Below are 57,261 nucleotides of genomic sequence, written 5' to 3' on the forward strand. Positions count from 1 at the left end.
CGGGGCGGCCGCTGGTGATCAGCGGCAGCGGCGGGGTGGGCAAGACGTCGCTGGCGGTGCAGTGGGCGCACCGGATCGCGGAGCGGTTCCCCGACGGGCAGCTCTACGCGGACCTGCGGGGGTTCGACCCGACCGGAACGCCCGCGAACCCGACGAGCACGGCGCGGGACTTCCTGCTGGCGCTGGGGATTCCGGCGGACGACGTGCCGGACGGCGGCGCGGAGGTGCTGCGCGCCTACCGGGACCTGCTCGCGCGACGGCGGGTGCTGGTGCTGCTCGACAACGTGCGCGACCTCGCCCAGGTGCGGCCGCTGGTGCCGGACGGGGCGCGCAGCCTCGCGGTGATCACGAGCCGCAACCGCTTGCCGGGGCTGGCGGACGCGCACGTCGTCAAGTTGGACGTGCTGGACGAGGACCAGTCGATGGTCCTCTTCGGCGGCCGGGTCGGGGCGGACCGGGTCGCGGCGGAACCGGAGGCGGCCGCGCGGCTGGTGCGGTTGTGCGCGGGACTGCCGCTGGCGCTGGGGGTGGTGGCGGCACGGGCGACGCTCGACCAGCACCCGCTGGGCCTGCTGGTGGAGGAGCTGGAGCACGCCGCCCTGGACGCGCTCGACACCGACGACCCGCTGACGAGCGTGCGGGCGGTGTTCTCGTGGACGATCGGGTGCCTGAGCCCGGTGGCGGCACGGCTGTTCGCGGTGCTGGGCCTGCACCCCGGCCCCGACGTGACCGAGCAGGCCGCGACGAGCCTGCTGGGCGAGCCGGCAGCGGACGCGGTGGCCGAGCTGCTCCGCTACAGCCTGCTGAACTGCCATGGCGACCGCTACCGGCTGCACGACCTGATGCGCAGCTACGCGGCGGAGGAGGCGGCCCACCGGCTGTCGCACGAGGAACGCGAACAGGCCGTGCAACGCCTCTTCGACCACCTCATGCACACGGCGCTGGCCGCCGCGGCGAAGTCCGACCCCCTTCGCCAGCCGATCACCACACCCGAGCCCGCACCCGGCGCCGTCGTGGCGGCGTTCGACACGGCCGCCGACGCCGACCGCTGGTACTCGACCGAGCTCGCGGTGCTCAGCTCGGCCGTGACCGCCGCGGCCGAGGCAGGGTTCGACGGCCACGTCTGGCGCACGGTCTGGGCGATCCGCCACTACCTGCTCGCCACCCGCCGCTTCCGCGAGGGCGAGCGCCTGCACCGGCTTGCGATCACCGCCGCGCACCGGGCCGGCGACCTCGAAGGCCGCTGCCGCGCCCACCGCGGCCTGGTGTCGTTCCTGGTGAACGAGCGGGAGTTCGCCGCGGCCGAGGAACACCTGCGCTGCGCCATCGCGCTCGACGACCGGCGCGGCGACCTGATCGGCCTGTCCAACGACCTGCGCGGCCTCGCCTACCTGCTCGGCGGCCAGGGCCGCTACGCCGACGCGCTCGACCCGTTGTGGCGAGCGCTGGAGGCGGCTCAGGCCAGCGGTGACCGCATCGAACTGGCCAGCGTCTCCGCCTCGCTCGCCTCCGTGCACGACGAGCTCGGCGACCACGAGGAAGCCGCGACCTGGGCGGTGCAGGCACGGGACATGTTCCTCGAACTCGTACCGGACGAGAACGACACCATGGCCGCCGCCAACCGCGACACGCTCGCCGGCATCTACCGCGCGCTCGGCCGCTACACCGAGGCCGAGGAGAACTACCTGCGATCGGCACAACTGCAGGCGACGCTGTCCTATCGGCACTACCAGGCCGACGTGCTGGTGCGACTGGCCGACATGAAGGCGGAGATCGGCGAGGCGGAGTCGGCACGCCACCACTACCGCACCGCCCTCGGCATCTACGACGACCTGGGCTTCGGCAAGGCGGACGAGGTGCGCGACCTCCTGGCGCGGGTCGAGCGGCCGGTCCGCCCACAGTGAAGAGGGAGGTGACTGCGGTCGGACCGGCCACCCACATCGTCTGCCACACCGCTCACACTTCGGTCACGCAGGAGGAACCTTGGCGGCGGAGTACCGCGTGCTCGGCCCGTTGGAGGTGCTGCTCGACGGCGTCGCCGTACCGGTGCCGGCCGGGCGGTGCCGGGTGCTGCCGGCCACGTTGCGCCCCAACCGCATCGTCTCGATCGACGAGCTGGTCGACCGGCTCTGGGACGGCGAGCCGCCGACGCCGGACCGTGCGCACAAGACGTTGCAGATGGTCGTGGCCCGCCTGCGCCGGGCGCTGGGCGAGGCGAACTGCGTGCGCACCTCACGCGGCGGCTACCGCGCCGAGCTCGACCCCGCCACGCTCGACCTGACCCGGTTCCGCCGGCTCGTGGGAGCCGGTGACTTCGCCGCCGCCGTCGGGTTGTGGCGTGGCGAGATGCTGTCCGACGTCAGCTCGCGTGCCCTGCACCAGGAGGACGTGCCGCCGGTGGCCGAGGAGCGGTTGCGCGCACTGGAACGGCGGATCGGCGCCGACCTCGCCTCCGGCCGGGCCGCCGAGTCGGTGGCCGAGCTGAAGGCCCTCACCTCCCGGCACCCGTTCCGGGAAGCGTTCTGGGGGCAGCTGGTGCTGGCGCTCGCGCAGTCCGGCCAGCAGGAGCGGGCCCTGGCCGCCTACCGGGAGGTCCGGGCACTGCTGGTCGACGAGCTCGGCGTCGAGCCGGGCGACGAACTGCGGGCGGTCCACCGACAGGTGCTTTCCGGTTCCGCGTCGGCACGCGGTCCGGTGCCCCGGCAACTGCCGACGACGACACCACAGTTCGTGGGACGTTCTTCCGAGCTCCGCAGCCTCACGGCCCTGACGGACGGCGACGGGCCGGCGATCGCGGCGATCACCGGCACCGCGGGCGTGGGCAAGACGACGCTGGCGGTGCACTGGGCGCGCGAGGTGGCCGAGAAGTTCCCGGACGGTCAGCTGTACGTGAACCTCCGCGGCTTCGACCACCACCGCGAACCGACGACACCGGGCGACGCGCTCAGCCGGTTCCTCGAAGCCCTCGGTGTTGCACCCGAACGCATCCCGGCCGACCTGGAAGCACAGGCCGCGCTGTACCGCAGCCTGGTCGCGGGCCGCAGGGTGCTCGTGCTGCTGGACAACGCCCGCGACACCGACCACGTGCGCCCGCTGCTGCCCGGCCCGTCCCCGTCACTCGTGATCGTCACGAGCCGCGACCGGCTCACCGGCCTGGTCGTGAACGAGGGCGCACGGGAGCTCGCGCTGGACGTGCTCACACCGGCCGAGGCGCACGCCTTGCTGGTGAGCAGGCTCGGTGCGCAACGGGTGACCGCCGCGGACGAGCTGGTCAGGTGGTGTGGCGGCCTGCCGCTGGCGCTCGCGATCGTGGCCGCCCGCGCCGCGCAGGCGCCGAGGCTGCCGCTGTCGGCCCTGGTCGCCGAACTGGCCGACGAACGCACCCGACTCGACACACTGGACACCGGCGACGCGGCGACCAGCGTGCGCACCGTCTTCCAGTGGTCCTACCAGCAGCTCAGCCCGGCGGCGGCACGGATGTTCCGCCTGCTCGGTGTGCACCCCGGCCCGGACATCACCCTGCCCGCAGCCGCGAGCCTCGCCGGCCGGTCCGTCGCCAAGGTGCGTGAGTCGGTGCGGGAACTGGTACGGGCGAACCTGCTCGTCGAGCACGTGGCCGGTCGCTTCACGTGCCACGACCTGCTGCGGGTCTACGCGGCCGACCGCGCCGAGGCCGAGGAGACCGCCGAGTCGCTGTCCGCGGCGGTGACGCGGATGCTCGACCACTACCTGCACACGCTGCTCGGCATCGAGGTGGCCCACAACGCGGGCGTGCACGTGCACGAGCTCGCGCTCGAACCGGTGGCGGGAGTCGTCCCGGAGCGCCCGGCGGACCGACCGGCGGCGGACGACTGGTTCCGCGCGGAGAGCCCGGTGCTGCGCGCGGTCATGGCGCAGGCCCAACGGGACCGCCACCTGGACCGGTACGCCTGGCAGCTGCCGTGGTTCGCCGTCGACCTGATCGACCGGATCGGGCCGTGGCACGACTGGACATGGGCACTCGAAGGCGCCACAGCACCGGTGACCCGGCTCGACGACCGCATCTGGGCGGGCTCGTCTGCTGTTCGTGCAGGCGGTCGCCTACGGCAGGCTGGGCCGGTTCGAGGACGGCATGAGGACGTTCCACGAGAGCAGTCGCCTGTACCGGCTGGACGGCAAGGCGAGTGGTCAGGTGCGCGCCCTCAACGGGGTGGCGTGGACCTTGACGATGCTGGGCCGCCCGCGGGAGGCGTTGCAGGTCGCCAAGGACGCACTGGCACTGCAGCGCGCCGACACGAGTGCGACGCCGCAGCGGATCGGCATGGCCATGCACCAGGTCGCGTCCGCTCTCGCCGAGCTGGGCGAGCACCGGGAAGCACTTGAGTGCTGCCTCGAGTGGGAGGCGACCGTCGGAGCGGCCATGACCCCGGACTGGCTGGGCCTGCTGGCACAGACCAAGGCCGAGTCCTGCACAGGCCTCGGGATGTACGAACGAGCGGTCGAAAGCTGCCACCAGCACGGCGACGCGGAGAAGGTGCGGGAGAGACTCGCCCGGCTGCCGGAGAAGTGGTGAGCGGTGCTGGTGGCCCCCCAGGTGTCTTAGCCACCAGCACCGCTGAGGAGAACTCTGCCAAACCCCGCTCACACTTCGCTCACGCTGCGATCACAGCCCCACTGGACCGCGCTCACACCCAGGATCTGCTCGGGGACGCACACGCTGTCGGTTGTCCAACAGGCGCGCGGATGGTGGCCGAGGCGTCGCAGGCCGCCTTGTCCGAAGGCCGATGATCCGGTCGCGGGAGTTCTCGTCGCTGACATGGGTCCGCCGGGAGTGGGACGACCTCCGAACTGCCCGCCTGGGAGCACCGGACGGCCGGTCGATGTGTCGCAGCGTGACCGATTTGTCGCGGGCGGTCGCCACCCGTTGAACTCCCGGCGGCGACCTGGCCCGTCCGTGTCGTCCGGTCCTGCCGCATCCGGTAAGCATGTGCGCGGGAAGAGGGGAAGGTGCATGAGCCTCCAGGTCGCGGTGGACTTCGGCACGTCGAGCACCTGCGTCGCGGTTTCGGTGCACGGCAGGGAGCCGCAGGTGGTCGTCTTCGACGGCCAGCCGCTGGTGCCGTCGGCCGTGTTCGCCGCCGCGGACGGGACGTTGTTCGTCGGGCACGAGGCCGAGCGCCAGGCCGCGGTCGACCCGGCCCGGTACGAGCCGCACCCGAAGCGCCGGGTCGACGAGGGGGAGTTGCTGCTGGGCAGCACCGTGCTGCCCGTTGTGGACGTCGTGCGCGCGGTGCTGACGCGTGCCGTCGGCGAAGCGCGGCGCGTTGGTGGTGGGGCGCCGGTCGACCTGCTCGTGCTCACCCATCCCGCCGACTGGGGCACGGTCCGCACCCGCGTGCTGCTGCAGGCCGGACGGGGGCTGGCGCGGGACCTGGCGCTGGTGCCGGAACCCGTCGCGGCCGCCGTCTTCCACTCCGCGAGCCACTCCGTGCCCGACGGTGCGGCGCTGGCCGTGCTCGACCTCGGCGGTGGCACGGTCGACGCGAGCGTGGTCGCGCGGGCCGGCCGGAGCTTCCGGGTGCTCGCCACGAAGGGGGACCCGAGCTTCGGTGGCGCGGACGTCGACCAGGCGTTGCTGGAGCACGTCGGCGCGCTGGTGTCGGCGAAGGACCCGGACGCGTGGCGGCAGCTCGTCGAGGGCCGTGAGATGACCGACCGGCGCAAGCGGCGGGTGCTGCGGCAGGACGTGCGCGGGGCCAAGGAGACGTTGTCGCGGCACGCGTACACCGACGTGCCGATGCCGCCGCCCTTTCCCGACGCCCACGTCACCAGGTCCGACCTGGAGCAGCTGATCACCGCGCCGCTGGGCAGGGCGGCCGTGCTGGTCGCCGCGGCCGTGCGCGAGGCGGGTCTGGCGCCGCAGCAGCTGGCCGCGGTGTTCCTGGTCGGCGGGTCGAGCCGGATTCCGCTCGTCGCGCGGCTGGTGCACGAGCAGACCGGCGTGGTGCCCACGAGCATCGACCAGCCGGAGACCGTGGTGGCCCGCGGTGCGCTGCGAGCGGTGAGCCTCGACCCGGAACGCACCGGTGGCGTCGCTCATAAAGGCTCGCCGCGGACGCCACCGCCCTCGGGTGAGGTGACCCACAACCTCCGGGTGGGTGACGAGAGCACCCGCAAGATCACCCGCCGGATCACGCCACCGCCGGTCACCCGGTTCCCGGCCTCCTTCCCGTCGATGACACCGCCGAAGAAGAAGAGCAAGGCGCCGCTGTTCGTCGCGGTCGGTGCGGTCGTCGTCCTCGCGGCGGCGGGCGTCGGCGGCTACTTCTGGCTGAAACCCGAGAAGACGCGCACCGACCCCACGCCGACGCCGGACCAGGTCGCGCAGTACGACTACAGCTTCACCCGGCCGGACGGCTGGGAGCAGACCGGCGGCGCGGCCGGCGCCCGGCAGGTGCTTTTGCAACCGGTCGAGCGGGAGAAAACGACCGGCGATTCACCGGACGACCGCATCGCTGTGCAAGAGCAAAAGCTCGACTACGACAGTGACAAGGACCGCGCTCGGGCCCTCGCGGAATTGCAGAAGCAATATGGCGAACGCCGGGACAAGGGTGACAAGGTCGCCGCGTTCAGTGATCGGCACACTTTCGCGGGCAAATCCGTTGTTCACTATCGCGAAGAGATCGGCGGGGCCGGGGTCGACTGGTACATCCAGTTCGTCGGTACCTCACAGGTGAGCGTGGGCTGCCAGGCGACCCAGACCGGGAAGGACCGCGTCCGCACCGCCTGTGAGCAGATCGTCCGCTCGCTGACCATCAAGCCGTGAGCAGCACCAGGGGAGTTGCCGATGTCCGCCAGCGAGGTCCTCGCCCAGTTCCGCGCCGAGGTCGGTCACGCCGTCACGCGCGCCCGTCGTGCCGCGGGTGAGATCGGTGAACGCAACGCCAAGCTGCGGGAACGCACACGTGACTTGGCACAGCAGGCCCGTGAGCGCCGTACGGAACCGACGGCTCAAGCCACGCCTGGCGCCGTGCGCGCGGCCGCCGTGGGGTTCCGCGCCGAGCGCGGACTGCCCGTCGAGCAGACCCCGGAGGCCGCGGAGCTGACCGCTGCCGCGTCTCAACCGGTTGCGGAACCTCAGGCCCCGGCCACGCTCGGTTCCGCCGCCGTCGCCGGTCCGAGTGGCCAGCTTCCCCGTGCGAGTGATGATGACGAGGACTTTTCGCAGTCGCGAATCCTCTACTGAGTCGCCGGTTTCACCGGACGCCGTTTACTTGAGCAACTACTTCGAAAGAAGTCGCGACAGGGCGGAACCGGCATGGCAGGGTCCTCGTCGTAAGAGGCGTACGAACCAAGAAGTACGACCTGAAGTTCACTGAAGGGGGCACCTCCCAATGTCTGGATTCGGTACCACGACTACGGAACTCGACGCGCTGGCGAAGCGCATCATCGAGGCCGACGAGACCGCTCAGGCGAAGATCCGTCAGGTCCGCGACGCCGCCGAGACCGTTGCCGGCAGCTGGAAGGGCAGCGCGCACACCGCGTTCCAGTCCCTGATCGCCCGCTTCGACGACGACGCCCGCAAGGTGCAGGAAGCCCTCCGCGCGATCGCCGAGCAGATCTCCGACACCTCGAAGGTGTACGCCCAGAACGAGCAGGCGCAGGAGCAGGAGATCAGCAACGTCACCGCCCGGCTCGGCTGATCTTGCTCCACCGCTCGTGCTCGTCGTCCGTTCCAGCACTTCACAGACTTTTCTAGGGGAGACTCAAAATGGGTGAAATCGCAGTCAAGTTCGGTGAGATCGCGCAGGCGGCCTCGACCATCTCGACCCAGTCCAAGGAGATCGACGCGGTCCTGGACGACATCCGCCAGGAGGTCACGCGCGTGCTCGGCACCTGGGAGGGTGAGGGCTCCGAGACCTACAAGGCCTCCCAGGACAAGTGGGACAAGGCCGCGGCCGACCTGAACTCGGTGCTCGCCGCCATCGGTACCGCCGTGCAGCAGGCCGGCGACGCGTACCAGCAGGCTGAGAAGCAGAACGTCTCGCGCTGGTAAGTCCGCGCGGTTGCAAGACCCCCTCGTGAGCCCCGGAACCACGTGGTCCGGGGCTCACGTACGTCCGGGTGAGGGACGGTTCGAGGGGGCCGTTTTGGTCCTCGCACCACCCATCCGGTATCTTCTTACGTTGTTGTGCGGTAGCTGGCGCCTGTGTGTGCCGCGCCTGTCTCGGAACCACCGCTTGGTTCGTCCAAGATCGGTCTGGGGCAACCGCCGCAGTGACCCCAGACGCAAGTGACGACGAGGTAATTCCGTGCGCACGTACAGCCCGAAGCCCGGTGAGGTGACCCGCACCTGGCACGTGATCGACGCCCAGGACGTGGTGCTCGGCCGGCTCGCCACCCAGGCCGCGACGCTGCTGCGCGGCAAGCACAAGCCGACCTATGCGCCGCACGTTGACACTGGTGACTTCGTGGTCATCATCAACGCCGACAAGGTCGCACTGACCGGCTCGAAGCGCGACCAGGAGTTCCAGTACCGCCACTCCGGCTTCCCCGGTGGTCTGCGCAAGCAGTCCTTCGGCGAGGTCCTGGACACGCGTCCGGACCGCCTGGTGGAGAAGGCGATCAAGGGCATGCTGCCCAAGAACCGCCTGGGCCGCCAGATCGCGAACAAGCTGAAGGTCTACAGCGGACCGAACCACCCGCACGCGGCGCAGCAGCCGCAGGCCTTCGAGATCAAGAAGATCGCCCAGTGAGCGACGAGTACACCGAGGAAGTTCCTGTGACCACCCCTGAGAACGAGACCCCCGAAGCCGTCGAGGCCGAGGTTGTCGAGGCCGAGGTCGTCGAGGCTGCTCCCGAGGCCGACGCCGAGGCCGCTGAGGCTGAGGTCGAGGTCGCCGAGGAAGAAGCCTCCGCACCGGTGGTCGTCGCTCCCTCGCTGAACGGCGCGCCGCACCTGGCGCAGACCGTCGGCCGCCGCAAGGAGGCCGTCGTCCGCGTCCGCCTCGTGCCCGGCACCGGCAAGTTCACGCTGAACGGCAAGGCCCTCGAGGACTACTTCCCGAACAAGGTGCACCAGCAGCTCATCAAGGAGCCGCTCGTCACCACCGAGAAGCCCGAGACCTTCGACGTGATCGCCAACCTGCGTGGCGGCGGCATCACCGGCCAGGCCGGTGCGCTGCGTCTCGCCATCGCGCGTGCGCTGATCGCCGTCGACTCCGAGGACCGCCCGGTGCTGAAGAAGGCCGGCTTCCTCACCCGTGACCCGAGGGTCAAGGAGCGCAAGAAGTACGGTCTGAAGAAGGCCCGCAAGGCGCCTCAGTACTCCAAGCGCTGACGGGCGCGGGGACTCCCCGCACCCCGAGCTGCACCAGCTGTACCTGCGGGAGCAGCAGTTCACTGCGAACTGCTGCTCCCGCAGTGTTTTCCGGGTCTTCCCGTCGCCTCGCAGTGTCCATTTCGGAGGATTCATGGCCCGCCTGTTCGGCACCGACGGAGTGCGCGGTCTCGCCAACGCCGACCTCACCCCCGAGCTCGCGATGTCCGTCGCCGCCGCGGCGGCGCGGGTGCTCGTCGAGCACGATCGTTCCCACCGCCCGGTCGCTGTCGTCGGCCGTGACCCGCGGGCGAGCAGCGAGATGCTGGACGCCGCCGTCACAGCGGGCCTCACCTCGGCGGGCGCTGACGTGCTGCGGGTGGGCGCACTGCCCACACCCGCGGTTGCCCACCTGGTGGCCGCGCTCGGTGCCGACATCGGCGTCATGATCTCCGCCTCGCACAACGCCATGCCGGACAACGGGATCAAGCTCTTCGCCGCCGGCGGCCACAAGCTGCCCGACGCGGTCGAGGACGAGATCGAACAGCGCATGGGCTCCGGCTTCGACCGCCCGACGGGTGCCGCGATCGGCCGGGTCCGCGACATCGCCGACGCCGAGACCCAGTACGTGGAGCACCTGCTCAAGGTCACGCCGCACCGCCTCGACGGGCTCAAGGTCGTGGTGGACTGCGCGAACGGCGCCGCGTCGGTGGCCGCGCCGGACGCCTACCGCCGTGCGGGCGCCGAGGTGATCGCGATCAACGCGAACCCGGACGGCCTCAACATCAACGACGGCTGCGGCTCCACGCACATCGATGTGATCTCCGCCGCAGTCCGCGAGCACGGCGCCGACCTCGGCATCGCCCACGACGGCGACGCCGACCGCTGCCTGGCCGTGGACGCGCAGGGCGACCCGGTCGACGGCGACCAGATCATGGCCGTCCTCGCCCTCGCGATGCGCGACGCCGGTGAGCTGTACGAGGACACCCTCGTCGCCACCGTGATGAGCAACCTCGGCCTGCACATCGCCATGCGCGAGGCCGGCATCCGGCTGCGCACCACCGCGGTCGGCGACCGGTACGTGCTGCAGGACCTCAAGGCCGGCGGCTACTCGCTGGGCGGCGAGCAGTCCGGCCACGTGGTGCTGCCCGCCCACGCCACCACCGGCGACGGCCTGCTCACCGCGCTGCGCCTGATGGCCCGCATGGCCGAGACCGGCAAGCCGCTCGCCGAGCTGGCCGGCGTGATGCGCCGCCTGCCGCAGGTCCTGATCAACGTCAAGGTCGGCGACAAGGCGACCGTCGCCAAGGACGCGTCGGTCAGCGAGGCCGTCGCCGCCGTGGAGGCCGAGCTGGGTGACACCGGCCGCGTGCTGCTGCGCCCGTCCGGCACCGAGCAGCTCGTGCGGGTGATGGTCGAGGCCACGAGCCACGAGCAGGCCGAATCGGCGGCGCAGCGCATCGCGGGTGTGGTTTCCTCGGTGCACTGAGGACGGACGGGGGCCTGGTCGTGAGCGTGCTGATGCTGTTGATCCTCCTGGTGTTCCTGGGAGGTGTGGTCGCGGTGGTCGTCGCCGTGGTCTCGGCGTCGAAGAAGAGGTCCCGGCCCCCGTACCCGCCCCAGCAGAACTTCGGGCAGCAGAACTTCGGGCAATATCCGCCGCCCGGCTACCCGCCCCAGCAGGGCCATCCCCAGCCAGGCCAGTACCCGCAGCAGGGCCAACATCCGCAGCAGGGTCCGCCTCCCGGGCAGCAGTGGCCGCCGCAACCTCCACCTGGACAGCAGCCACCCGTTCAGTGGTGACCGTCGGCACGCTGGGCCGAATGGCTGTTTACTAAGGCAACCGACATCGCGGAGCTCCGGTCAGCACGTGATCGGAGCTGGCACTGTGTGGCGGAACCCGATGAGGCCGAATTGCGTCAGATCGGGGACTTAGGGGAGGCGAGGAATGGCTGGTTTCGGCGTACAGTCCGGCGATCTCACGAAGACCGCGGGGACCTACGAGGCCGAGGGATCGCAACTGATCTCGATGAAGCCGACGATCGTTCCGGTTGTGGGGGCCGGTCAGGTCGGGCGCAAGTTCCAGGCCGTCCACGCCACCTACAAGGGTTTCTTCGACCGGCTGGGTGTCAGCTGCGACACGTACGGCAAGGAAGCCAACAACATCGCCACCCGTCTCAAGGACGTGGCGAAGTCGTACGAGTCGAACGAGTCCCAGACTTCGCAGCAGTTCAAGGGGTAACGCGTCGTGGCCGACCAGAACGAGATCAAGAAGCTCCTCGACGACCCCAACGTCACGCCGGAGACCAAGAAGCAGCTCGTCCCCGCGCTCGCCGGTGCCGGCGCGTCGGAGGAAGAGGTCGAGCGCTACGCCAAGGCGAACGGCGTCGACGTCCCCAGCGACCCCGGTGTCGGCAGCCACATCCTCGGCGCCGTGCTCGCGGTGCCCACGGCCGGTCTCAGCACCGCCGTCGTGGCCGGCAAGGAGATCAACCGCGCGCAGTGGGAGAAGAAGGGCGGCGACGCCGACAAGCTCGTCAGCAAGGCCAAGGAGGAGCGCGAGCTCGGCGCCACCCAGAAGGTCCTGAACGAGCAGGGTGACGTCCCGAACAGCAACACGCTGCTCGACGCCGGCGCACCCGGCCTGCGGTTCTTCGAGAAGTTCATCCCGGTCTACCAGAAGGCCGCACCGGCCTGCGGGCACCAGGGCGCCGCGCCGAACCTCGAAGGCGACATCTACCGGAACTACGACTGGGTCCGGGACATCGACTTCGCGAAGTTCCGCGAGGACGCGAACAAGCTCACCGAGACCACGAAGAAGCTGCAGGAGCACGACAACACGCTGGGCAGCGCGTGGAACGGCCTCGGTTCGTGGGAGGGCAAGGCGGCCGAGGCGGCCCGCGGCTACCACGACAAGTTCGCGGGCACCGCGAAGACGTTCATCCAGCAGACCGGTCAGGCCCCCGGTGCGATCACCGCCGGCGTGACGAACATGCAGAAGCACGTCAAGGACTTCGCGCAGCAGATCCACGACCAGTACTCGGAGAAGTGCGGCGGCCTCACCATCGAGGAGGCCGAGACCGCGATCCGGCACGCCAACGGCGACCTCTTCGAGAACGACGGTGGTGTCCTCGACTGGCTGGTGGGCGTGCCCGGCCCGCTCTTCGGTGCCGTCACCGGCGCGATCTGCGGCGGCCCGCTCGGCATGCTCGCCGGTCTGGGCTGGGGCAGCTGGATCAGCAACACCCGCGAGGGCATCATCAACGCGGCCAAGGACAAGCTGAAGGCGCTCTGCCAGGAGTTCGACTCCAAGAAGAAGGCGTTCGACGGCTACTGCCAGACCGTGCAGACCGGTGTCCAGAGCGACTACGACACGATGTTCACGGCGCTGGGCACCGCGATCCCGCCGGAGAGCCCGTTCGCGAAGGTCGGCGACCCGCCCGCGTTCACCGAGCAGGGCGGCGACCGCAAGCCGGTGCCGCCCGGCGGCGGCACACCCCCTGGAGGCGGTGGCACCCCTCCCGGCGGCGGTGGCACGCCCCCCGGTGGCGGTGGCGCGCCCGAGATGCCGAAGCCGGAGAACCCGCTCGACAAGGACGGCGACGGCAAGCCCGACGTCCCCGGCGACACCGACGGTGACGGCAAGCCCGACGACCTCGACGGCGACGGCAAGCCCGACCAGCCGAAGCCGGAGGAGAAGCTCGAGTCCGTCACGGTCAAGGCGGGCGACAACACGATCAAGGTCACGGAGCCCGACTCGAACGGGCACGTGAAGATGACGATCGACACGCCGAAGGGTGAGCCGAAGACCTACGACCTGGACTTCAGCAAGAACCCGGAGGCGGCCAAGGCGCTGATGGGGCAGAACGGCGCCCAGGCCGTGACCGCGCTGGCCAACCAGGTCGCGGGCGCCCAGACGGGTGCTCAGACGGGTGCTCAGGCCACCGGCACCCCCGTCGCCGGCAACACGCCGGTGGCCGGCGGCGGCGCCGCGCCCACGACGGGCCCGCTCGGCTCGGAGTCGAACCCGATCCCGGTCGAGGTCGGCGCCGACGGCAAGATCCACATCGAGCAGGACGGCGTGAACTTCACCGCCGAGGTCGACCCGAAGACCGGCGAGATCAACCTGACCGCGGACAACGGCGACGGCACGCCCGACCGGATCGGCGTGGAGTTCGGCGAGGACGAGAACCCGGCCGCGTCCGGTCCCGGCGGTGCCGGCGGCGCGACCGACCTGCTCGACGAACCGCTGCGGATCCCGGAACAGGACTTCCCGAAGCCCGTCGAGGGCGAGTTCCAGACGATGCCCGCGCCGGCCGAGGCCGGAACGGCACCGGCCCAGGCCGACTTCCAGCCCATGCCCGCCCCCGCAGGCGAGCAGGTGTGGAGCCCGCCCGGCCAGGAGAACGTGGCCGAGCGGTTCCAGGAGACGATGGGCCGCAACTACGTCGAGGACAACGGCATCATGCCGAGCCTCGGCGAGCCCAAGCTGCCCGCCGACGGACCGCAGTTCGCCGCGCAGGCCTCGGACAGCACGTCGACCTCCGGCGTGTCGTTCACCGGCGGCGCGTCCGGCGGAAGCGAGTCCGTCCTCGGCGGCTCGTCCCCGGAGAGCGCCTGGAACACCCCGTCCAACGGCGACAACGGCACCGGCTTCAACACCAACACCTCCGAGGCCGGTCAGCCCGGCTCGGCGAACCTCCCGTCCATGCAGGACGGTGCCCAGGGCCAGGGTGCCTCCGGTGCCGCGTCCGGCGGCATGATGGGCGGCGGGATGATGGGTGGCGGCGGCATGGCCGGCGGAGGCGCGGGCGGCCAGCAGGGCGGCGACACCGAACGCGGCGCCAGCCAGTGGCGCACCACCGGCACGCTGTTCGACGACGACCGGGAGAACAACAACCCGTTGAGTGCCATGCACACCGTCCTGGGTGATGACCGAGGGGGCCGCTGACCCATGTCGATCGCAGGGGACGTGGACCCCAAGATCCAGGCGCTGTTCGACGAGAACATCGCCCGGTCGCGCCGCTCCAACTCCGAGATCACCGCGGACCTCAGGGCCGACCAGGACCGCCTGGCCGCCGAGGCCAAGGCGCGTGAGGAGAAGCACCAGCGCGACCTCGCCACCGCCCGTGACGCCGCGGAGAACATCGCCAAGCAGGGCGACAAGCCGCAGCGCAAACCGCAGTGGGAACAGCGCGACCGTTCCGCGGGCGAGCTGGCCTTCGGGCCCGAGGACGACGACGGCGGCTACGCCCCGCCGCCCGCGGTCTCGGCTCCCCAGCCACCGCCGCCACCGCCGGTCGTGCCGCCGCCCCCACCGCCGCCGGCACGTTCCCGCCGTCCGGCACGGGTGGACGACGACGATGACGACCTGAGCGGCCAGACCTGGCTCAGCTAGCCGGTTTCCGGTCAGCGCGCCCCGCACGGTGCGGGGCGCGCTGCCGTTTCCGGGCCTATGCCGAGTGACCTGGCAGGGCTTCGCGCTGGAACACCAGTTCCGCGTTCTTGAGGTCGCTGTCCAACAGCTCGTCGTACGCGCGCTCGCCCGTGAGCACCCGCAGCAGGAACGCGGTCACGAACGCCCGTCCCAGCTTCTGCGCACCCCGCTCGCCGCGCCCGTCGAGCATGAGCTCGCTCCAGTGCCGCCCCTCGGTGAACCCGAGGTGCGAGGCCTTGGGCAGCAACCGCAGCTGCACCGGCCCGCCCCAGGCGGACGCGATCGCCTCCGCGTGTCCCACCGGCGGTGCGATCCGGTCCTCGCCGGCGGCCAGGTGCAGCCCCGGCGCCGACACCTCGCGCGCCGCGTCCAGCGCCGACGGCCGCGTCTCCGTTGCGGCCAACGTCACAACGGCCCGCACGCGGTCGGCCGAGGCCGCCGCGAGCACCGCAGCGCCGCCACCCATCGAGTGACCGGCGAGCGCCAGCCGGGCGGGGTCGACGCTGATCTCGCCGGACCCGAGCCGCACGCCGGTGCAGATGTCCAAAGTGGTCAGCAGGTTGGCCGACAGCACCCGCGCCGACAGCAGCGGGCCGCGTTCGACGGCCGGTGCCGCGGCGACCACGCCCCACGAGGCGAGGTGGCGCAAAAGACCGTGGTAGCGGCGAACCGGCTGCATCCAGCCGTGCCCGAAGGCGACGGCGGGCAGGCCCAGTCCGGTGGCCGGCGTGAAGACGACACCGGGCAGGCCGACGAGCGCGAGGTCGCCGCGCAGCACCGGACGGGGGCCAGGCCGGCTGAGCTGCTCGAGGGCCTGTTTCGCGGTCAGCGTGATCACGCGGCGAGCCATGTGCTGAACCGTAGTCGATGGTGTCGGCAGGGCCACATCCGAGATTGGTCTACACCAAAGCGGCCGGTGACCTGCGGTGATTCACCCACCTCACCCTTTAGGGTTAGCGCCGTGGTCTAGCTACCCTGTCTCTCGTGTGCGGAATCGTGGGATACGTGGGTCACCGGTCGGCGCTCGACGTCGTCCTGGACGGGCTGAGGCGCCTGGAGTACCGGGGGTACGACTCGGCTGGCGTCGCTGTCGTCGCAGGCTCGGAGCTGGCCGTCGAACGCAAGGCCGGCCGGCTGCAGAACCTGGAGACGAGGCTGGACGAGGTGGGCCGCGACAACTTCGCGGGCACCGTCGGCATGGGCCACACGCGGTGGGCGACGCACGGCGCGCCGATCGACCGCAACTCGCACCCCCACCGGGACGCGACGAACCGCGTCGCCGTGGTGCACAACGGGATCATCGAGAACTTCGCGGCGCTGCGCGGTGAGCTCGAAGGGCTCGGCGTCGAGATGTCCTCGGACACCGACACCGAGACCGTCGCGCACCTCGTGGGGTTCGCCTACGCCGACGGCGACACGAAGGGCGACCTGCCGGCCAGCGTCCGCAAGGTCGTGCAGCGGCTCGAAGGCGCCTTCACGCTCGTCATCACGCACGCGGACGAGCCGGACCAGGTCGTGGCCGCCCGCCGCAACTCGCCGCTGGTCGTCGGGGTCGGCGAGGGTGAGCACTTCGTGGCCAGCGACGTCTCCGCGTTCATCGCGCACACCCGCGAGGCCGTCGAGCTGGGCCAGGACCAGATGGTCGTGATCACCCGCGACGGCTACCGGGTCACCGACTTCGACGGCGAGCAGGCCGAGGCCAAGCCGTTCACGGTCAACTGGGACCTCAGCGCCGCCGAGAAGGGCGGCCACGAGTACTTCATGCTCAAGGAGATCGAGGAGCAGCCGGAGGCGCTGGCGAACACGCTGCGCGGCCACTTCTCGAACGGCCGGATCGTGCTCGACGAGCAGCGCCTGTCCGACCAGGACCTGCGCGACGTCGACAAGGTCTTCGTCGTCGCCTGCGGTTCGGCCTACCACTCCGGCCTCGTCGCGAAGTACGCGATCGAGCACTGGACCCGCCTGCCCGTCGAGGTCGAGCTGGCCTCCGAGTTCCGCTACCGCGACCCGGTGCTCGACCGCGACACGCTCGTCGTCGCCGTGTCGCAGTCCGGCGAGACCGCGGACACCCTCGAAGCCGTCCGCCACGCCCGCGCGCAGAAGGCCCGCGTCCTGGCCGTCTGCAACACCAACGGCGCGCAGATCCCGCGTGAGTCCGACGCCGTGCTCTACACGCACGCGGGCCCGGAGATCGGGGTCGCCTCGACCAAGGCGTTCCTCGCCCAGATCGCGGCGAACTACCTGGTCGGCCTGGCCCTGGCGCAGGCCCGCGGCACCAAGTACCCCGACGAGGTCGCCCGCGAGTTCCACGAGCTGGAGGCCATGCCCGCCGCGGTGCAGCGGGTGCTCGGCACGGTCGAGCAGGTCCGCACGCTCGGCCGCGAGCTCGCCGACTCGAAGGCGGTGCTGTTCCTCGGCCGCCACGTCGGCTACCCGGTGGCACTGGAGGGCGCGCTCAAGCTCAAGGAGCTCGCCTACATGCACGCCGAGGGCTTCGCCGCCGGTGAGCTCAAGCACGGCCCGATCGCGCTGATCGAGGAGAACCTCCCGGTCGTCGTGGTCATGCCGTCACCGAAGGGCCGCGCCGTCCTGCACTCGAAGCTGGTGTCGAACATCAGCGAGATCCAGGCCCGAGGCGCCCACACGATCGTGATCGCCGAGGAGGGCGACGAGACCGTGCGCCCGTTCGCGGACCACCTGATCGAGATCCCGGCCGTCCCGACCCTGCTGCAGCCGCTCATCTCGACGGTGCCGCTGCAGGTGCTCGCCGCCGAGATCGCGCGCAGCCGCGGCTACGACGTCGACAAGCCTCGCAACCTGGCGAAGTCCGTTACGGTGGAGTGAGTGAGGGGCGTCTGGCACACCGAACGCGTCAAGTCCGCTGAGGAAGAGCTCATGGCGGTGGTCCCGCCGGGCTCGTTGATGCGCAAGGCCGCGTTCGGTGTGGCCACCCACGCCCTGAGACTTCTGCAAGGCCGCCGCCGGGTCACGCTCCTCGTGGGCGCGGGCAACAACGGCGGCGACGCCCTGTGGGCCGGCTACTTCCTGCGCCGCCGGGGTGTTGCGGTGTCCGCGGTCCTGCTCAACCCGGCCAAGGCTCACGCGGAGGGCCTTGCGGCATTCCGCGGGGCCGGTGGCCGGGTGGTCGACGAGGTCGGCACCCCGGACCTGGTGGTCGACGGCATCGTCGGCCTGTCCGCCCGCGGCCCGCTGCGCCCGGACGCGGCCAGGCTGGTCGAGACGGTCACGGCGCCGATCCTGGCCGTGGACCTGCCGAGCGGCATCGACCCGGACACCGGCGAGATCTCCGGCCCGCACGTCCACGCGCACACCACCGTCACGTTCGGCTGCCTCAAGCCGGTCCACGCACTGGCCGACTGCGGCGACGTCCACCTCGTCGACATCGGCCTCCGCCCGACGGACCCGGACTTCGTGCTGCTCGACCGCTCCGACATCGCCTGGCCGGTGCCGGGACCGCACGACGACAAGTACACCCAGGGCGTCACGGGCGTGGCCGCCGGCAGCGCCACCTACCCCGGCGCCGCGGTGCTGTCGACCGGTGCCGCGGTGCTCGCCACCTCGGGCATGGTCCGCTACGCCGGCCCCGCGGCCGACGCGATCCGCTCGCGCTGGCCGGAGACCATCTGCACCGGCTCGATCACCGACGCGGGCCGCGTGCAGGCCTGGGTGGCCGGACCCGGCATGGGCACCGGGAGCTCGTCGGCCGAGGTGCTGCGGTTCGTGCTGGACGCGAACGTCCCGGTGGTCGCCGACGCCGACGCGATCACGCTGCTGGCCCAGAACCCGCAGCTGTGGGACGCCCGCGACCCCGACTCGGCGCTGGTGCTGACCCCGCACGACCGCGAGTTCGAACGCCTCGCGGGTCCCGTCGGCGCCGACCGCGTCGCCGCCGCCCGCAAGGCCGCTCAACGCTTCAACGCCGTGGTCCTGCTCAAGGGCCACCGCACGGTGGTCGCGGCACCGGACGGTCGTGTCCTGGTCAACTCGGCGACGTCGTCCTGGCCCGCGACCGCCGGCTCCGGTGACGTGCTCTCGGGGATCATCGGCGCGCTGCTCGCGAGCGGGCTGGACCCGTTCCTCGCCGCCGGTTACGCCGCCCACCTGCACGTCCTGGCCGCCGAACTGGGTGCGGACGGCGCACCCGTGCCCGCGTCACGGCTGATGGAGGCGATTCCGGCCGCGATCCGGGCCGTCCGGAACCGCTGAGCTGCTGCTCGGCGAACGCTCCCGATCTTGTCGGTGTCGTCTGGGAGAATTGAACCAGGGGACCCCCTGCGGGGGACCCCTGCGTGAGCGCTCGCTCACACCCGATGAGCTGCGGCGCTATGACACGATGAACAGGTTATGGCCCGTTCAGAAGTTGTCGTCGACCTCGGAGCGCTGCGGCACAACGTCGCGCTGCTCGCCGGCCTCGCGCCGGCCGCCCGGACCATGGCCGTCGTCAAGGCGGACGGGTACGGCCACGGCGCGGTGGAGGTCGCCCGCGCGGCGCTCGAAGCCGGTGCGACCTGGCTCGGGTCGTGCTCGACGCAGGAGGCCCTCGCGTTGCGGGCCGCCGGCATCCAGGCCCCGGTGCTGGCCTGGCTCGACGCCCCCGACGAGGACCTGGCCGCCGGTATCGCCGCGGACGTCGACCTGTCCGTGTCCTCGCTGTCGGACCTGCGCCGCGTCGAGCGGGCAGCGGAGGAGGCCGACGCCAGGCCGCGGCTCCACCTCAAGATCGACACCGGGCTGAGCCGCAACGGCTGCCAGCCGGCCGACTGGCCGGAGCTGGTCGAGCAGGCCAAGAAGCACGAGGTCGTGGCCGTCTGGTCGCACCTCGCCTCCGCCGACGTGATCGGCGACCCGTCCATCGACCTGCAGGCCAAGCGGTTCGACGACGCCTACGAGGTCGCACGGGCGCACGGCCTGGACCCCATGCGGCACATCGCGAACTCCGCGGCCCTGCTGACCCGCCCCGACCTGCACTTCGACCTCGTCCGGCCAGGCATCGCGATCTACGGGCTGAACCCCGTGCCGACCGGCCACGACCTGCGTCCGGTCATGTCCTTCCGGTCCCGTGTGGCGCTCACGAAACGCATCCCTGCCGGCGAGTCGGTCTCCTACGGGATGACGTGGACCGCGCGGCAGGACACGACGCTGGCACTTGTGCCGGCGGGCTATGCGGACGGTGTGCCGAGGGCGCTCTCCGGCCGGATGGAGGTGCTCCTGGCCGGGAGGCGCCGCCCGGTGGTCGGGCGTGTCTGCATGGACCAGGTGGTCGTGGACTGCGGTGACGACCCGGTCGAGGAGGGTGCGGAGGTCCTGCTGTTCGGCGACGGGAGCAGGGGGGAGCCGACGGCGACGGAGTGGGCGGAGCTGACCGGGACGATCGACTACGAGATCGTCTGCGGGATGTACCGGCCGCGGGTGCGGAGGATCTACACGTGAAGCCGGTGTGGAAGGTCGTCGGGTGGGTCGGTGGCGCGCTGGGTGCCGCCGTCGCGGGTGCCGCCGTCGCGCAGACCGCCAAGGTGTCGCACCAGCGCAGGACGGTGTCCGACAGCCTCGCCGACGAGCCGCTGGGCGCGCTGCGGCCGGACCGGGAGTCGACGGTCGCCGCCGACGACGGCGTGCCGCTCTCCGTCGAGGAGGTCGACCCCGGCGACGACGGCGAGGCCGACATCACCGTCGTGCTCGTGCACGGGTTCGCGCTCGACCGCCGCTGCTGGCACTTCCAGCGCCGTGACCTGGCCGAGCTGCTCGACCCCCGCGTGCACCAGGTGCTCTACGACCAGCGCGGCCACGGCCGTTCCGGGCGTTCGTCCGCCGAGTCCAGCACGATCGAGCAGCTCGCGCACGACCTCGACGCGGTGCTCCGCGCCGTCGTGCCGGAGGGGCCGCTGGTCCTGGTCGGGCACTCGATGGGTGGCATGACGATCATGGCGCTGGCCGAGCAGCGGCCTGACCTCTTCGCCGAACGGGTGCGCGGTGTCGCGCTCGTCGGCACGGCCGCCGGTGCCGTCGGTGGGGCCGGCCTGCCCAAGTCGGTGCTGTCGCGGCACAACCCGGTGACGCTCGGCATCGGCCGGCTCGCCGGACTGCAGCCGGGCCTGGTCGAGTGGGCCCGCAGGAGCGCGAAGACCCTGACGTGGAGCGGTATCCGGACGTTCGCGTTCGGCGACCGCAAGGTGGCTCCGTCCCTCGTGGACCTGATGGAGCAGATGATCAACGGGACTGCGGTGCAGGTGCTCACCGAGTTCCTGGAGACGCTCGGCACGCACGACCGCTACAAGGCGCTGGCCGGGTTGCGGCACTGCGAGGTGCTGATCCTCAGCGGCGACGCGGACAAGCTCACGCCGTTCTCGCACGCCGAGCGGATGGCCGAGGAGATGCCGCACGCCACGCTGGTCAGGGCCCCCGGTGCCGGGCACATGGTGATGATGGAGCAGGCTGACCTGGTCAACGACCACCTGGTCGCGCTCATCGAGCGGTGCGCGGCCGATCGCGGAGAAAGTCGGAAGAAGTGGTGGCGGCGAGCGTGAGGACCGTCGAACTGCCCCTGGTGGAGGACACCGAGGAGTTCGGCCGCAGGCTGGGAGAACTCGTGCGGGCAGGCGACCTGCTGCTGCTCGCGGGCCCGCTGGGAGCCGGCAAGACCGCGCTGGTGCGCGGGCTGGCGCGCGGTCTCGGCGTGCAGGGCCGGGTGAGCTCCCCGACGTTCGTGATCGCCCGCGTCCACGAGCCCGCCGAGGACGGCAGGGGCGTGCCGCTGGTGCACGTCGACGCGTACCGGCTCGGTGGTCACCTCGACGAGCTGGACGACCTCGACCTCGACACCGACCTGGTCGACGCCGTGGTGGCCGTCGAGTGGGGCGAGGGCGTCGCGGAACGCCTGAGCGAGGACCACCTGCTCATCCGCCTCGAACGCGGGACCGACGACGTTCGCACGGCCCAGCTGGTCCCGCACGGCGACTGGATCGGTCGTAACCTGCCGGTGTGACGTCGTTCGGCGGATGGGGTGACGTCCGTTCAGGACGAGTCACGGCCGCCCGATGACCCCGGCATGAGCACGAAGGCGTTCCTCGCGACCGCGGTGGTCGGTGGTGCCCTGCTCGCCGCGGCCGTGCCCGCCGCCGCCGGTGAGGACGACCGGCCCGGCGGCCGCCTGTGCGCCGCGCCGTGGCAGTGGAACGGCCCGCTCTCGCTGCTGCACGAGGGCCCCGTGCCCGGCTACGTCACGTGCGCCGACGACCGCGCCACCGGTGGCGGCACCGTCAGCGTGCTGGACGACGCCTGTGCCGTGCCGTGGCGGTGGAACGGCCCGCTGGAGATCTTCACGGTCGACTCACCGGCCCGTCTCGCCTGCGACGGCGACCCGGCCGGCTGACCGCCACGAGCTCAGCGGGATGGCCGGACCGAGCCCTCCGGCCATCCCGCTGACCGTCCCGTGAGGACAGCTCGCGCCGCAGGACCCGAGCTCCGGTGGTGCCGGCACTTCGCCCGCCGGCACCACCCGCCCGCCCTGGTCGCCGGCGGTCCGCCGCCACGCCTGACGAGCGCGTCGGCGCACGGCGACGAGGTCGACGGCACGAGCTCGTACTACCCTGGACAACCGTGCTAGTGCTCGCCGTCGACACGGCCACCCCCGCAGTCACCGCCGGTGTGGTCGACCTCGCGCCAGACACCCCGCCGCGGCTGCTCGCGAAGCGGGTGACGCTCAACCCCAAGGCGCACGGCGAGCTGCTCACCCCGCACATCAGCGCCGCGCTCGAAGAGGCCGGCAAGACCTTCGCCGACCTCGACGCGATCGTCGTCGGCGCCGGCCCCGGCCCGTTCACCGGCCTGCGGGTCGGCCTCGCCACCGCCGCCGCGCTCGGCCAGGCGCTGAACCGGCCGGTCTACCCGGTGGCCACCACGGACGCGATCGCCAGGGACGCCGCCAGCGGCCACCCGCTGCTCGTCGCCACGGACGCGCGCCGCAGGGAGGTCTACTGGGCCGCCTACGACGCCGCGGGCCGCCGCACCGACGGGCCGCACGTCGAACGCCCGCAGGAGCTCGCGGAGAAGCTGCCCGCGCTGGGCGTGCACCAGGCGACCGGTGAGGGCGCGGAGCTCTACGCCGACGTCCTCGGCTTGGAGCTGCTCCAAGCCAGGCACCCGTCGCCGGAGGGCCTGGTCGCCGCCGCGGCCGCCGAGGTGCTCGCGAAGGCCCGTCCCGCCGCGCTCACCCCGCTCTACCTGCGGCGCCCGGACGCGGTCGAACCGGTCGGGCGCAAGCGGGTGACCAGGCCATGACCACCGGCACCGTCACGCTCGCGCCGTTGCAGCACGCCGACGTGCCCAAGTGCCACGAGATCGAGCTCGACCTGTTCCCCGGTGAGGACCCGTGGAGCGAGAACGCGTTCCACAGCGAGCTCGACCGCGGCAACTACTACAAGGGCGCGTACAGCGACAACGAACTCATCGGCTACGCAGGGCTCGCCGCGTCGGCGTACGAGGCGAGTGTGCACACCATCGCCGTGGCACGGCACTGGCAGGGCAAGGGTGTCGGCAAGCTGCTGCTGCGCGACCTGCTGGCCCGCGTCGACGAGATCAACGTGCCGGTGTTCCTCGAGGTCCGCACGGACAACGAGCCCGCGATCGCCCTCTACCGCGCGCACGGCTTCGAACGCCTCGGGCTGCGCCGCCGCTACTACCAGCCGTCGGGTGCCGACGCGTACACGATGGGAAGGCCCGCACAAAGTGTCTAGCCCCAACAACGGTGACCGCCTGATCCTCGGAATCGAGAGCTCGTGCGACGAGACAGGCGTCGGCATCGTCCGCCTCGGCCCGGACGGCGCGCTCGAACTGCTCGCCGACGAGGTCGCCTCCTCCGTCGAGGAACACGCCCGCTTCGGCGGCGTCGTGCCGGAGGTCGCCTCGCGCGCGCACCTGGAGGCCATGGTCCCGACCATGCGCCGCGCGCTCGACACGTCCGGTGTCGAGCTCTCGCAGATCCACTCCATCGCCGTCACCGCCGGTCCCGGTCTGGCCGGCGCGCTGCTGGTCGGTGTCTCCGCCGCGAAGGCGTACGCCGCCGCGCTCGGCAAGCCGCTCTACGGCGTGAACCACCTCGCGGGCCACGTCGCGGCGGACACGCTGCAGCACGGCCCGTTGCCGCAGCGGTGCCTGGCGCTGCTGGTCTCCGGCGGCCACTCGCAGCTGCTGCTCGTCGAGGGCGGCCTGGCGAACTCGATCACCGAGATCGGGTCCACCGTGGACGACGCGGCCGGTGAGGCCTACGACAAGGTGGCGCGGCTGCTCGACCTGCCCTACCCCGGCGGCCCGCCCATCGACAAGCTCGCCAAGACCGGCAACGGCTGCGCGATCGCGTTCCCGCGCGGTCTGACCGGCCCGCGTGACGCGAAGTACGACTTCTCGTTCTCCGGCCTGAAGACCTCCGTGGCCCGCTGGGTCGAACGCGCCGAGCGCGCCGGTGAGGAGATCCCGCTGGCCGACGTCGCGGCGTCGTTCCAGGAGGCCGTCGCGGACGTGCTGACCGCCAAGGCGATCCGGGCGGCGAAGGACCTGAACGTCGGCACGCTGGTGATCTCCGGCGGTGTCGCGGCGAACTCGCGGCTGAGCGGCCTGGCCGCCGAGCGCTGCGCCGAGGCCGGCATCGAGCTGCGCGTGCCGCGCCCCCGCCTGTGCACCGACAACGGCGCGATGATCGCGGCGCTCGGCGCCCACCTCGTCGCGGCGGGCGCCAAACCGTCCAGGATGGACCTCAGCACGACCCCCGGCCTCCCGGTCGGAACCGTGCAAATCCTCTGACCCCGACGTCACGCGGGGCCCCCGCGTTCTCCTCAGGGAAACGCGGGGCCCCCGCGTGACTTCCGGCATGCGGAATGTGCGACATCAGCCGACGCGGTTCAGGCCGGGGTTGCGGTCCTCGACCACGAACGAGGCCTTCGTGACGACCGGAGCCCCGCGACGGGACACGAAGTCCAGGCCTCGGAAGTCCGTGCGCAGCTCATCGGGCGTGAAGCGGGTCAGCGCGTACCCGCGCCGGTTGTTGAAGTACTTCACGTGCGGGTTCTCCCGCAGCCACGACGGCGTCTCCGGGTACTCCTCGGAGCCGTCGCCACCGGCCGTGATCGACGTGGTCACCAGCTCGGTCGCGAGCGTGCGCGACGACGGGTCGTCCCAGCGCTGCTTGACCTCCGCGCCCCACGCGGCGTGCACGTCACCGGTGAGCACGACCGGGTTGCGCACGTCCGCGAACCCCGCCACCACCCGGTCGCGGTCCGCCACGTAGCCGTCCCACGCGTCGAGCAGGAACTTGTCGACGTCACCGGGGATGTAGTCGTACTGCGAGAAGAACACCTGCTGGCCCAGGACGTCCCACCGCGCGCTCGACTCGCGGAAGCCGCGCAGCAGCCACCGCTCCTGCTCGTCGCCGAGCATCGTGCGGGACGGCTCCAGCCGCTGCGGGCAGAGCTGCAACCCGTCGCCGCAGGCCTGGTCGGTGCGGTACTGGCGGGTGTCGAGCATGTGGAACGTGGCCAGCGCGCCCCACCGGATCCGCCGGTACAGCCGCGATGACCTGCGGATGGGCATGTTCTCGTAGTAGGCCCGGAAGGCCGCGGCCCTGCGTGCGGCGAAGTCCGGCTGCGGCTTCTCCGGCTGCAGCCCCGCCCAGTTGTTGTCGACCTCGTGGTCGTCCCACACCACCGCCCACGGCGCGGCGGCGTGCGCGGCCTGCAGGTCCGGGTCGGCCTTGTACTGCGCCTGGCGGCGGCGGTAGTCCGCGAGCGTGACGGTGGTGGGGCCCTCGACGTGGCGGACGTTGCCCTGCGGAGCGACGTGGATGCCGCTCGCGTACTCGTAGGTGTAGTCGCCCAGGTGCAGCACGAGGTCCGGTTCGTCCTCCGCGAGCCGGCGGTAGGCCGTGAAGTAGCCGTGCTCGAACTGCGCGCACGACGCGAAGGCCATCGTCAGCGGCACCGACAGCGATCCGGCGGCGGGCGCCGTGCGGGTGCGGCCGGTGCGGGAGAGGTGCCCGAGCGCCTTGAACCGGTAGGAGTACTCGCGGCCGGGCCGCAGGCCGGACAGTTCCAGGTGGACGCTGTGGCCGTCCTCCGGTCGAGCCGTGGTCGAGCCCTGCTGCACGATCCGGGTGAACCGGTCGTCGTCGGCGAGCTGCCAGGACACCTCGACCGGGCGCGCCGGCATGCCGCCCGACCCGTCGTCGGCGAGCGGATCGCGGGCCAGCCGGGTCCACAACACCACTCCGTCGGGTGTCGGGTCACCCGAGGCCACACCCAGTGTGAAAGGGTCGCTGCGACGGGCGGACGCCGCAGCCGAGAACGCTGTGACCCCGGCCACCCCGGCGAGCAGCAGCGTTCGGCGCGTCAACGTGGACATGGGGTGAACACGGCTCCCAGTGGGTGATCGGTTCGGGACCCTCGTTGAAGCGTTGGCACTCTCATGGGTAGAGTGCCAATTGCACGGCACCAGCACCGCCCCGACCCCCGCGACGGCGGGGTGGCAGGTAGCCGTAACAACGAAACCTGCCAACGACCCGTGGAGGTCATCCCGGTGAGCGTGAACATCAAGCCGCTCGAGGACAAGATCGTCGTTCAGGCCTCCGAGGCCGAGACGACCACTGCCTCCGGCCTCGTGATCCCGGACACCGCGAAGGAGAAGCCCCAGGAGGGCAAGGTCCTCGCGGTGGGCCCCGGCCGCATCGACGACAAGGGCAACCGCGTCCCGGTCGACGTTGCCGTGGGCGACGTCGTCATCTACTCGAAGTACGGCGGCACCGAGGTCAAGTACAACGGCGAGGAGTACCTGATCCTCTCCGCCCGCGACGTGCTGGCCGTCGTCAACTAGGACGACCGGCTGTCATGCCTGACGCCCCGGCGCCCCACTCCGGGGCTTCCGGGGCGTTTCGCTACCAGAGAGGCTTTAGGCAATGCCCAAGCAGATCAGCTTCGACGAGGACGCTCGTCGGGCGCTCGAGCGCGGCGTCAACAAGCTCGCGGACACGGTCAAGGTCACCCTTGGGCCGCGCGGGCGCCACGTCGTGCTCGACAAGAAGTTCGGTGGCCCGACGGTCACCAACGACGGTGTGACCATCGCCCGTGAGATCGAGCTGGACGACGCGTTCGAGAACCTCGGCGCGCAGCTCGCCAAGTCGGTCGCCACCAAGACCAACGACGTCGCGGGTGACGGCACCACCACCGCCACCGTGCTGGCGCAGGCGCTGGTCAAGGAAGGCCTGCGCAACATCGCCGCGGGTGCGAACCCGACCGCGCTCGGCCGTGGCATCCAGGCCGCCTCCGACGCCGTCGTGGACGCGCTCAAGGCCAAGGCCACCCCGGTCAAGGGCCGCGACAACATCGCCCAGGTCGGCACCGTCTCCTCGCGGGACACCTCGATCGGCGCGCTGCTCGGCGAGGCCATCGAGCGGGTCGGCGAGGACGGCGTCATCACCGTCGAGGAGTCCTCGACGCTGGCGACCGAGCTCGCGATCACCGAGGGCGTGCAGTTCGACAAGGGTTACGTGTCGACGCACTTCTCGACCGACCTCGAGGCGCAGGAGGCCGTCTACGAAGACGTCCGCATCCTGCTGCACCGCGAGAAGATCTCGGCGCTGGCCGACGTCCTCCCGGTCCTCGAGAAGGTCGCGGAGGCCGGCAAGCCGCTGCTGATCATCGCCGAGGACGTCGAGGGCGAGGCCCTGTCCACGCTGGTGGTCAACGCCGTTCGCAAGACCCTGAAGGTCGTCGCCGTCAAGGCGCCGTTCTTCGGCGACCGCCGCAAGGCGTTCCTGGACGACCTCGCGGTCGTCACCGGCGGCGAGGTGATCTCCTCGGAGATCGGCCTGAAGCTGTCCGAGACCACGCTCGACCAGCTGGGCTCCGCCCGCCGCGTCGTCGTGACCAAGGACGACACCACGATCGTGGACGGCGGCGGCACCAAGGCCGACATCGCCGGCCGCGCGGAGCAGCTGCGCCGCGAGATCGAGGCCACGGACTCCGACTGGGACCGCGAGAAGCTGCAGGAGCGCCTCGCGAAGCTCTCCGGCGGCATCGCCGTGATCAAGGTCGGCGCCGCCACCGAGACCGAGCTCAAGGAGCGCAAGCACCGCATCGAGGACGCGGTCGCCGCTACGAAGGCCGCGGTCGAGGAGGGCATCGTCCCCGGCGGTGGCTCCGCGCTCGTCCACGCCGCCAAGGTGCTCGACGGCGGCCTGGGCCTGTCCGGTGACGAGGCCACGGGTGTCGCGCTCGTCGCAAAGGCCCTGTCCGCGCCGCTGTTCTGGATCGCCGCGAACGCCGGCCTCGAAGGCGCCGTCGTGGTGAACAAGGTCCGCGAGGGCGACTGGGGCTTCGGCATCAACGCCGCCTCGCTCGAGTTCGGCGACCTGCTGGAGCAGGGCATCATCGACCCGGTCAAGGTCACCCGCTCCGCCGTGGCGAACGCCGCCTCCATCGCCCGCATGGTGCTCACGACCGAGAGCGCCGTCGTGGAGAAGAAGGCGGAAGAGCCCGCCGCGGCCGGACACGGCCACGGTCACGGCCACGGTCACTGAGTTGCCCGTCCCGCCTCGGGCGGGACGGTGAGCTGACAGCCGGAGGGGGCGGTACCTGCGCGGTACCGCCCCCTCCGGCTGTTCTAGACGATCGCCAGCTGGCGCTTGCGCGCCTTGATGATGTGGTCGCGCTCCGATTCCGAGAGCCCGCCCCAGATTCCGTAGGGTTCCTGCACCGCGAGCGCGTGCCTGCGACACATCTCCAGCACTGGGCAGGCGAGGCAGACGGCCTTGGCGCGAGCTTCCCGCCGGGCTCTCGCCGGACCCCGCTCACCGTCGGGGTGGAAGAAGAACGCACTGTCCATGCCCCGGCACGAACCGCGCATCTGCCAGTCCCACAGGTCTGCGTTGGGACCGGGGAGCCTTCGGGTGTCCGCCATCGAGACCGCCTCCGTGACGACTGCTCCATTCGGCTTAATGAAGATCCACCGTAGAACCGCGTCAATACTTGTTCAAGAGGCTGAAGACCCAAATCAACTGATGGGTGACGGCACGCGTGTTCGCTCACTCACCGCCCGGAGTTGCCGCCCGGATGAGGTGAACGGAACATGGCTCTCGTGATGACGCAGCCGGAGCACAGACCAGCCGGTAGTCACACGGGTGAGCCCCTCCTCTCGGTGGCCGCGGTGGCCAGGCGGCTCGGCGTCGCACCCGCGACGCTGCGCACCTGGGACCGCCGCTACGGGCTCGGACCCAGTGGTCACACGGTCGGGCGACACCGCAAGTACGGGCCACGGGACGTGGCACGCCTGGAACTGATGCAGCGCGCTCTTCTTCGTGGCGCCTCATCGGCCGAAGCCGCCCGGTTCGCGCTCGACTCGGGGTCGTCGATCACGCACGGCGAGGCGCCTGCCGCTCCGGCCGGCGGCCGGGGCCTGAAGATGCCGGGCGCGTCCCGGCTCGCCCGCGGGCTCGGCCGTGCGGCGCTCGCGATGGACTCCATCGCCGTGCAGGGGATGCTGGCCGACTCCCTGGCCTCCGACGGCGTGATCGCCACGTGGAACGAGGTCGTCCGGCCGGTGCTGACGGCCGTCTCCGCGCGGTGGGAGCTGTCGGGTGCCGGTGTCGAGGTGGAGCACCTGTTGAACGAGTGCGTGCTCGCGTCGTTCGTGCGCGCGACACCGCTCGTCACGCTCGGCCGCAACCATCGGCCCGTGCTGCTGGCGTGCATGCCGGAGGAGAGGCACAACCTCCCGCTCTACCCGCTGGCGGCGGAGCTGGCGCGGCGCGGGATCGTGGTCCGGCAGCTCGGGGCGGCGTTGCCGGTGGACGCGCTGGCCGCGGCCGTGCGGCGGACCGCGCCGTCGGCGGTGGTGCTGTGGGCGCAGCTGCCCGGGTACGCCGATCCGGGGGTGCTCACCGCGTTGCCGCGCACCCGGCAGCAGGTCCGGGTGTTCGTCGGCGGTCCGGGCTGGCGGCGGGGCGTGGTGCCGTCGCCGGCCGAGCGGGTCGCCGACCTCGGTGACGCGGCGGCCGCCGTGGAGGCCGCCGTCACCTGACGGCACACTGCGTCCTCGTGGACTCTGGGGAAGACGGGCTGCGCCGGGCCGCTTTCGGTGACTCACCCGAGCGGGACGTCTGGGGCGCGCTCGGTGCGCCGAGCGCTCGGGTGCGGTGGCTCGCGGCCGTGGTGCTCGGCGGGCAGGGGCACTACGCCGCCGCGGCGACCGCGTTGGACGCGCTCCGCCACGACCCCGACCCGGTGATCGCCTCGCTCGCCCTGTCGACGCGGGCGTCGCACCACCGCCAGCTCGGTGCCCACCACCTCGCGCGCGGGCTGGACGGCCTGGCGCTCGCCCGTGCCTGCGACGCCGGTGCGGGGGACGCCGACCCGGACGGGATTGACGCCGCCGGTGCGCGGGTCGACGCGGTGCTCGGGCTCGCGGCCGACGCGATCGGCGCCGGGCGGCCTGGTGAGTCGCGGCGGCTGCTCGCCCAGCTCGGCCGCACGCCGTCCTGGCGCGGTGCGGTCCGGCTCGGCTGGGTGAGCGCCGAGGTGGAGCTGGCCTCCGGCCGGGCGCACGCGGCGGTGGCCCCCGCAGAGGAGGCGTACGGCGTGGCGAAGAGGGAGGGAGCGCTCCGGCACACGCTCAAGTCGGCACTCGTGCTCGGCACCTCCCTGGTCGTGGAGGGGACACCCGACGGCCTCGCCCGAGGCGTTGAACTAGTCGAGTGTGAGCTAAATCACAGCGCCGAAAATGGGCTTCATCCGTTGATCTGGCCGAGCGCTCTTGTCCTGGTGGGCCATGCCCCCACGGTGGGCGCAGTCGCCATCAACCGGGCGACGGAGGCTCTGAGCTGCGTGTTACGGAGAGCTGATCCCGTCAGCCGTCAGGTCGCGCTCGAGTCCCCCTGGGTGCCGACCGGGCTGCTCCGTTCCGGGGAACCCCCGAACGCAGACCCTCAGACGAACTTCTTGACGGATTAAGCACCGGATCGTGTCAAGGTCGGGCCATCAGCGTCCGATAGGGGATATGGAACGTCACTCGGCTGCAGGAAAGGAGTCCCCGTGACCACGGTCCTTATTTGCGATGACCGGCGCAGTGTGCGTGAGGGTCTCACCCGCGTGATGTCGGCTGTCCCCGGGGGTTAGCCGCATCGACTGCGTAGCGCACGGTGACGAGTTGTTGGCTCGCTTTTCCAGGCAGCCGGTCGACGTCGTACTGGTGGGAACCCAGCGCGCCGTCCCGACCGGGGTGGAAGCAACCCGTCGGCTCGTCTCCGCGAACCCCCAGGCAAACGTCATCGTGTTCGGTGCCCCCGACGACGCGGGCAGCATCGCCGCCGCGATCGCCGGCGGTGCCCGCGGCTATCTGAGGTGGGACGCGTCGCGCCCCGAGCTTGTGGCAGCCCTCGCGCACACGCTCGCCAGCACCTCGGTGCCCGCACCGCGCCAGCCCTCCGACCCCGGTGTGCAGCTCACGGAGCGCGAGCTCCAGGTGCTGCGCGGCATGAGCCAGGGCAAGAGCAACGGCCAGATCGGCCGCGAGCTCTACCTCTCGGAGGACACGGTCAAGACGCACGCCCGTCGCTTGTTCCGCAAGCTCGGAGTCCGTGACCGCGCCCAGGCGGTCGCACACGGCTTCCGGCGTGGTCTCGTGCAGTAGTCAGCGCCACGGCGTTCGACGAGCAAGCCGCAATCCCCCAGCCCGGTGACACTGTCGCCGGGCTGCGGCCGTTCGGCGTGTCGGCTGATCACGCGTGGTGTCCATACCCCGTTGATGAACAGACGGCGCTCAGACCGGTACGGTGAGAACCACTGCTCGAAGTCGCCGTGGGTGACTCGTGTTGTTCTATGTCGGTACGCCAACAAGTAACACCAGGGCTGTTGTCTGCGATGACCAACTTGGGGGACGGACTGGACGCCGAAGTGGGCGCGGCCGTCGACGGCGACCGCCAGGCGATCGAACGCCTGCTGGCCTCCATTCGTCCTCTGGTGGTGCGGTACTGCCGCGCCAGAGTTGGCAGGCAGGAGCGAAGCTTCGCTTCGGCGGACGATGTGGCCCAGGAGGTGTGTCTCGCGGTGCTCACGGCATTGCCCAGCTACCGCGATCAGGGTCGGCCCTTCCTCGCGTTCGTCTACGGGATCGCGGCGCACAAGGTGGCCGACGCACATCGGTCTGCCGCCAGGAACCGCTCCGAGCCCGTTCCCGAGGTACCCGACGCGCCGGAGACCGGAGCTGGTCCGGAACAGCGGGCCATGCAGGGCGAACTCTCCGACCGGATGGCCGTCCTGCTGCGCGTCCTGCCGGAGAAGCAGCGGGAGATCCTGCTGTTGAGGGTGGTGGTCGGACTCTCCGCCGAGGAAACTGCCGAGGCGGTCGGTTCGACGCCGGGTGCGGTCCGGGTGGCGCAACACCGTGCGCTGGCTCGGCTGCGCAAGTCGCTGGCAGCGGAGGAGGTGGTCTGAGTGGCCGACGAACACGGGAAGGACGACGGAGAAGTGCGCGGACAGGACGATAGAGCCCCGCACGAACCCGTTGCAGATGATCTTTCGGCTGTACAGGCCGATGACCGGCTGCTGGACGCACTGGGGTCAGCGACACCAGGTGCGGCCGGCGCACTGGTCGACGACGAGCTGAACGCGTTGCTGCTCGCGTGGCGGCACGAGGTGGAGACCGAGCCCTTCGGAGAGCTCGTCGACACCGAGACCGCCATCGCCACGATCCAGGCTGCCCGCCCGCAGCCGGTGAGCAAGCACCGCTTCCTGATCCCCCTGGCAAGCGCCGCCGCGGTGCTCGCCATCGCCTTCACCGGCGTGAGCCTCGTGGCCCGCGACGCCCAGCCGGGCGACGCGCTCTGGGGCCTCACCCGAGTGCTCTACTCCGAGCACGCGAAGTCCATCGAGGCGGCGGCCATCGTCCGCAGCGACCTCGACTCGGCCCGCCTCGCCCTGCGCGAGGGCAAGGTCAGCGAGGCCCGCGAGAAGCTCAACAGGATCGAGGCCAGCCTCGGGTCCATCTCGACCGACGACGGCAAGGCCCAGCTCGAGGAAAAGCACAAGGAACTCGCGAAGCAGCTGGACACGAACACCTCGGTGACGTCACCCACCACGCCACCGCCCGTCGTGCCCCAGCCCACCGAGCCCTCGACCAAGCCGACGACCCCGTCCTCGCCCCCGACGACGGAAGCCTCGACCTCCCCGCCGCCCACGTCCGCGCCGTCGGAGACCCCTCCGCCGCCGAACCCGACGTCGAACGGCGAAGAGCCCCCGCCTCCGCCGCCGGATCCGGGGACCAAGGAGACGCCTGGGTCCAGTGGGACCAACGCGGTCAACGAAGGTGGGAGTACGGGGACCAACTGAAGTTGGATCGCCGAGTGAGACGAGATGTGAACGCCCCTGACTTCGCGGAGGTCAGGGGCGTTCACACGTCAGGTGGAATGACGATCGGGTGACCCGGATGGGGGTCCGTGGTTTGTCGTCTTGGCGCCCAGGGTGGGTTGCGTCCGGTGGTCTGTCGCCTTGGCACCGGGGTCGAGTTTGGTCCGTTGTCTGTCGCCTTGGCACCGGGGGTGGTCGGGCACGTGAGCGATCACCTTGATGCCGTGGTCTTGCAGGCAGGGACGACGTTCGGGGTGCATCGCCGCTTCGCGACGATCGCGATTGGGGCTTGACTTCGAGCCTCTAGCGGGGCGATGAGTCCGCCTAAAAGCCGGGCTGAGAAGAGCCCGGCCGATCCCTGCCAGGATATCGCCCCGCCCTCAAAGTCAAGCCCCAATCGCAGGTCAAAGGGGCTGTCACCGCTACCCGTCGAGGGAAGGTAGATACGTCTCGCTTCGCTCGATAGGGCTCGCCATCCGAGGCATCGGGCCGATTCGTCTCGCTTCGCTCGACGGGTGTGATCATGACCGAGTCGCCGGGGGTCTGCCGCGCGGCACGGTGCGTGGCGGTGCCTCGGGCAGGTCGGTACGTCTCGCCGTGCTCGACGGGCCCCACCATGGTCGACCGGGGCCGGAGCCAGCTCGCCTTGACTGGATCTGGAGCGCCAGCGTCGAGTGTTCAGGCGCCGTGTGTCCGGAAGTGTCAGACCCGGTGTGGCCAGAAATGTCAGACCCCGTGGGTACGTTGGGTCGCGGGGGAGCCAAATGCGCGGGGGACCCCTGCGCGAGCCTGCCGGTGAGCCTGTGGCGGGTGCGCCGTCTCTGGCACCGCTGTCCACCCGCCAGCCCGCCGCTCATCGAGCCCGAGACGGGTGCGCGGCTCGGCTAACGCCGTTCCGCCCCTCGCCACGCCTGCCGAACGAGTCCGTGGCGGGATGCGCACCTCACCGCACACCGCTCACCCGCCAGCCCGCTCACCGAGCCCGTGGCGGGTGCACGGCCCGGCCGTCCACGGCTCCACCCCCTCGCCACGCCTGCCGAGCGGCCCGTGGCCGGGTGCGCGACCAACGTCACGCCTTGACCTCGGTCACCCCACCCAGCCGACCCCAACCGCCGGAAGCGCACCCGCCCCGAAAGTCGGCGTGAATCCCGCGCAACCGCCCACCAAAGGCCGCGCTGAGCAGCCCAAAAGAAAAGTCAGCGCGCCGACTCGGTGGCCGTGACCCCATCGGCGTAGCCGCGGCAGTACTCCCAGCTCACGTAGGCGCCGGGGTCCGGGTCGAAGGCGGGCTCGTGGGGACGCATGCGGCCGTCCGCGAGGAGCTGTTCGAGTGAGGCTCGTAACAAAGCCCAGTCGTGGTAGTGCGGTTCCTCGCACTCGCCGCAGTCCACGACGATGCCGCGGACGCCCCTGTGTTCGAGGAGGGCCTGGTAGACGGCGAGGTCGCTCAGGTCGCTGACCAGCTCGGCGCGTTCCTCGTCGTCCATCGGGGCGTGGTCGTGGTGGTCGGGCTCACCCAGAGAGCGCGCGGGGTCCTCGGGGTCGCCCGCGAAGGGGTCTGGTGGCAACGCGTCGTGCGGCACGACCCCGCACGGTACCCGCCGTACCCCGGGATACGTCCAGATACCATGGGCAGCACCGCCTCCGCCTGCGGAAACCGGACGCAGCGACGGAGGCAACCGCACGACGGAAGGCATGCCACCCGCCATGACCAGCGAGCTCAACGCTGACGGAGTCCCGAGCAAGTTCGCGATGCTGGGATTGACCTTCGACGACGTGCTCCTGCTGCCTGCCGAGTCGGACGTCGTCCCGAGCGGCGTCGACACGAGCACCAGGATCTCGCGCAACATCAGCCTCAAGATTCCGCTGGCCAGCGCAGCGATGGACACGGTCACCGAAGGTCGGATGGCGATCTCGATGGCGCGGCAGGGCGGCATCGGTGTGCTGCACCGCAACCTCAGCATCGAGGACCAGGCGCGGCAGGCGGAGACCGTCAAGCGGTCCGAGGCCGGCATGGTCACGGACCCGGTGACGTGCTCCCCGGACGCCACGCTGGCGGAGGTCGACGCGTTGTGCGCGCGCTACCGCATCTCCGGTGTGCCGGTCACCGACTCGAACAACAAGCTGGTGGGCATCATCACGAACCGCGACATGCGGTTCGAGCTCGACCACGCCAAGAAGGTCAGCGAGGTCATGACCAACGGCCCGCTGGTCACGGCGCAGGTCGGCGTGTCGGCCGAGGCCGCGCTGGGGCTGCTGCGGCGGCACAAGGTCGAGAAGCTGCCGATCGTCGACGGTGACGGCAAGCTCAAGGGCCTGATCACGGTCAAGGACTTCGTGAAGACCGAGCAGTACCCCAACGCCACCAAGGACCCGGACGGCCGCCTGCTGTGCGCCGCCGCCGTGGGTGTGGGTGAGGACTCGTTCGTCCGCGCGATGACGCTCGCCGAAGCCGGCGTGGACGTGCTGATGGTCGACACGGCGCACGGGCACTCGCGCGGCGTGCTGGAGATGGTCGCCCGCATCAAGAAGGAGCTCGGCGACTCGACGGACGTCGTCGGCGGCAACATCGCCACGCGGGCCGGTGCGCAGGCGTTGATCGACGCGGGCGCGGACGGTGTGAAGGTCGGTGTCGGGCCCGGCTCGATCTGCACCACGCGCGTGGTCGCCGGTGTCGGCGTGCCGCAGATCACCGCGATCTACGAGGCCTCGCTGGCCTGCCGTCCCGCCGGGGTGCCGGTGATCGGTGACGGTGGCATCCAGTACTCCGGCGACATCGCGAAGGCCATCGCGGCCGGTGCGTCCGCCGTGATGCTCGGGTCGCTGCTCGCGGGCACCCAGGAGGCGCCCGGCGACCTGATCCTGGTCAACGGCAAGCAGTTCAAGACCTACCGGGGCATGGGCTCGCTGGCCGCGATGCAGTCGCGCGGCGAGAACAAGTCGTTCTCGAAGGACCGCTACTTCCAGGACGACGTGCTCAACGAGGACAAGCTCGTGCCCGAGGGCATCGAGGGCCGCACGCCGTTCCGCGGCCCGCTGTCGCAGGTCGTGCACCAGCTCAACGGCGGTCTGCGCGCGGCGATGGGCTACACCGGCTCCCGCACGATCGCCGAGCTGCAGAACCAGCAGCTCGTGCGGATCACCGCGGCGGGCCTGAAGGAAAGCCACCCGCACGACATCACCATGACCGTCGAAGCCCCGAACTACACAACCCGCTGAGCGGGACCCGCTAAGAGCTCTGGAGAGGAACAACAGGTGCGCGATCTGGTCGAGATCGGCATGGGCCGGACCGCGAGGCGGGCCTACGAGCTGGACGACATCGAGATCATCCCGTCACGTCGGACGAGGTCGTCGAAGGACGTCTCCACGACGTGGCAGATCGATGCCTACCGGTTCGACATCCCGCTGATCACCCACCCGACGGACGCGATCGTGTCGCCGGGCACGGCGGTGGCGGTCGGCGAGCTGGGCGGACTCGGTGTGCTCAACGCCGAGGGCCTCTGGGCGCGGCACGGTGACGTGGACGAGGCGCTGTTCCGCCTCGTGCAGGCCACCGAGGACAACGACGACCCGGCGGCGGCGGTCAAGGTGCTGCAGGAGCTGCACGCCGCGCCGCTGCGGATGGACCTGGTCGTCGAGGCGATCAAGCAGGTCCGCGAGTCGGGCGTCACGGTGGCGGCGCGGGTCAGCCCGCAGCGCGCCGCCGAGCTGACCCCCGACCTGCTGGCCGCGGGCGTGGAGATCCTGGTCGTGCAGGGCACGATCATCTCCGCCGAGCACGTGTCGCGCGACGGCGAGCCGCTGAACCTGAAGTCGTTCATCGCGGACCTCGACGTCCCGGTGATCGCGGGTGGCGTCGGCGACTACCGCACGGCGATGCACCTGATGCGCACCGGTGCGGCGGGTGTGATCGTCGGCTACGGCTACTCGCCGGGCGTCACGACCACCGACTCGGTGCTGGGCATCGGCGTGCCGATGGCCACGGCCATCGCGGACGCCGCGGCCGCGCGCCGCGACTACCTCGACGAGACCGGCGGCCGGTACGTGCACGTCATCGCCGACGGTGGCGTGATGACCTCCGGTGACGTGGCCAAGTCGATCGCCTGCGGTGCGGACGCCGTCATGCTCGGCGAGCCCCTCGCGGCCGCGACCGAGGCACCCGGCCAGGGCCTGTACTGGACCGCGTCGTCGGCGCACCCGTCGGTGCCGCGCAGCCTGATCGCCGAGGCCGTCGACCAGGAGCTCGACCTGCGCACGCTGCTCTTCGGGCCGTCGTCGGACCCGCGCGGCGTCACGAACCTGTTCGGCGCCCTGCGCAGGGCCATGGCCAAGACCGGCTACTCGGACCTCAAGGAGTTCCAGAAGGTCGGACTGACCATCCGGGGCTAGTCGTCTGCTGCGGAAGGGCGAGTTCCGGTTGGGACGCGCCCTTCTGCTTTGCTGGGTGACGTGCCGCTCGTCGAGATCACGTACGCCCCCCACATCCCGCACGCCCTGCTCAAGGACCTCGCCGCGACGCTCCCGCACGCCGTCTCGCTGGCGGTCGAGTGCCCGGAGGAGCCCTACGACGGCAACCTGCGGCCCGGTGACGTGGAGCTGCGGTTCCGGCCGCGCGGTCCGTTCGACTCCACCGGCATGGACCTCGTGGTCGAGGTCAGGTCCAAGTGGTTCGAGAGCCGTGCGGCCAACCGGCAGGACCGCGCCGACGGTCTGTGCGCGGCGGTCGCCGACGCGACCGGGCTGCTCGACGTGGGCGTTTACCTCAGCCTCCCGGTCGCGGCGTGGGCGCAGAGCTGATCTTGCAACCGACCGGGTGTCCCGTGCGTCTGTAGGGCGTGGATTTGGATGCCCTCTTCGACAAGGACAACGGCAGCGTCGGCACGGTCGAGGAGCCGGAGACCGACGAGGTGGCGGACGAGGCCGCCGACGACACCGACGACAGCGGTATCGGCTGGAAAGCCCTGGTCCTGTTCATCTGCGGTGGACTGGTGATCACGGCGCTGGTCGTGGCGTTCATGGTCTGGGTGATCGAGGGCTTGGTGCTCTGAGCCGCCGCCGGGCGCGGAGATTCCCGGCTGAACCGATCGGGGACTAGGCGTTACCGGAAGTAACGCCTACTCTCCGGTTCATGGGTGAACTCGCCGGTAACTTCGATGTGGTCATCGTCGGCTCCGGGTTCGGCGGGAGCGTGGCCGCGCTCCGGCTGACCGAGAAGGGCTATCGCGTCGCCGTGCTCGAAGCGGGCCGCCGCTTCGCCGACGACGAGTTCGCCAGGACGAGCTGGGACCTCAAGAAGTACCTGTGGGCACCTCAGCTCAGGTGCTTCGGCATCCAGCGCATCCACCTGCTGCGCAACGTCATGGTGCTGGCCGGCGCCGGGGTCGGCGGCGGCAGCCTCGTGTACGCGAACACGCTGTACCGGCCGCTCCGGCCGTTCTACGAGGACCGGCAGTGGGCGCACATCACCGACTGGCAGTCCGAGCTCGACCCGTTCTACGACCAGGCGAGCCGCATGCTGGGCGTGGTCACGAACCCGACCACGACCCCGAGCGACGTCGTCATGCAGAAGGTCGCGAAGGACATGGGCGTCGAGGACAGCTACCACCCCACGCCCGTCGGCGTCTTCTTCGGCGAACCCGGCCAGCCGGCCGAGGACCCCTACTTCGGTGGCGCCGGACCGGCCAGGACGGGCTGCACCGAGTGCGGCAGCTGCATGTCCGGCTGCCGGGTCGGCGCCAAGAACACGCTGGTCAAGAACTACCTCTACCTCGCGGAGCAGCTGGGCGCCAAGGTCTTCCCGCTGACCACGGTCACCGAGCTGACCGAGGCCGGCGGCCGGTGGACCGTGCAGGCCAAGCAGACCGGCGGGCGCGCGAAGGCCACGTTCACCGCCGACCAGGTGGTGCTCGCGGCCGGCACCTGGGGCACGCAGCAGCTGCTGCACAAGGCGCGGGCCACCACCCTGCCGAAGATCTCGGCCAGGCTCGGCGAGCTCACCCGCACCAACTCCGAGTCGATCATCGGGGCCGGGCGGTTCAGCGTCGATCCGCGCAACGACTTCACCAGGGGCGTGGCGATCACCAGCTCCATCCACCCCGACGAGATCACGCACATCGAGCCGGTGCGGTACGGCAAGGGCAGCAACGCCATGGGCCTGCTGCAGACGCTGGCCACGGACGGTGCCGCGAGCACGCCGCGGTGGCTGCAGTTCCTCCTGCAGGCGGTCAAGCACCCGCTGAAGCTGCTCCGGCTGCTCAGCGTGCACCGGTGGAGCGAGCGCACGGTGATCCTGCTGGTCATGCAGAGCCTGGACAACTCCATCACCACGTTCCTCAAGCGCGGCAAGCTCACCAGCAGGCAGGGCCACGGCGAGCCCAACCCGGCGTTCATCCCGGCCGGTCACCAGGCGAACGTGCTGGCCGCCAAGCACATCGACGGCATCCCCGGCGGCACGTGGGGCGAGCTGTTCAACATCCCGCTGACCGCGCACTTCATCGGCGGCTGCGCGATCTCCAGCACCCCGGCCGACGGCGTGATCGACCCGTACCACCGCGTCCACGGCTACCCCGGTCTGTCCGTTGTGGACGGTGCGGCGATCAGCGCCAACCTCGGAGTGAACCCCTCGCTCACGATCACCGCGCAGGCCGAGCGCGCGTTCTCGCTGTGGCCGAACAAGGGCGAGCAGGACCAGCGACCGGCCCAGGACCAGCCGTACCGCCGGATCAGCCCGACGAAACCGAAGAACCCGGCGGTGCCCGACCACGCCCCGGCCGCACTCCGACTGCCAATCGTCAAAGCGTCCTGAGCTGGTTCGTTTGGCTACGGTGGAAGCATGGCCACCAAGCCTTTCGCTTCCAGTGCCGATCTCGCCCCCAAGGACGAGGTGTTCGTCGAGCTCGCCGACGGCGTCTACACCCTGACCGCCGAGGGCGACCCCAACGTCGGCGCCATCGAGGCCGACGACTTCCTGATCTGCTTCGAGGCGCGCGCCACACCCGCGGCCGCGCGCCGCTGGCTCACGACCCTGCGCAAGCACACCAGGAAGCCCGTCCGCTACCTGGTGCTGAGCCACTACCACGCCGTCCGCACGCTGGGTGCCAGCGCGTTCGACGCGCAGGAGGTCGTGGCGCACGAGATGACCAGGGTGCTGATCGCCGAACGCGGTCGGCAGGACTGGGAGAGCGAGTACGGCCGGATGCCGCGGCTGTTCGAGCGGCCCGCGGAGATCCCGGGGCTGACCTGGCCCACGCTCACGTTCTCCGACCGCATGACCATCCCGCTCGGCGACGAGCGCGGTGACCTCGTGCTGCAACACCTCGGCCGCGGCCACACGGCGGGGGACATCGTGGCGTGGTTACCGCAGCAGCGGATCCTGTTCGCCGGTGACCTGGTCGAGTCGCAGGCCGCGCTCTACACCGGTGACGCGTTCCACGACGAGTGGGCCACGTCCACTTTGGACAACATCGAGGACCTCGGTGCCGAGGTGCTGGTGGGCGGGCGCGGCAAGGTGGCACGCGACCGGATCGAGGTCGACGCCGCGATCGCGCAGAGCCGGCACTTCCTCGACGAGCTGCGCCGCACGGTCGGTGGCGTGCACGCCGAGGGCGGCACGCTCAAGCAGGCCTTCCAGCTGGCCCACCAGGCGCTGGTGCACCGGTACGGGCGCTGGCCGATCTTCGAGCACTGCCTGCCGTTCGACGTGCAGCGCTACTGGGACGAGTGCGACGGCAAGGACTGGCCGGAGATCTGGACCGCGCAGCGCGACCGCGCGGTCTGGGACGCCCTGCAATGACCGTCCTGGTCGTCGGCGCGGGACCGGTTGGGCTCACGGCGGCGCTGCTGCTGGCCCGCGCCGGCGTGCCGAGCGTGGTGCTGGAGAAGGCGGCCGGGCGGTCGCGGGCCGGCAGCCGGTCGATCTGCGTGCAGCGCGACGTGCTGGAGGTCCTCGAACGGGTCGGCGTCGGGCAGACCGTGGCCGACGCCGGGGTCACCTGGTACACCGGCCGCACGTACCACCGCGACCGCGAGGTGGCGACGCTGACCTTCCCGCGGGCACCGGGTTTCCCGCCGTTCGTGAACACCCCGCAGACCGTCGTCGAGCGGTTGCTGGAGGACCGCGTCCGCGCCGAGCCGTTGATCGAGCTGCGCCACGGCCACGAGGTCACCGGCCTGACCCAGGACGCCGACGGTGTGTCCACATCGGACGGTGTGCGGGGAACCCATTGCATAGCGGCGGATGGCGCGCACTCGACGGTGCGCCGGTTGCTGGGCGTCCCGTTCGAGGGCTTCTCCTTCGACGACCGGTTCATCATCGCCGACGTGCGCGTCGACCTGGAGTTCCCGGCGCCCGAACGCCGCTTCTACTTCGATCCGCCGTGGAATCCTCGCCAAGGAGGTGTTCCACCCAGGCAGGTCCTGCTGCACCCGCAACCGGACGGCGTGTGGCGGATCGACTGGCAGGTCGCCGGGGACGTCACGCTCACCGACGACCACATCCGCGCGATAGTCGGCGACAAGCCGTACGAGGTCGTCTGGCAGTCCACCTACCGCTTCCACCAACGCCGTGCGCGCACGTTCCGCGTCGGACGGGTCCTGCTCGCGGGCGACGCGGCGCACGTCATGAGCCCGTTCGGCGCCCGCGGTCTGAACTCCGGCATCTGCGACGCCGACAACGCGGCGTGGAAGATCGCCGCCGACCGCGCGGGCGAGGCGGGGCCGGGGTTGCTGGCGTCCTACGACGTCGAACGCGGTGCCGCCGCCGACGAGAACCTCCGCGTCACGGACGCCACCATGCGGTTCCTGGTGCCGCGCGACGACGAGGAACGCGAACACCGGCGACGTGCGCTGGAGTCCGGCGAGGGCATCGACTCGGGCAGGCTCTTCACCCCGTTCGCCTACACCGCCTCCCCGCTCACCACGGATGGCGGCGAGCTGATCGCGGGTTCCCGCGTCGCAGGACCGGGGTTCACGGTGCTGGACGGGCGTCTGATCAGGCCGGACGGCCACGTCGCAGGCAGCGCTGCCGACGACAACGCCACGCGCAGGGCGCTCGGCTGGTGAACTGGACCACATGGGGATCGACAGGAGGACCTTCCTGCACGGCAGCGCGCTCGCCGTCGCAGGCTTGGCGATGAGCGCGACGTCCGCCGCGGCGGACACCGACTGGGCGAGGCTGCGGCGCAGGCTGGGCAGCAGGCTCGTCCTGCCGCGGGATAGCGGCTACGACACGCTGCGGCTGCCGTTCAACACCGTCTACGCCCACCGCAGGCCGGCCGCGATCGCGCGGTGCGTCCGGCCGGAGGACGTGCAGGCGTGCCTCGGCTTCGCCTCGCACCACCGCATCCCGGTCGCGGCCCGCAGCGGCAGGCACAGCTACGCGGCCTACTCGGTGCCGGAGAACGGGCTCGTCGTCGACGTGAGCGCCCTGAACGACGTGCGCTTCCACGGCACCGACGTCCGGGTCGGCAGCGGCACCCGGCTCGGCGACCTCTACGAGACCATCGGCGCGCACGGCCGTGCGGTGCCCGGCGGTACGTGCAAGTCCGTCGGCATCGGCGGCCTCACGCTCGGCGGCGGCATCGGCGTGATCGCCCGCAAGTATGGCCTGACCTGCGACAACCTGCTCAGCGCCCGGATCGTCACGCCGGACGGCTGCCTGCGCACGGTGTCCGCGCACTCCGAGCCCGACCTGTTCTGGGCGTTGCGCGGTGGCGGTGGCGGCAACTTCGGCATCGTCACGTCGTTCACGTTCCGCAGCGTGCCCGCGCCGGACATCACCCGGTTCCTGCTGCTGTACCCGGAGGGGGCGACCGCGGACGTGGTCGACGCGTGGCAGGAGTGGTTCGCCGGCGCCCCCGACGAGCTGTGGGGGATCTGCGAGACGCTCTCCGGCACGCCGACCAGCACGGCGGTCGGCGGCACCTACCTCGGACCGGCGAAGGACCTGCACCCGTTGCTCGACCGGATGCCCGCCGCCACGAAGCGCGAGGTGCAGGAGATGAGCTACCTGGAGGCGATGCGGTTCTACGCGGGCGGCGACGAGACCGGGGTGCCGTTCGTGGCGTCCTCGCGGATGGCGTACGACCACGTGCCGGGTGCGCGGGTGGACGAGCTGCTGCGGGGCGGCAGCCGGTACCGCATCCAGTTCGACTCGTTCGGCGGCGCGCTCGGCCGGGTCGCCCCGGACGCCACGGCGTTCCCGCACCGCCGCGCCAGGGCCAGCGCCCAGTGCTACGTCAACGTGGTCGACGGCCGCACCGAGGCGCAGGGCCGCGCGATCCTGGCGTCGTTGCGCGACGGGCTCGGCACCGGCACCACCGGGTACGTCAACTACATCGACCCGGAGATGCCGGACTGGGCGCACGCCTACTACGGCGGCAACCTCCCGCGGCTGCGGAAGGTCGCCCGCCGCTACGACCCGGACCGCGTGCTGGCTTTCGCGCAGGGCCTATAGCGCGACACCGGTCAGGACGGTCACCCGTTCCTCGGTGAAGTCCTCCATCGCCGACCGGACGCCCTCGCGCCCGGTGCCCGAGCCCTTCACACCGCCGTAGGGCATCTGGTCGGCGCGGTAGGACGGCACGTCACCGATGATCACGCCGCCGACCTCCAGCTCGGCCGCCGCCGCGAACGCCACCTGCACGTCACGGGTGAAGACACCGGCCTGCAGCCCGTACCTGGAGTCGTTGGCCTGCGCGAACGCGTCCTCGACGCCGTCGGCGACCGAGACCACGAGCACCGGCCCGAAGACCTCCTCGCGCCACACCTTCGCGTCCGTCGGCACGTCCGTCAGCACGGTCGGCTCGACCGTCGCGCCGGTGCGCTTGCCGCCGGTGAGCACCTTGGCGCCCGCGTCGGCGGCCATCAGCACCCACTCCTCGACCCGGCGCGCGTTGTCCTCGTCGATCAGCGGCCCGACCTCGACCTCGGGGTCGTGCGGGTCGCCGGTCCTGAGCGCGCTGACCGCCTCGACCAGTTTCGGCACGAACTCGTCGGCGAGCGACCGGTCCACGATCACGCGCTGCACCGCGATGCACGACTGCCCGGCCTGGTAGTTGCCGAACGTCGCGATCCGTCGCGCCGCGTACTCCAGGTCCGTCCAGTCGGGACAGACGAGCGCGGCCGCGTTGCTGCCCAGCTCCATCACGACGTGCTTGCGCGGCGCGGCGTCCATCAACGACCAGCCGACCTTCGTCGACCCGGTGAACGAGATGACCGGCAGCCGTTCGTCGGTGACGAGCTTGTCCATGTCCTCGCCCCGCACGGGGAGGATCGAGAACGCGCCCTCCGGCAGGTCGGTCTCCGCGAGCACCTCGCCCAGCAGCAACGCCGACAGCGGCGTCGCCGAGGCCGGCTTCACGACGACCGGCGCACCCACCGCGAGCGCCGGCGCGACCTTGTGCGCCACCAGGTTCAGCGGGAAGTTGAACGGTGCCACCGCCAGCACCGGCCCGCGCGGGACGTGCCGCACGACCGCCATCCGGCCCTCGCCGGTCGCGTCGGTGTCGAGCCGCTGCACCCCGCCGCTGAACCGCCGGGCCTCCTCCGCGGCGAACCGGAACGTGTTCACCGCGCGCTGGACCTCGACCTCGGCCCACTTGAGCGGCTTGCCGTTCTCCGCGGTGATCGTCTCGGCGATCTCCTCCGCGCGGTCGGCCAGGGCCTGCGACACCTGCAGCAACGCCGCCGCCCGCACGTGCGCGGGTGTTCGCCGGAACTCGCGTGCCACGGCGTGGGCGGCGGCGACGGCTCGTTCCACCTGGTCGGCGCTCGGCACGGCGACCGAGGCGACCTCGGTGCCGTCGAACGGGTGGAACACTCCCAGCGCCTGCTCGCCCTGCTCAGGGCGGCCGGCGATCCAGCACGGCCTCGGTTGGGGCGTGAACGCGTCCATGGATCCACGTTAGGCCCTGCGGACCGATCGGCACCCGATGAGTCCCCGACTGACTTCGGTGCCGGCTCACGTGGTTGACGTCACCGACGGTCGCAACCCGTTCGCGCGTCACGTGGTCCGGGGTCGCACGACCGGGTCACGCGGCCACCGGTAAGCGCCCGACCTGCGGTGCATGACATCCTTAGGCCGTGTCCGACACCAGCAACCGCCCCGTTCTCGTCGTCGACTTCGGCGCCCAGTACGCGCAGCTGATCGCCCGCCGCGTGCGTGAGGCCCAGGTCTACTCCGAGGTGGTCCCGCACACCGCGACGGTGAGCGAGATCGTCGACAAGAACCCGCTGGCCATCGTGCTGTCCGGTGGCCCGTCGAGCGTCTACGAGGAGGGCGCGCCGCAGGTCGACCCCAAGCTGTTCGAGACCGGCGTCCCGGTCTTCGGCATCTGCTACGGCTTCCAGGCGATGGCCCGCGCGCTCGGCGGCGAGGTCGCGCACACCGGCACCCGCGAGTACGGCCGCACCGACCTCGGCATCACCGCGCAGGCGGGTGCGCTGCACACGGAGCTGCCCGCGAGCCACCCGGTGTGGATGAGCCACGGCGACGCGGTCACCAAGGCGCCGGAGGGCTTCACGGTCACCGCGACCAGCGAGGGTGCGCCGGTCGCCGCGTTCGAGGACACCGAGCGCCGCTTCGCCGGCGTGCAGTACCACCCGGAGGTCCACCACTCGCCGCACGGCCAGGAGGTGCTGCGCCGGTTCCTGCACGACATCGCGGGTCTGCGCCCGCAGTGGACGACGTCGTCCATCGTGGACGAGCAGGTCACCCGCATCCGCGAGCAGATCGGTGACGGCAAGGCGATCTGCGCCCTGTCCGGCGGCGTCGACTCCGCCGTGGCCGCCGCGCTGGTCCAGCGCGCGATCGGCGACCGGCTCACCTGCGTCTTCGTCGACCACGGCCTGCTGCGCGCCGGTGAGCGCGCCCAGGTCGAGCGCGACTACGTGGCCGCCACGGGCATCAACCTGGTGACCGTCGACGCCCGCGAGCGGTTCCTGACCGCGCTGGCCGGCGTCACGGACCCGGAGGAGAAGCGCAAGATCATCGGACGCGAGTTCATCCGCGTGTTCGAGCAGGCCGAGCGCGACCTCAAGGCCGAGGGCGACTACCGCTTCCTGGTGCAGGGCACGCTCTACCCGGACGTGGTCGAGTCCGGTGGCGGCGCGGGCACGGCGAACATCAAGTCGCACCACAACGTCGGCGGCCTGCCGGACGACCTGCAGTTCGAGCTGGTCGAGCCGTTGCGTGCGCTGTTCAAGGACGAGGTGCGCCGCGTCGGCACCGAGCTGGGCCTGCCGGAGACGATCGTGCAGCGCCAGCCGTTCCCCGGCCCCGGCCTCGGCATCCGGATCATCGGCGAGGTCACCCAGGACCGCCTGGAGACGTTGCGCCAGGCCGACGCCATCGCCCGCGAGGAGCTGACGCTGGCCGGTCTCGACCGCACGATCTGGCAGTGCCCGGTCGTGCTGCTCGCGGACGTCCGCAGCGTCGGTGTCCAGGGCGACGGCCGCACCTACGGTCACCCGATCGTGCTGCGCCCCGTCTCGTCCGAGGACGCGATGACCGCCGACTGGACCCGCCTGCCCTACGAGGTCCTCGAACGCATCTCCACCCGCATCACCAACGAGGTGGCCGAGGTCAACCGCGTCGTCCTCGACGTGACCTCGAAGCCGCCGGGCACCATCGAGTGGGAGTGACCCCCACCTGCTGAACGCCACGCGGGGCGCTTTCGCACGGTCGAATCGTGCGAAAGCGCCCCGCGTGGCATCCGGCGGCGAGCTAGGAGCGGTTTCTGCGGCGCAGCGAGTTGGTCAGCAGGACCACGCCCACCAGGATCGCCGTGCCTCCCAGCGCCCAGCGGAAGTCGAACCAGAACCGGCCGTCGCTCAGGACGTAGGCCGCCGTGAGCAGCCCGCCGACCCCGAAGACCAGGCTCACCACGTCGATCCGGCGGCGCACACCCTGCTCAGCCACGGAGCACCTTCACCTCTCCGACGTTCGTCCGAACGTCCAGGTCGATCTTCAAGCCACCCTCGCCGTTGTCGCCGAGGTCCTTGCCCTCCACCTGCACACCGCCGCCCTGCGCCTTGCGGCCCAGGCAGTCGAGCTCGCCGATGGACGTGGCCTCGCAGGTGAAGGTGACGTCGGCGGTCTTCGGGACGTGCACGACCAGCTCACCCAGGTCGGCCTCCACCGAGGTCCGCACCGAACCGGAGTCCGGCAGCTCCCGCAGGTCGAGCTGCACGCCGCCGACACCGACCTCGTACCTGCCCTGCACCTCCTCCAGCGTCTTGGGCGCGGGGGAGACGTTGCGCACCGTGGCCGGGCCGTCGAAGTCGACCGCGGTCATGGCGAACCCGAGCACCGACAGCGGGACCAGCAGCCACACCAGGCCGCGGCCACCGCCGGTGAACGACCCGATCAGCAGGCCCGCCGCCAGCACCGCGACCAGCAGCCCCACGACGTGCGCCGCCGACAACCACGGCGCGAACGGCCACGCGATCGTGGACCCGGCGACCACCAGCATCGCCACGCCCAGCGTCGCCAGGCCGACCCGTGGCTTGCGCGGCCGGGGAGCGGGCGGAGGGGCGGGTGCCGACGGTTCCGGCAGGTCCCACGCGAACGGAGCGGCCCCGAGCGGGTCCCAGGCCGGTGCACCGGGCACCGGCGGCACGGGCGGCGGCTCGACGAGCGTCGTGGCCGGCTGCAGGTGCCCGCGGTTCTTCTGCAGCAGGTAGACGCCACCCACCGCCGCCGCGATCGTCACGAAGACCTGGAACCCGCCGCCGCCCCCGAACGTGTACGCGAGCGCGGGGAACATCAGGAGACCGAGGAGCACCGTCTTGGCCGGCGAGGTCGCGCTCTGTCCCTTGTGGACCAGCGACTCCAGCGGCGACACCGCGTCGCCCTCGTCCGGCAGCGCCAGCCAGCCCACGAGGTACAGCGGCACGCCGACACCGCCCGACAACGCGAGCGCGACGAAAGCGATCCGCACGATCACCGGGTCGATCCGGTAGCGCATGGCGATCCCGGTGGCGACGCCGCCGAGCTTGCGCCCTGCACGGGGCCGCACCGGCCGGTGGGCCCAGAACTCCCTGAGCGTGTCCGCCACGCCCTGCATAGCCTTCTCAGTCCCGCTCACGACGACAAGGTTGCGCCGCCGGAGCGCGAACCACATCAGGGAGCAGCCCTGATTCCGCGAACCGGGGTCATCCCTGATGAACAACGCGCCGCGACGTGTGACGATCGAGTCGTGAGTGCACGGATCGAGCCGATGCGCCGTCGACGTACCGGCCGCGTGATCGCGGGCGTCGCGAGCGGACTGGCGAACCACCTCGGCGCCCCCGTCTTCTGGGTGCGTGCGGTGTTCGCCGTGTTCGCCGCGCTCAGCGGTGTCGGAATCATCGCCTACGCGCTGCTGTGGATGTTCGTCCCGCAGTCGGCCGTGGCCGAGCCGGAGACCGAGGAGGACCGCAAGGAGTGGCAGCAGGCCGTGGGCCTGGCCGCCGTCGGCATCGGCGTCGCCGTGTTCACCGGGCTGATCGGCGGTGGCGCGAGCGGCTGGAGCGGCTGGATCACCGGCCCGATCGCCGTGGCACTCGTGGGCGCGGCCGTCGTGTGGCGCGAGGCGGACGAGGCGCAACGGCGCCGGTGGCGTGACGGTGCGATGGCCCAGGGCAAGTCGGGGATAGTGCGGACGGTGGCGGGCGGCGCCCTGGTCGTGGCGGGGGTCGCCGCGTTCCTGGTCGCCAACGACTCCATCCAGAACCTGTCCACCGTCGTGCTCTCCGTGCTCGCCACCCTGGTCGGTGTCGCGGTGCTGACCGTCCCGCTGTGGATGCGGCTGGTGCGCGACCTCGACGCCGAGCGCCGGGCCCGCATCCGCACCGACGAACGCGCGGAGATCGCCGCCCACCTGCACGACTCCGTGCTGCAGACGCTTGCGCTCATCCAGAAGCAGGCCGACTCGACCCGCGAGGTCAAACGCCTGGCCCGCAGCCAGGAACGCGAGCTGCGCAGCTGGCTCTACGGCCGTGAGGTGGGCGAGCAGCCGCAGACGGTGAGCGTGGCCATCGCGCAGGCGTGCGCGGAGGTGGAGGACGACTTCGCGATCGTGGTGCCGCAGGTCGTGGTGGGGGACTGCGAGCTGGAGGACGGCCTGATCCCGCTGGTGCAGGCAGCACGGGAGGCGATCGTCAACGCGGCCAAGCACGCGGGGGTGGCCGAGGTCAGCGTGTACGCGGAGGTGGAGCCGGAGAAGGTGACCGTGTTCGTGCGCGACCGGGGCAAGGGCTTCGACCCCGACACCGTGCCGGAGGACCGGCATGGCCTCGCCGGCAGCATCCGGGGGAGGATGAACCGGCACGGAGGTGCGGTGCGGTTGCGCACCGCCCCCGGCGAGGGGACCGAGGTGCAGCTCGAAATGCCGAGGAAGACGGAGGCCAGGGCATGAGCGTCAGGGTGTTCCTGGTGGACGACCACGCGTTGTTCCGCGCGGGTGTGCGAGCCGAGCTCGACACGATCACCGACGAGGTGGAGGTGGTCGGCGAGGCGGGCAGCGTCGGCGAGGCGGTGGCGGGCATCGCCCACCACCGGCCGGACGTCGTGCTGCTCGACGTGCACATGCCCGACGGCGGCGGCGCCGAGGTGCTGCGGCAGATCCGGACCAAGATCCCGGAGGTCACGTTCCTCGCGCTGTCGGTCTCGGACGCGGCCGAGGACGTCATCAACGTCATCCGCGCCGGTGCGCGCGGGTACGTGACCAAGACGATCTCCAGCCAGGAGCTGGTCAAGGCGGTCGTGCGGGTCAGCGAGGGCGACGCGGTGTTCTCGCCGCGGCTGGCCGGGTTCGTGCTGGACGCGTTCGCCGACCGGCCGGGTGCAGCGCCGATCAGCGACCCGGAGCTCGACCTGCTGACGCCGCGGGAACGCGACGTCCTGCGGCTGCTGGCGCGTGGTTACGCTTACAAGGAGATCGCGTCCGAACTGTTCATCAGCGTGAAGACGGTGGAGACGCACGTGTCGAGCGTCCTGCGGAAGACGCAGCTCTCCAACCGCTATGAGCTGTCCCGCTGGGCCACCGACCGCAGACTGGTCTGAAGGGTTCTCGGGGGATTTGATCAAGAAGGTCGCCCGCGGTGCCACCGAGGTGCTGGCGCCGTGGGTCTGGGTGGTCCTGCTGCCGTTCGCCGTGGCCGCCGCGACGGAGAACGTCTGGAAGACGCTGCTGTGGGGGCTCGTCGTCGCCGTGACGGCCTCCGTCATCCCCATGGCCGTCATCGTGCGCGGCGCGCGCAAGGGCAGGTGGGACGGTCACCACGTCACGAACCGCGAGGGCCGGCTCGTGCCGCTGCTCACCGCGGGCGCGTCGCTCACCGCCGGTGCTGTGATCATGGTGCTGGGGTCCGCGCCGGTCAGCATGCTCGCACTGGCGGGCAGCATGTTCGCGTCGCTGCTCGTGAGCATGGCGATCACGTTCGGCGTGAAGTGGAAGATCTCGCTGCACGCCGGGGTGGCGTGGGCCGCCGTCGTGACGCTGGCGATCGTCTACGGCCCGTGGCCGCTGCTGATCGCACTGCCGGCCGCGCTGGTGTCGTGGTCGCGCGTCGAGCTCGGGGACCACACGCTCGGGCAGGTGCTGGGCGGAACGGTGATGGGCCTGGTCGTGGGCGGCGGCACGTTCTGGCTGCTGCTCAGCTCATCTGGGTGATGCTGCTGATCTTCATCTGGCCGCTGACCGCGGCCACCATGACCTCGTAGACGCCACTTTGCTGCTCACCCCGGTCGGTCTGCAGCACGAGGTCGACCGTGACGACCCAGACCGGCCCGTTCGACCGGATGGGCGTGCTGGACAGCGTGCACCTGACCGACTGGTAGCCCTTCCAGCGGGCCACGTACTTCTCCTGCGGCTCGCTGGCCCGCTCGTAGAGGTTGCGCCACGCCACGTCGGCGTTGCCCGGCAGCTGCGCGTAGTGGCCGAGCACGAACGCGGCCGCCTCCTCCGCCGAGAAGTAGCGGGTGCCCGGGTCGTTCGGGAACCCGGCGTGGTTGGTCGGCGTGTTGCCGTTGTTCGTGCCGTTCCAGTACGCCGCGGCGGCACCACCACCGATCGCCAGCAGCGCGATGACCGCCAGCACGGCCAGGATCCGCCGGTTCGGCGGCTTGCGCCTGGGCAGCGGGTCCGGCACGACCAGCGGCTGGGAGGGCTGCGGTGACGCGGCCAGCAGGTCGGCCGCCTCCTGCGCGGTCGGCCGCTCCTTCGGGTCGACGGCCAGCAGCCGGTTCAGCAACGGCGTGAGCTCACCGGCGTTCTTCGCGTCCCTGAGCTGCCCGCTCGCGGCCCGGTAGATGAGCCCGAAGCTGTTGTCGCTCGGCCCGAACACGGACTCGCCCTCGATCGCCGTGTAGATCGTGGCGCCGAGCGAGAACACGTCGGAGGAGGCGTCGGGCTGCTCGCCACGCGCCACCTCGGGTGCGAGGTAGGCGGGGGTGCCCGAGATCATGCCGGTGTCGGTCAGCGTGCCGTCGCCACTGGACTTGGAGATGCCGAAGTCGGTGATCTTGACCGTGCCGTCGTGGCCGATCAGGACGTTGCCGGGCTTGATGTCGCGGTGCACGAGCCCCGCCGCGTGCGCCGCGGCCAGCGCCGAGGCGACGAACCCGCCGATCCGCGCCGCCTGGGCCGGCTTGAGCGGCCCGCGCTCGGCGATCAGCGCCGAGAGGCTCTGCGACGGCAGGTACTCCATGACGATCCACGGCTCTTCGTCGTCGTCCCCGACGACGTCGAACACCGCGATCGCGTGCGGGTGGTGCAGTCTCGCGGCGTTGCGCGCTTCCCGCATTGCCCGCTGGTGGTCTCCGGTGACGAGCTGCTTGACAGCGACCTCACGTGCCAGGACCTCGTCCCGCGCCCGCCAGACCACCCCCATCGCTCCGCTGCCGACGCGCTCCAGCAGCGTGTAGCGGCCCCCGATGGTTGTCACGCCGCCAGAGTAGTCAAGGCCGGGTGCGGCCTTTCGGGGTTCCCGGTTGAAGCCGGGCCAAGGGCTGCCCGGTGGCACCCCGCCCAGTTTTAAAGTACCTTGCAACTATGGCCATCACAGCCTCTGCCATCAACTTCAGCGAGTTGTCCAACAAGCCGGCCGACTCGGTGCGCAAGCTGCAGGAGTCGCCGAACCAGACGCTGCTCGTGCACCGCCGTGGTGACGAGGAGGACCTGGTGCTGACGACGGCCGGCCGTGCGGAGGAAGTGCGAGAGGTCATCTCGACCACCACAACCCTCTTCGTCGCGCTGATGCAGCACAGTGCCGAGGTCCGCCGGCTCGTCACCGAGGTGGTTCCCCAGGCGTTTCCGTGGGTGAGGTTCCTGCCGCGTGAGGACGTGCAGGCATTCGTCGTCGAGCTCGTCGACACGTTGGAGGCTGCGAACTCGCTCGGAGCTCCGGCGCCGGTGGTGAACCTGATCGGCCAGTGGCGGCGCACGGCCGAGGTGCATGCCGATCCGCGGTTGGCCGAGATCCTCGGCAGGAACCACGAAGAGGACTTCGGTGAGGTCCCCAGGCCGGGAGCCACCACCGAGTGAGCCCGAAGAAGAACGATCCGGTCGCTCCGCCACCCGTCGACGGGGAGTGGCACATCCGTTTCGGCACCGCTGAAGCGGCGAAGGGGTGGCAGGAACTGGAGAACCGCGCGGCGGCCAACCTGCGCCGCGCCTGGGACGCCATGCGCACCGATCCCGGTCCTGTCCAGCAGACCGGTCGGCACGAGCGGCTCAAAGGCAGCCTGTCGACAGGTGTCCGTGGTGGCCAGGTCATGGCGCGCTGGCAGATCGAAGTCACCGGTGGGGACCGCGTCTGGTACCTGCTCGATGTCGAAAAGCACACCGTGTGGATCGACTACGCCGGTGCGCACCCCAAGGCGACCGAGTAGCCCGTTCGATGCCGCCGTCGCTGCCCACGACGCCGGACACCACCGGTGGTCTCCGGTGACGAGCTGATCGGCAGCGTGTGCCGGCACCTCGTCCCGCGCCCGTCAGACCACCGCGGAACCGCTTCTAGTCCAGCGTCGAGACCAGCTTCTGCAGCTCCCGGTCGAAGTCGATCCACAGGTCCTCCTCGCCGGGCTGCACGACGTCGTAGGAGCTGTCCAGGAACGACGCCACGTCCTCCGCGACGGCGCTCAGGATCGCGAACCCGGTCGGCGCGTTCAGCTCGACCAGCACCCGCTCCGGGTCGTCGGAGGCGGGGCGGACCAGGATGTCGCCCTCACCGGACGGCGTCAGCAGGCCGTCGGCCAGCAGGTCGCGCGCGAACATCCACTCGACCCGGCCGGAGCCGGTGTGGAACACGATGGCGACCGCGTACGGGTCCTCGGGGTCGTAGACCAGCTCGGCCTCGACCGGCGCGGGAGCCGCACCGGGGGCGAGCAGGTGGAAGGTCGTGCGGGTGACGACCTTCAGGTTCTCGTTGTTCATGTCGATGTCCTTCCCGGACTGGTGTCCATCTCCTTCAACAAAGAGGAGACGGCTATCCAGCGCGATAAGGACGCGTTTCGTCTCGGAACCATCCTTCTGGGGGAGACGCACGTCTCACCCGTCAGCGTTTGACCAGGTCGCGTGTCTCGTTTGGTGAGACGTTCTGACCTGCCGCGACGGACCTCCGGCGGGTCAGCGCGACGCCCATCAGCACGACCACCATGCCGATCACGACCCTCGCGTTCAGTTGCTCCCCGAGGAAGATCGCTCCAAGGAGCACCGAGACCACCGGCAGCAGGTAACCCACCGTAGTCGCCGTGGTGGCGCCCTCGTCCGCGATGACGCGGTAGTTGAGGATGAACGCGACACCGGTGCCCGCGACGCCCAGGACGATCACGGCGGCCACGCCGACCCAGTGCAGGTGCAGCGGCTGCAGCCCACCGAACGGCATCGCCAGCACCAGCATCCCCATCGCGGTGGTCAGCTGCATCGCGGCCAGCTGCGTCGAGCTCGCACCCGTGTTGACCAGGTACCGGCCCGCGTAGGAGTAGCCGATGGCGTAGCTCGCGGCGCCGACGAGGCACAGGACCGCGCCCCAGCTCGCGATGCTGTTCGCCTGCTGCCACGGCGCGAAGATCAGCAGCACGCCCGCGAAGCCCAGCCCCAGCCCCAGCATGCGGACGAGGTCGTTGATCCGCTCCGTGCCGAGCAGCAGCCCGATCGCCAGCGCGAACAGCGGGGTCGTGGAGTTGAGCACCCCGGACACGCCGGAGTCGACCGTCTGGCCGCCGATCGCGAACAGCGTGAACGGGACCGCGCTGCCGAACAGCGCCACGAACGTCATGTGGCCCCAGATCCGCTTGTCACGCGGCAGCGTCATCCGCGCCGAGGCGAGCACCGCGACCAGCACGAGCGCCCCGAAGAACGTCCGCACGAGCGAGATCTGCAGGGGCGCGAGGCTGCCCAGAGCGAGCTTCATCCACAGGAAGCTCGATCCCCACAGCAGGGCGAGCACGCCCATCCTGATCAACGTTCCGCGTTGGTTCACCCGTCCACGATGCGTCCGGCGACCCGTGAAAACAATTTAATTGTTGTGGAGAACCTTTAAGCAGAGCTGTACCGTCGGAGCATGCTGGATGTGCGGCGCATGCAGGTCCTCAGGGCTGTGGTGACCACGGGTTCCATCACCGCGGCCGCGACCAACCTCGGCTACACGCCGTCCGCGATCTCCCAGCAGGTCGCGGGCCTGGAGAAGCAGGCGGGCCTGCCGCTGCTCGAACGCGTCGGCAGGGGCGTCCGCCCGACCGCCGCCGGCCGCCTGCTCACCGAGCACGCCGCCCGCCTCACCGAGCAGCTCGCCGAAGCCGAGAGCGCGCTGACCGCACTGCGCAACGGCTGCGCGGGCACCCTGCGCGTCCGCTACTTCGCCACCGCCGGCGCCGCCCTCGTGCCACCCGCCGTCGCCCGGTTCCGCGCCGAACGCGCCGGCGTCGAGCTCGACCTCAAGCTCGCCGAGCCCATCGACTCCTTCGAGGAGCTCGCCGCGGGCCGCGCGGACGTCGTCATCACGATCCTGGAACCCGACCAGCCGACGCCGGACGGCGTGATCACGCGCCACCTGCTCGCCGACCCGTTCTACGCCGTCCTGCCGCGCGGCCACGCCCTCGCTCGCAAGCGCGTCCTGGACCTCGGCGAACTGGCCGACGAGTCGTGGATCTCCGCGGACTGCGGCTCCACCGCGCCGTGTAAGGACCTCGTGCCGAACGCGTGCGCGGGTGCGGGCTTCGCGCCGCAGATCGTCGTGGAGAGCGACGACTACGCGACCGCGCAGGGATTCGTGGCGGCCGGGCTCGGGGTCACGCTCATCCCGCGGCTCGGGCTGGAGTACGCGCATCCGGGCGTGGTGCTCCGCAAGGTCCGCAACCCCGAACCGGTGCGGCACATCCACGTCGTCTACCGCGAGGAAGCCGCGTGGAACCCCGCCGTGATCGCGCTGGCCGAGGCGCTGGAGAAGGCCGCGCGGAACAGCTGACCCGCTACGCCCCGCCGCCGAACGGCTTGTCGTAGCTGAGCAGGAAGTTGGCGCCGCGCCACGACAACGAGATCTGGCGCTGCATGTTCGCCTTCGTGCCGTCCTTCTTGGTCAGCTCGAGGTCCACGACGTAGTAGAACTCCTGCCGCTGGTCGGCGTTCACCAGCTTGGCCTGCTTGTAGGGCGCCCAGAAGGTCTTGAAGCCGCCCAGGCCGCCGGGGTAGTTGGCCTGGAAGTCGGCGTTGCCCATCTTCCACGCCTCTTCCGGCGAGCTGGTGGCCAGCTGCAGGTAGGCCTCCAGCAGCGCCTGGCGTTCCTCCGCCGAAGGGCTGGCGCTCCACGCGCCGGCCTTTTCGAGGATCTTCGGCTTTTCCGTGCTCGTCGGATCGGTGCTGTTCGAGGTCTGCTGCGTGGAGGTGTTCGCGCCGGCGTTGTTGTTGCCGTTGTTGCCGTTCTCGCCGCCGCCGTTCGAGATCATGCTCGCGAACATGATGCCGACCACCGCCGCGGCCACGATGGCGATCGCGGTGTAGACGGTCGACTTCTTGCTCTTCGACGACGACAGCGGGGCCGGGCGGGACGGCTTGGGGCGCTGCGAGTACTGCGGCGCGGCGGCCGGGCGGTGTTGCTGCTGCTGGGGCTGCTGTTGCTGCTGCGCCGGGATCGCGCGCGGCGGCGTGTGCGTGTGCAGGTCGACCCTCGTCGCATTGGGCGGCGGCGGAGGCGGGAGCGCACGGGTCGCGGCCGGCTGGCGCTGGATCGGGGCGCCGCGCCACGACGGCGGGTGCGTCGGGGCGACCACGGCGGGGGTGAAGGCGGGGGCGGCCTGGCCGTTGGCGACCGAGGCGAGCGCGTCGCGGGCCTCGACCATGGTCGGGCGCTCTTCCGGCTCCGAGCGCAGCAGGCGCATCAGCAGGGCGGTCAGCGGGCCCGCGTTGCGCGGCGGGTTGACCTTGCCGGAGGCGACCTTGTGCAGCAGGGCGATGGTGTTCTCGCTCAGGCCGAACGGCGGCTCGCCCTCGATCGCGGCGTACAGCGTGGAGCCGAGGGAGAACACGTCGGACGGGCTGCCGGGGTCGTAGCCCTTGGCGACCTCGGGGGCGAGGTAGGCGGGGGTGCCGGCGAGCATGCCCGTGGCGGTGACGGTGACGTCGCCGGTCGCACGGGAGATGCCGAAGTCGGTGATCTTCACGGTGCCGTCGTCGCCGAGCAGCACGTTGCCGGGCTTGATGTCGCGGTGCACGATGCCGGCGTTGTGGGCGGCGGCCAGTGCGGAGGCCACCTGCATGCCGATGGAGGCCACGTCGCGCGGCGGCAGCGTGCCGCGTTCGGACAGCACCGCGGACAGGCTCTTCGACGGCAGGTACTCCATCACGAGCCACGGCTGGCCGTCGTCCTCGGCCACGTCGTAGACCGCGACGGCGTGCGGGTGCTGCAGGCGCGCGGCGATGCGGCCCTCGCGCATGGCCCGTCTCTTGGCCTCGTCCACGTCGCCGTCGGCGAGTCCCGGCTGCAGGAGCAGCTGCTTGACCGCGACGGTCCGGTGCAGGCGTTCGTCGTGTGCGGTCCAGACGACGCCCATGGCACCGCTACCGATGCGCTGGCTCAATCGGTAGCGACCAGCGACCAATCGGCCATCGTCGGTCACAGTGTTGCTCCCCGCTGTGCGGTCA

Annotated in this window: 54 protein-coding genes and 3 pseudogenes; 46 read left to right on the forward strand and 11 right to left on the reverse strand. The window is 71.1% G+C overall.

Translation table 11 applies throughout. The annotated features are described in order from the left end of the window. The 15 genes and pseudogenes from ADL03_RS31890 to ADL03_RS31955 all read left to right on the forward strand — a co-directional run. Nucleotides 1-1,904, forward strand: a 1,904-nt coding sequence (locus ADL03_RS31890) for a tetratricopeptide repeat protein (RefSeq protein ID WP_053737306.1), incomplete at its 5' end; no start/stop codon positions are given. A gap of 163 nt (nt 1,905-2,067) precedes the next feature. Further along, nucleotides 2,068-3,441 (forward strand): annotated as a pseudogene (locus tag ADL03_RS50895) (BTAD domain-containing putative transcriptional regulator); the annotation flags it as partial. Between the two features lie 670 nt (nt 3,442-4,111). Continuing rightward, nucleotides 4,112-4,225, forward strand: a pseudogene (locus ADL03_RS50900) (hypothetical protein); the annotation flags it as partial. 174 nt (nt 4,226-4,399) lie between these two features. Then, nucleotides 4,400-4,552, forward strand: a complete 153-nt coding sequence (locus tag ADL03_RS48910; protein ID WP_197288830.1) for a hypothetical protein — start codon at nt 4,400-4,402, stop codon at nt 4,550-4,552. Nucleotides 4,553-4,990: 438 nt separating this feature from the next. After that, nucleotides 4,991-6,805, forward strand: a complete 1,815-nt coding sequence (locus ADL03_RS31905) for a type VII secretion-associated protein (RefSeq protein ID WP_053737309.1) — start codon at nt 4,991-4,993, stop codon at nt 6,803-6,805. Between the two features lie 21 nt (nt 6,806-6,826). Next, a complete protein-coding gene (locus ADL03_RS31910; protein ID WP_053737310.1) occupies nt 6,827-7,225 on the forward strand; it encodes a hypothetical protein in 399 nt (132 codons plus the stop codon). Nucleotides 7,226-7,373: 148 nt separating this feature from the next. Next, complete coding sequence (locus ADL03_RS31915; RefSeq protein ID WP_053737311.1) at nt 7,374-7,682, forward strand: WXG100 family type VII secretion target; 309 nt, start codon at nt 7,374-7,376, stop codon at nt 7,680-7,682. A 68-nt stretch (nt 7,683-7,750) separates the two neighbouring features. Continuing rightward, entirely contained in the window at nt 7,751-8,035 is a 285-nt protein-coding gene (locus ADL03_RS31920) for a WXG100 family type VII secretion target (protein ID WP_053737312.1), read from the forward strand. 256 nt (nt 8,036-8,291) lie between these two features. Next, on the forward strand, nt 8,292-8,735 hold the full coding sequence (rplM, locus tag ADL03_RS31925) for a 50S ribosomal protein L13 (RefSeq protein WP_030472013.1): 444 nt from the start codon (nt 8,292-8,294) through the stop codon (nt 8,733-8,735). Nucleotides 8,736-8,761: 26 nt separating this feature from the next. Continuing rightward, nucleotides 8,762-9,319: a 30S ribosomal protein S9 gene (gene rpsI, locus ADL03_RS31930; protein WP_063798777.1), complete on the forward strand. Its 558-nt coding sequence runs from the start codon at nt 8,762-8,764 to the stop codon at nt 9,317-9,319. A 133-nt stretch (nt 9,320-9,452) separates the two neighbouring features. Further along, nucleotides 9,453-10,787 carry a phosphoglucosamine mutase gene (gene glmM, locus ADL03_RS31935; RefSeq protein ID WP_053737313.1) on the forward strand — a complete coding sequence of 445 codons (1,335 nt, stop codon included), beginning with the start codon at nt 9,453-9,455 and terminating at the stop codon, nt 10,785-10,787. A 26-nt stretch (nt 10,788-10,813) separates the two neighbouring features. Then, nucleotides 10,814-11,101, forward strand: coding sequence for a hypothetical protein (locus ADL03_RS31940; protein WP_197288822.1), 288 nt, complete (start codon nt 10,814-10,816; stop codon nt 11,099-11,101). A gap of 145 nt (nt 11,102-11,246) precedes the next feature. Beyond that, nucleotides 11,247-11,540, forward strand: a complete 294-nt coding sequence (locus ADL03_RS31945) for a hypothetical protein (protein ID WP_053737314.1) — start codon at nt 11,247-11,249, stop codon at nt 11,538-11,540. A 6-nt stretch (nt 11,541-11,546) separates the two neighbouring features. Continuing rightward, complete coding sequence (locus ADL03_RS31950) at nt 11,547-14,249, forward strand: WXG100 family type VII secretion target (protein WP_053737315.1); 2,703 nt, start codon at nt 11,547-11,549, stop codon at nt 14,247-14,249. A gap of 3 nt (nt 14,250-14,252) precedes the next feature. Beyond that, a complete protein-coding gene (locus tag ADL03_RS31955) occupies nt 14,253-14,696 on the forward strand; it encodes a hypothetical protein (protein WP_053737316.1) in 444 nt (147 codons plus the stop codon). A 55-nt stretch (nt 14,697-14,751) separates the two neighbouring features. Here the strand turns inward: ADL03_RS31955 and ADL03_RS31960 are convergent, their stop codons facing one another. Then, nucleotides 14,752-15,585, reverse strand: coding sequence for a dienelactone hydrolase family protein (locus ADL03_RS31960; RefSeq protein ID WP_053737317.1), 834 nt, complete (start codon nt 15,583-15,585; stop codon nt 14,752-14,754). A gap of 134 nt (nt 15,586-15,719) precedes the next feature. Here ADL03_RS31960 and glmS point away from each other — a divergent pair, with 134 nt between their 5' ends. The 9 genes from glmS to tsaD all read left to right on the forward strand — a co-directional run bounded on the left by glmS (nt 15,720) and on the right by tsaD (nt 24,551). Then, a complete protein-coding gene (gene glmS, locus ADL03_RS31965) occupies nt 15,720-17,579 on the forward strand; it encodes a glutamine--fructose-6-phosphate transaminase (isomerizing) (protein WP_053737318.1) in 1,860 nt (619 codons plus the stop codon). Then, complete coding sequence (locus ADL03_RS31970; RefSeq protein ID WP_053737319.1) at nt 17,580-18,962, forward strand: bifunctional ADP-dependent NAD(P)H-hydrate dehydratase/NAD(P)H-hydrate epimerase; 1,383 nt, start codon at nt 17,580-17,582, stop codon at nt 18,960-18,962. Nucleotides 18,963-19,100: 138 nt separating this feature from the next. Further along, nucleotides 19,101-20,186, forward strand: coding sequence for an alanine racemase (gene alr / locus ADL03_RS31975; RefSeq protein WP_053737320.1), 1,086 nt, complete (start codon nt 19,101-19,103; stop codon nt 20,184-20,186). Continuing rightward, nucleotides 20,183-21,280, forward strand: a complete 1,098-nt coding sequence (locus ADL03_RS31980; protein WP_053737321.1) for an alpha/beta fold hydrolase — start codon at nt 20,183-20,185, stop codon at nt 21,278-21,280. The genes alr and ADL03_RS31980 overlap by 4 nt, the downstream gene beginning before the upstream one ends. Continuing rightward, nucleotides 21,277-21,738, forward strand: a complete 462-nt coding sequence (tsaE, locus tag ADL03_RS31985) for a tRNA (adenosine(37)-N6)-threonylcarbamoyltransferase complex ATPase subunit type 1 TsaE (protein WP_053737363.1) — start codon at nt 21,277-21,279, stop codon at nt 21,736-21,738. The genes ADL03_RS31980 and tsaE overlap by 4 nt, the downstream gene beginning before the upstream one ends. Nucleotides 21,739-21,801: 63 nt before the next feature. Next, nucleotides 21,802-22,125, forward strand: a complete 324-nt coding sequence (locus ADL03_RS31990; RefSeq protein WP_053737322.1) for a hypothetical protein — start codon at nt 21,802-21,804, stop codon at nt 22,123-22,125. 227 nt (nt 22,126-22,352) lie between these two features. Beyond that, nucleotides 22,353-23,033: a tRNA (adenosine(37)-N6)-threonylcarbamoyltransferase complex dimerization subunit type 1 TsaB gene (gene tsaB, locus ADL03_RS31995; RefSeq protein ID WP_053737323.1), complete on the forward strand. Its 681-nt coding sequence runs from the start codon at nt 22,353-22,355 to the stop codon at nt 23,031-23,033. Next, nucleotides 23,030-23,488 carry a ribosomal protein S18-alanine N-acetyltransferase gene (gene rimI, locus ADL03_RS32000; RefSeq protein ID WP_053737324.1) on the forward strand — a complete coding sequence of 153 codons (459 nt, stop codon included), beginning with the start codon at nt 23,030-23,032 and terminating at the stop codon, nt 23,486-23,488. The genes tsaB and rimI overlap by 4 nt, the downstream gene beginning before the upstream one ends. After that, nucleotides 23,481-24,551 (forward strand): tRNA (adenosine(37)-N6)-threonylcarbamoyltransferase complex transferase subunit TsaD, encoded by a 1,071-nt coding sequence (gene tsaD, locus ADL03_RS32005; protein WP_053737325.1) that lies wholly within the window; start codon nt 23,481-23,483, stop codon nt 24,549-24,551. Before rimI ends, tsaD begins: the two co-directional genes overlap by 8 nt. Before the next feature lie 84 nt (nt 24,552-24,635). On the opposite strand, the gene ADL03_RS32010 is transcribed toward tsaD, so the two are convergent. After that, nucleotides 24,636-26,144, reverse strand: a complete 1,509-nt coding sequence (locus ADL03_RS32010; protein ID WP_053737326.1) for an alkaline phosphatase — start codon at nt 26,142-26,144, stop codon at nt 24,636-24,638. Between the two features lie 174 nt (nt 26,145-26,318). On the opposite strand from ADL03_RS32010, the gene groES reads away from it, so the two are divergent. Next, complete coding sequence (groES, locus tag ADL03_RS32015) at nt 26,319-26,612, forward strand: co-chaperone GroES (RefSeq protein WP_053737364.1); 294 nt, start codon at nt 26,319-26,321, stop codon at nt 26,610-26,612. An 82-nt stretch (nt 26,613-26,694) separates the two neighbouring features. After that, nucleotides 26,695-28,317 carry a chaperonin GroEL gene (groL, locus tag ADL03_RS32020; RefSeq protein ID WP_053737327.1) on the forward strand — a complete coding sequence of 541 codons (1,623 nt, stop codon included), beginning with the start codon at nt 26,695-26,697 and terminating at the stop codon, nt 28,315-28,317. Nucleotides 28,318-28,400: 83 nt separating this feature from the next. Here groL and ADL03_RS32025 read toward each other — a convergent pair whose 3' ends face one another. After that, the gene (locus ADL03_RS32025) at nt 28,401-28,697 is read right to left on the reverse strand and encodes a WhiB family transcriptional regulator (protein WP_053737328.1); all 297 of its coding nucleotides are present in this window, start codon (nt 28,695-28,697) and stop codon (nt 28,401-28,403) included. Between the two features lie 168 nt (nt 28,698-28,865). On the opposite strand from ADL03_RS32025, the gene ADL03_RS32030 reads away from it, so the two are divergent. From ADL03_RS32030 to ADL03_RS32050, 5 genes and pseudogenes are all read left to right on the forward strand, one after another. Then, the gene (locus tag ADL03_RS32030; protein WP_197288823.1) at nt 28,866-29,816 is read left to right on the forward strand and encodes a MerR family transcriptional regulator; all 951 of its coding nucleotides are present in this window, start codon (nt 28,866-28,868) and stop codon (nt 29,814-29,816) included. A gap of 17 nt (nt 29,817-29,833) precedes the next feature. Then, entirely contained in the window at nt 29,834-30,745 is a 912-nt protein-coding gene (locus tag ADL03_RS32035) for a hypothetical protein (protein WP_063798778.1), read from the forward strand. Between the two features lie 81 nt (nt 30,746-30,826). Next, nucleotides 30,827-31,424 (forward strand): annotated as a pseudogene (locus ADL03_RS32040) (response regulator transcription factor). Nucleotides 31,425-31,654: 230 nt separating this feature from the next. Further along, nucleotides 31,655-32,227: a sigma-70 family RNA polymerase sigma factor gene (locus ADL03_RS32045; protein WP_053737331.1), complete on the forward strand. Its 573-nt coding sequence runs from the start codon at nt 31,655-31,657 to the stop codon at nt 32,225-32,227. Further along, on the forward strand, nt 32,228-33,121 hold the full coding sequence (locus ADL03_RS32050) for an anti-sigma-D factor RsdA (RefSeq protein ID WP_053737332.1): 894 nt from the start codon (nt 32,228-32,230) through the stop codon (nt 33,119-33,121). A gap of 1,214 nt (nt 33,122-34,335) precedes the next feature. Here ADL03_RS32050 and ADL03_RS32055 read toward each other — a convergent pair. Beyond that, entirely contained in the window at nt 34,336-34,722 is a 387-nt protein-coding gene (locus ADL03_RS32055) for a DUF5319 domain-containing protein (RefSeq protein ID WP_053737333.1), read from the reverse strand. Between the two features lie 124 nt (nt 34,723-34,846). Here ADL03_RS32055 and guaB point away from each other — a divergent pair, with 124 nt between their 5' ends. The 8 genes from guaB to ADL03_RS32095 all read left to right on the forward strand — a co-directional run bounded on the left by guaB (nt 34,847) and on the right by ADL03_RS32095 (nt 43,592). Beyond that, on the forward strand, nt 34,847-36,358 hold the full coding sequence (gene guaB, locus ADL03_RS32060; RefSeq protein WP_053737334.1) for an IMP dehydrogenase: 1,512 nt from the start codon (nt 34,847-34,849) through the stop codon (nt 36,356-36,358). Nucleotides 36,359-36,394: 36 nt separating this feature from the next. Further along, nucleotides 36,395-37,528 (forward strand): GuaB3 family IMP dehydrogenase-related protein, encoded by a 1,134-nt coding sequence (locus ADL03_RS32065; RefSeq protein WP_053737335.1) that lies wholly within the window; start codon nt 36,395-36,397, stop codon nt 37,526-37,528. A 60-nt stretch (nt 37,529-37,588) separates the two neighbouring features. Then, nucleotides 37,589-37,936 carry a hypothetical protein gene (locus tag ADL03_RS32070; RefSeq protein WP_053737365.1) on the forward strand — a complete coding sequence of 116 codons (348 nt, stop codon included), beginning with the start codon at nt 37,589-37,591 and terminating at the stop codon, nt 37,934-37,936. A gap of 38 nt (nt 37,937-37,974) precedes the next feature. Beyond that, nucleotides 37,975-38,187: a hypothetical protein gene (locus ADL03_RS32075; protein WP_157529526.1), complete on the forward strand. Its 213-nt coding sequence runs from the start codon at nt 37,975-37,977 to the stop codon at nt 38,185-38,187. Nucleotides 38,188-38,267: 80 nt separating this feature from the next. Continuing rightward, entirely contained in the window at nt 38,268-39,944 is a 1,677-nt protein-coding gene (locus ADL03_RS32080; RefSeq protein ID WP_053737337.1) for an FAD-dependent oxidoreductase, read from the forward strand. 27 nt (nt 39,945-39,971) lie between these two features. After that, entirely contained in the window at nt 39,972-40,931 is a 960-nt protein-coding gene (locus tag ADL03_RS32085; RefSeq protein WP_053737338.1) for an MBL fold metallo-hydrolase, read from the forward strand. Beyond that, entirely contained in the window at nt 40,928-42,199 is a 1,272-nt protein-coding gene (locus ADL03_RS32090; RefSeq protein WP_053737339.1) for an FAD-dependent monooxygenase, read from the forward strand. The genes ADL03_RS32085 and ADL03_RS32090 overlap by 4 nt, the downstream gene beginning before the upstream one ends. A gap of 10 nt (nt 42,200-42,209) precedes the next feature. Beyond that, the gene (locus ADL03_RS32095) at nt 42,210-43,592 is read left to right on the forward strand and encodes an FAD-binding oxidoreductase (RefSeq protein ID WP_157529527.1); all 1,383 of its coding nucleotides are present in this window, start codon (nt 42,210-42,212) and stop codon (nt 43,590-43,592) included. Here ADL03_RS32095 and ADL03_RS32100 read toward each other — a convergent pair. Further along, nucleotides 43,587-45,032, reverse strand: coding sequence for an aldehyde dehydrogenase family protein (locus ADL03_RS32100; protein WP_053737340.1), 1,446 nt, complete (start codon nt 45,030-45,032; stop codon nt 43,587-43,589). The two genes, ADL03_RS32095 and ADL03_RS32100, sit on opposite strands and share 6 nt — an antisense overlap. Before the next feature lie 188 nt (nt 45,033-45,220). On the opposite strand from ADL03_RS32100, the gene guaA reads away from it, so the two are divergent. Beyond that, nucleotides 45,221-46,780 carry a glutamine-hydrolyzing GMP synthase gene (guaA, locus tag ADL03_RS32105; protein ID WP_053737341.1) on the forward strand — a complete coding sequence of 520 codons (1,560 nt, stop codon included), beginning with the start codon at nt 45,221-45,223 and terminating at the stop codon, nt 46,778-46,780. An 82-nt stretch (nt 46,781-46,862) separates the two neighbouring features. On the opposite strand, the gene ADL03_RS32110 is transcribed toward guaA, so the two are convergent. Further along, entirely contained in the window at nt 46,863-47,057 is a 195-nt protein-coding gene (locus ADL03_RS32110; protein WP_053737342.1) for a hypothetical protein, read from the reverse strand. Continuing rightward, nucleotides 47,050-48,225, reverse strand: coding sequence for a PspC domain-containing protein (locus ADL03_RS32115; RefSeq protein WP_197288825.1), 1,176 nt, complete (start codon nt 48,223-48,225; stop codon nt 47,050-47,052). The genes ADL03_RS32110 and ADL03_RS32115 overlap by 8 nt, the downstream gene beginning before the upstream one ends. 111 nt (nt 48,226-48,336) lie before the next feature. On the opposite strand from ADL03_RS32115, the gene ADL03_RS32120 reads away from it, so the two are divergent. Genes ADL03_RS32120 through ADL03_RS32130 form a run of 3 tightly spaced genes read left to right on the forward strand, consistent with a single transcriptional unit; the run spans nt 48,337 to nt 50,793 of the window. Further along, nucleotides 48,337-49,536 (forward strand): PspC domain-containing protein, encoded by a 1,200-nt coding sequence (locus tag ADL03_RS32120; RefSeq protein WP_231642541.1) that lies wholly within the window; start codon nt 48,337-48,339, stop codon nt 49,534-49,536. Then, complete coding sequence (locus tag ADL03_RS32125) at nt 49,533-50,183, forward strand: response regulator transcription factor (RefSeq protein WP_053737344.1); 651 nt, start codon at nt 49,533-49,535, stop codon at nt 50,181-50,183. Before ADL03_RS32120 ends, ADL03_RS32125 begins: the two co-directional genes overlap by 4 nt. Before the next feature lie 16 nt (nt 50,184-50,199). After that, complete coding sequence (locus ADL03_RS32130; protein ID WP_231642543.1) at nt 50,200-50,793, forward strand: hypothetical protein; 594 nt, start codon at nt 50,200-50,202, stop codon at nt 50,791-50,793. Here the strand turns inward: ADL03_RS32130 and ADL03_RS48915 are convergent. Beyond that, a complete protein-coding gene (locus ADL03_RS48915) occupies nt 50,777-52,066 on the reverse strand; it encodes a serine/threonine-protein kinase (RefSeq protein ID WP_053737345.1) in 1,290 nt (429 codons plus the stop codon). The genes ADL03_RS32130 and ADL03_RS48915 overlap by 17 nt on opposite strands. Before the next feature lie 107 nt (nt 52,067-52,173). Between ADL03_RS48915 and ADL03_RS32140 the strand changes: the two genes are divergently transcribed. Next, complete coding sequence (locus ADL03_RS32140) at nt 52,174-52,665, forward strand: hypothetical protein (RefSeq protein ID WP_053737346.1); 492 nt, start codon at nt 52,174-52,176, stop codon at nt 52,663-52,665. Next, nucleotides 52,662-53,012: a hypothetical protein gene (locus ADL03_RS32145; RefSeq protein ID WP_053737347.1), complete on the forward strand. Its 351-nt coding sequence runs from the start codon at nt 52,662-52,664 to the stop codon at nt 53,010-53,012. Before ADL03_RS32140 ends, ADL03_RS32145 begins: the two co-directional genes overlap by 4 nt. Nucleotides 53,013-53,136: 124 nt before the next feature. Here ADL03_RS32145 and ADL03_RS32150 read toward each other — a convergent pair whose 3' ends face one another. Both ADL03_RS32150 and ADL03_RS32155 read right to left on the reverse strand, forming a co-directional pair. After that, complete coding sequence (locus ADL03_RS32150) at nt 53,137-53,556, reverse strand: SsgA family sporulation/cell division regulator (protein ID WP_053737348.1); 420 nt, start codon at nt 53,554-53,556, stop codon at nt 53,137-53,139. 121 nt (nt 53,557-53,677) lie between these two features. Continuing rightward, nucleotides 53,678-54,604, reverse strand: a complete 927-nt coding sequence (locus ADL03_RS32155; RefSeq protein ID WP_053737349.1) for a DMT family transporter — start codon at nt 54,602-54,604, stop codon at nt 53,678-53,680. 81 nt (nt 54,605-54,685) lie between these two features. Here ADL03_RS32155 and ADL03_RS32160 point away from each other — a divergent pair, with 81 nt between their 5' ends. Next, nucleotides 54,686-55,588, forward strand: a complete 903-nt coding sequence (locus ADL03_RS32160) for a LysR family transcriptional regulator (protein WP_053737350.1) — start codon at nt 54,686-54,688, stop codon at nt 55,586-55,588. Nucleotides 55,589-55,592: 4 nt separating this feature from the next. Here the strand turns inward: ADL03_RS32160 and ADL03_RS32165 are convergent, their stop codons facing one another. Further along, nucleotides 55,593-57,170, reverse strand: coding sequence for a serine/threonine-protein kinase (locus tag ADL03_RS32165; protein ID WP_231642553.1), 1,578 nt, complete (start codon nt 57,168-57,170; stop codon nt 55,593-55,595). Nucleotides 57,171-57,261 lie beyond the last annotated feature (91 nt).

The organism is Nocardia sp. NRRL S-836, from assembly GCF_001279525.1.
GTDB lineage: Bacteria > Actinomycetota > Actinomycetes > Mycobacteriales > Pseudonocardiaceae > Lentzea.

What these genes read in the sequence shown, in the direction of transcription:
- ADL03_RS48910 (WP_197288830.1), top strand. Translation starts at nt 4,400, where the DNA reads ATGACCCCGGACTGGCTGGGCCTGCTGGCACAGACCAAGGCCGAGTCC.
- ADL03_RS31905 (WP_053737309.1), top strand. Translation starts at nt 4,991, where the DNA reads ATGAGCCTCCAGGTCGCGGTGGACTTCGGCACGTCGAGCACCTGCGTC.
- ADL03_RS31910 (WP_053737310.1), top strand. Translation starts at nt 6,827, where the DNA reads ATGTCCGCCAGCGAGGTCCTCGCCCAGTTCCGCGCCGAGGTCGGTCAC.
- ADL03_RS31915 (WP_053737311.1), top strand. Translation starts at nt 7,374, where the DNA reads ATGTCTGGATTCGGTACCACGACTACGGAACTCGACGCGCTGGCGAAG.
- ADL03_RS31920 (WP_053737312.1), top strand. Translation starts at nt 7,751, where the DNA reads ATGGGTGAAATCGCAGTCAAGTTCGGTGAGATCGCGCAGGCGGCCTCG.
- glmM (WP_053737313.1), top strand. Translation starts at nt 9,453, where the DNA reads ATGGCCCGCCTGTTCGGCACCGACGGAGTGCGCGGTCTCGCCAACGCC.
- ADL03_RS31945 (WP_053737314.1), top strand. Translation starts at nt 11,247, where the DNA reads ATGGCTGGTTTCGGCGTACAGTCCGGCGATCTCACGAAGACCGCGGGG.
- ADL03_RS31955 (WP_053737316.1), top strand. Translation starts at nt 14,253, where the DNA reads ATGTCGATCGCAGGGGACGTGGACCCCAAGATCCAGGCGCTGTTCGAC.
- ADL03_RS31960 (WP_053737317.1), bottom strand. Translation starts at nt 15,585, where the DNA reads ATGGCTCGCCGCGTGATCACGCTGACCGCGAAACAGGCCCTCGAGCAG.
- alr (WP_053737320.1), top strand. Translation starts at nt 19,101, where the DNA reads ATGGCCCGTTCAGAAGTTGTCGTCGACCTCGGAGCGCTGCGGCACAAC.
- ADL03_RS31990 (WP_053737322.1), top strand. Translation starts at nt 21,802, where the DNA reads ATGAGCACGAAGGCGTTCCTCGCGACCGCGGTGGTCGGTGGTGCCCTG.
- rimI (WP_053737324.1), top strand. Translation starts at nt 23,030, where the DNA reads ATGACCACCGGCACCGTCACGCTCGCGCCGTTGCAGCACGCCGACGTG.
- ADL03_RS32010 (WP_053737326.1), bottom strand. Translation starts at nt 26,144, where the DNA reads ATGTCCACGTTGACGCGCCGAACGCTGCTGCTCGCCGGGGTGGCCGGG.
- groL (WP_053737327.1), top strand. Translation starts at nt 26,695, where the DNA reads ATGCCCAAGCAGATCAGCTTCGACGAGGACGCTCGTCGGGCGCTCGAG.
- ADL03_RS32025 (WP_053737328.1), bottom strand. Translation starts at nt 28,697, where the DNA reads ATGGCGGACACCCGAAGGCTCCCCGGTCCCAACGCAGACCTGTGGGAC.
- ADL03_RS32030 (WP_197288823.1), top strand. Translation starts at nt 28,866, where the DNA reads ATGGCTCTCGTGATGACGCAGCCGGAGCACAGACCAGCCGGTAGTCAC.
- ADL03_RS32045 (WP_053737331.1), top strand. Translation starts at nt 31,655, where the DNA reads ATGACCAACTTGGGGGACGGACTGGACGCCGAAGTGGGCGCGGCCGTC.
- guaB (WP_053737334.1), top strand. Translation starts at nt 34,847, where the DNA reads ATGACCAGCGAGCTCAACGCTGACGGAGTCCCGAGCAAGTTCGCGATG.
- ADL03_RS32080 (WP_053737337.1), top strand. Translation starts at nt 38,268, where the DNA reads ATGGGTGAACTCGCCGGTAACTTCGATGTGGTCATCGTCGGCTCCGGG.
- ADL03_RS32085 (WP_053737338.1), top strand. Translation starts at nt 39,972, where the DNA reads ATGGCCACCAAGCCTTTCGCTTCCAGTGCCGATCTCGCCCCCAAGGAC.
- ADL03_RS32090 (WP_053737339.1), top strand. Translation starts at nt 40,928, where the DNA reads ATGACCGTCCTGGTCGTCGGCGCGGGACCGGTTGGGCTCACGGCGGCG.
- ADL03_RS32095 (WP_157529527.1), top strand. Translation starts at nt 42,210, where the DNA reads ATGGGGATCGACAGGAGGACCTTCCTGCACGGCAGCGCGCTCGCCGTC.
- ADL03_RS32100 (WP_053737340.1), bottom strand. Translation starts at nt 45,032, where the DNA reads ATGGACGCGTTCACGCCCCAACCGAGGCCGTGCTGGATCGCCGGCCGC.
- ADL03_RS32125 (WP_053737344.1), top strand. Translation starts at nt 49,533, where the DNA reads ATGAGCGTCAGGGTGTTCCTGGTGGACGACCACGCGTTGTTCCGCGCG.
- ADL03_RS32140 (WP_053737346.1), top strand. Translation starts at nt 52,174, where the DNA reads ATGGCCATCACAGCCTCTGCCATCAACTTCAGCGAGTTGTCCAACAAG.
- ADL03_RS32150 (WP_053737348.1), bottom strand. Translation starts at nt 53,556, where the DNA reads ATGAACAACGAGAACCTGAAGGTCGTCACCCGCACGACCTTCCACCTG.
- ADL03_RS32160 (WP_053737350.1), top strand. Translation starts at nt 54,686, where the DNA reads ATGCTGGATGTGCGGCGCATGCAGGTCCTCAGGGCTGTGGTGACCACG.
- ADL03_RS32165 (WP_231642553.1), bottom strand. Translation starts at nt 57,170, where the DNA reads ATGGGCGTCGTCTGGACCGCACACGACGAACGCCTGCACCGGACCGTC.